Annotated in this window: 55 protein-coding genes and 1 tRNA gene (2 of these 56 cut by a window edge); 32 read left to right on the plus strand and 24 right to left on the minus strand. The window is 64.3% G+C overall.

From position 1 onward, the window contains the following. The 3 genes in view from P6U27_RS18425 to P6U27_RS18435 are tightly spaced (at most 25 nt apart) and all read right to left on the minus strand, a layout consistent with a single transcriptional unit that may run on beyond the window. Nucleotides 1–683 carry the beginning of an amino acid ABC transporter permease gene (locus P6U27_RS18425; RefSeq protein WP_407194362.1) on the minus strand. It extends 838 nt beyond the left edge of the window, so the window shows 683 of its 1,521 coding nt (coding positions 1–683); its start codon is at nucleotides 681–683; the stop codon falls past the left edge of the window. After that, nucleotides 680–1,885, minus strand: coding sequence for an amino acid ABC transporter permease (locus P6U27_RS18430; RefSeq protein WP_407194363.1), 1,206 nt, complete (start codon nucleotides 1,883–1,885; stop codon nucleotides 680–682). Before P6U27_RS18430 ends, P6U27_RS18425 begins: the two co-directional genes overlap by 4 nt. Nucleotides 1,886–1,910: 25 nt before the next feature. Next, entirely contained in the window at nucleotides 1,911–2,927 is a 1,017-nt protein-coding gene (locus P6U27_RS18435; protein WP_122406680.1) for an amino acid ABC transporter substrate-binding protein, read from the minus strand. 378 nt (nucleotides 2,928–3,305) lie between these two features. On the opposite strand from P6U27_RS18435, the gene metC reads away from it, so the two are divergent. Together metC and P6U27_RS18445 are read left to right on the plus strand one after the other, a co-directional pair. Beyond that, a complete protein-coding gene (gene metC / locus P6U27_RS18440) occupies nucleotides 3,306–4,490 on the plus strand; it encodes a cystathionine beta-lyase (RefSeq protein WP_407194364.1) in 1,185 nt (394 codons plus the stop codon). A gap of 155 nt (nucleotides 4,491–4,645) precedes the next feature. Then, nucleotides 4,646–6,337, plus strand: a complete 1,692-nt coding sequence (locus P6U27_RS18445; protein ID WP_407194365.1) for a Na/Pi cotransporter family protein — start codon at nucleotides 4,646–4,648, stop codon at nucleotides 6,335–6,337. Nucleotides 6,338–6,345: 8 nt separating this feature from the next. On the opposite strand, the gene P6U27_RS18450 is transcribed toward P6U27_RS18445, so the two are convergent. The 6 genes from P6U27_RS18450 to P6U27_RS18475 form a co-directional block, all read right to left on the minus strand. Then, nucleotides 6,346–6,684 carry a lipid-A-disaccharide synthase N-terminal domain-containing protein gene (locus P6U27_RS18450; protein WP_122403304.1) on the minus strand — a complete coding sequence of 113 codons (339 nt, stop codon included), beginning with the start codon at nucleotides 6,682–6,684 and terminating at the stop codon, nucleotides 6,346–6,348. Further along, a complete protein-coding gene (locus P6U27_RS18455) occupies nucleotides 6,681–7,418 on the minus strand; it encodes a glycosyltransferase family 2 protein (protein WP_407194366.1) in 738 nt (245 codons plus the stop codon). Before P6U27_RS18455 ends, P6U27_RS18450 begins: the two co-directional genes overlap by 4 nt. A 63-nt stretch (nucleotides 7,419–7,481) precedes the next feature. After that, nucleotides 7,482–8,327 (minus strand): phosphatase PAP2 family protein, encoded by an 846-nt coding sequence (locus P6U27_RS18460; protein ID WP_407194367.1) that lies wholly within the window; start codon nucleotides 8,325–8,327, stop codon nucleotides 7,482–7,484. Between the two features lies 1 nt (nucleotide 8,328). Beyond that, entirely contained in the window at nucleotides 8,329–10,071 is a 1,743-nt protein-coding gene (locus P6U27_RS18465; RefSeq protein ID WP_407194368.1) for an ArnT family glycosyltransferase, read from the minus strand. Nucleotides 10,072–10,121: 50 nt separating this feature from the next. Further along, complete coding sequence (gene pbpC, locus P6U27_RS18470; protein ID WP_407194457.1) at nucleotides 10,122–12,233, minus strand: penicillin-binding protein 1C; 2,112 nt, start codon at nucleotides 12,231–12,233, stop codon at nucleotides 10,122–10,124. 111 nt (nucleotides 12,234–12,344) lie between these two features. Beyond that, nucleotides 12,345–17,549 carry an alpha-2-macroglobulin family protein gene (locus P6U27_RS18475; RefSeq protein WP_407194369.1) on the minus strand — a complete coding sequence of 1,735 codons (5,205 nt, stop codon included), beginning with the start codon at nucleotides 17,547–17,549 and terminating at the stop codon, nucleotides 12,345–12,347. Between the two features lie 404 nt (nucleotides 17,550–17,953). Between P6U27_RS18475 and P6U27_RS18480 the strand changes: the two genes are divergently transcribed. Together P6U27_RS18480 and P6U27_RS18485 are read left to right on the plus strand one after the other, a co-directional pair. Next, nucleotides 17,954–18,030 (plus strand) — tRNA-Arg (locus tag P6U27_RS18480). Nucleotides 18,031–18,146: 116 nt separating this feature from the next. Further along, a complete protein-coding gene (locus tag P6U27_RS18485; RefSeq protein ID WP_122403309.1) occupies nucleotides 18,147–18,389 on the plus strand; it encodes a hypothetical protein in 243 nt (80 codons plus the stop codon). Nucleotides 18,390–18,423: 34 nt separating this feature from the next. Here P6U27_RS18485 and P6U27_RS18490 read toward each other — a convergent pair whose 3' ends face one another. After that, a complete protein-coding gene (locus P6U27_RS18490; protein WP_407194370.1) occupies nucleotides 18,424–19,710 on the minus strand; it encodes a hypothetical protein in 1,287 nt (428 codons plus the stop codon). Nucleotides 19,711–19,822: 112 nt separating this feature from the next. Here P6U27_RS18490 and P6U27_RS18495 point away from each other — a divergent pair, with 112 nt between their 5' ends. After that, the gene (locus tag P6U27_RS18495; protein ID WP_027574503.1) at nucleotides 19,823–20,050 is read left to right on the plus strand and encodes a DUF2171 domain-containing protein; all 228 of its coding nucleotides are present in this window, start codon (nucleotides 19,823–19,825) and stop codon (nucleotides 20,048–20,050) included. 311 nt (nucleotides 20,051–20,361) lie between these two features. Here P6U27_RS18495 and P6U27_RS18500 read toward each other — a convergent pair whose 3' ends face one another. Continuing rightward, nucleotides 20,362–20,505 (minus strand): hypothetical protein, encoded by a 144-nt coding sequence (locus P6U27_RS18500; protein ID WP_244607654.1) that lies wholly within the window; start codon nucleotides 20,503–20,505, stop codon nucleotides 20,362–20,364. Nucleotides 20,506–20,721: 216 nt separating this feature from the next. Between P6U27_RS18500 and P6U27_RS18505 the strand changes: the two genes are divergently transcribed. Continuing rightward, the gene (locus tag P6U27_RS18505; RefSeq protein ID WP_164937081.1) at nucleotides 20,722–20,883 is read left to right on the plus strand and encodes a hypothetical protein; all 162 of its coding nucleotides are present in this window, start codon (nucleotides 20,722–20,724) and stop codon (nucleotides 20,881–20,883) included. A 298-nt stretch (nucleotides 20,884–21,181) separates the two neighbouring features. Here P6U27_RS18505 and P6U27_RS18510 read toward each other — a convergent pair whose 3' ends face one another. From P6U27_RS18510 to P6U27_RS18520, 3 genes are all read right to left on the minus strand, one after another. Further along, nucleotides 21,182–21,946, minus strand: a complete 765-nt coding sequence (locus P6U27_RS18510) for a hypothetical protein (protein ID WP_407194371.1) — start codon at nucleotides 21,944–21,946, stop codon at nucleotides 21,182–21,184. Nucleotides 21,947–22,118: 172 nt separating this feature from the next. Continuing rightward, entirely contained in the window at nucleotides 22,119–22,355 is a 237-nt protein-coding gene (locus tag P6U27_RS18515) for a hypothetical protein (protein ID WP_407194372.1), read from the minus strand. 75 nt (nucleotides 22,356–22,430) lie between these two features. Further along, the gene (locus tag P6U27_RS18520) at nucleotides 22,431–22,667 is read right to left on the minus strand and encodes a hypothetical protein (RefSeq protein WP_122403314.1); all 237 of its coding nucleotides are present in this window, start codon (nucleotides 22,665–22,667) and stop codon (nucleotides 22,431–22,433) included. A 264-nt stretch (nucleotides 22,668–22,931) separates the two neighbouring features. Between P6U27_RS18520 and P6U27_RS18525 the strand changes: the two genes are divergently transcribed. Beyond that, nucleotides 22,932–23,279 carry a DUF6481 family protein gene (locus tag P6U27_RS18525; RefSeq protein ID WP_122403315.1) on the plus strand — a complete coding sequence of 116 codons (348 nt, stop codon included), beginning with the start codon at nucleotides 22,932–22,934 and terminating at the stop codon, nucleotides 23,277–23,279. Nucleotides 23,280–23,406: 127 nt separating this feature from the next. Here P6U27_RS18525 and P6U27_RS18530 read toward each other — a convergent pair whose 3' ends face one another. Beyond that, nucleotides 23,407–23,652, minus strand: coding sequence for a pentapeptide MXKDX repeat protein (locus tag P6U27_RS18530; protein ID WP_036027965.1), 246 nt, complete (start codon nucleotides 23,650–23,652; stop codon nucleotides 23,407–23,409). 309 nt (nucleotides 23,653–23,961) lie between these two features. Here P6U27_RS18530 and dctP point away from each other — a divergent pair, with 309 nt between their 5' ends. The 3 genes from dctP to P6U27_RS18545 are packed head-to-tail and all read left to right on the plus strand — an operon-like array spanning nucleotide 23,962 to nucleotide 26,890. Beyond that, nucleotides 23,962–24,984 carry a TRAP transporter substrate-binding protein DctP gene (dctP, locus tag P6U27_RS18535; protein WP_407194373.1) on the plus strand — a complete coding sequence of 341 codons (1,023 nt, stop codon included), beginning with the start codon at nucleotides 23,962–23,964 and terminating at the stop codon, nucleotides 24,982–24,984. Continuing rightward, a complete protein-coding gene (locus tag P6U27_RS18540; protein ID WP_122403317.1) occupies nucleotides 24,981–25,535 on the plus strand; it encodes a TRAP transporter small permease in 555 nt (184 codons plus the stop codon). Before dctP ends, P6U27_RS18540 begins: the two co-directional genes overlap by 4 nt. Next, nucleotides 25,532–26,890 (plus strand): TRAP transporter large permease, encoded by a 1,359-nt coding sequence (locus P6U27_RS18545; RefSeq protein WP_122403318.1) that lies wholly within the window; start codon nucleotides 25,532–25,534, stop codon nucleotides 26,888–26,890. The genes P6U27_RS18540 and P6U27_RS18545 overlap by 4 nt, the downstream gene beginning before the upstream one ends. Before the next feature lie 143 nt (nucleotides 26,891–27,033). On the opposite strand, the gene P6U27_RS18550 is transcribed toward P6U27_RS18545, so the two are convergent. Further along, the gene (locus P6U27_RS18550) at nucleotides 27,034–27,717 is read right to left on the minus strand and encodes a GntR family transcriptional regulator (RefSeq protein WP_129144837.1); all 684 of its coding nucleotides are present in this window, start codon (nucleotides 27,715–27,717) and stop codon (nucleotides 27,034–27,036) included. Between the two features lie 234 nt (nucleotides 27,718–27,951). On the opposite strand from P6U27_RS18550, the gene P6U27_RS18555 reads away from it, so the two are divergent. The 4 genes from P6U27_RS18555 to P6U27_RS18570 all read left to right on the plus strand — a co-directional run bounded on the left by P6U27_RS18555 (nucleotide 27,952) and on the right by P6U27_RS18570 (nucleotide 31,834). Further along, entirely contained in the window at nucleotides 27,952–28,560 is a 609-nt protein-coding gene (locus P6U27_RS18555; protein ID WP_122406682.1) for a TRAP transporter small permease, read from the plus strand. Further along, nucleotides 28,560–29,825, plus strand: a complete 1,266-nt coding sequence (locus P6U27_RS18560; protein WP_407194374.1) for a TRAP transporter large permease — start codon at nucleotides 28,560–28,562, stop codon at nucleotides 29,823–29,825. Before P6U27_RS18555 ends, P6U27_RS18560 begins: the two co-directional genes overlap by 1 nt. Nucleotides 29,826–29,848: 23 nt before the next feature. Next, nucleotides 29,849–30,832 (plus strand): TRAP transporter substrate-binding protein, encoded by a 984-nt coding sequence (locus tag P6U27_RS18565; RefSeq protein WP_122403321.1) that lies wholly within the window; start codon nucleotides 29,849–29,851, stop codon nucleotides 30,830–30,832. A gap of 75 nt (nucleotides 30,833–30,907) precedes the next feature. Continuing rightward, nucleotides 30,908–31,834, plus strand: a complete 927-nt coding sequence (locus tag P6U27_RS18570; protein WP_407194375.1) for a dihydrodipicolinate synthase family protein — start codon at nucleotides 30,908–30,910, stop codon at nucleotides 31,832–31,834. Nucleotides 31,835–31,977: 143 nt separating this feature from the next. Here the strand turns inward: P6U27_RS18570 and P6U27_RS18575 are convergent, their stop codons facing one another. Genes P6U27_RS18575 through P6U27_RS18590 form a run of 4 tightly spaced genes read right to left on the minus strand, consistent with a single transcriptional unit; the run spans nucleotide 31,978 to nucleotide 37,710 of the window. Next, complete coding sequence (locus P6U27_RS18575; RefSeq protein WP_407194376.1) at nucleotides 31,978–32,889, minus strand: hydroxymethylglutaryl-CoA lyase; 912 nt, start codon at nucleotides 32,887–32,889, stop codon at nucleotides 31,978–31,980. 1 nt (nucleotide 32,890) lies between these two features. After that, entirely contained in the window at nucleotides 32,891–34,906 is a 2,016-nt protein-coding gene (locus P6U27_RS18580; RefSeq protein WP_407194377.1) for an acetyl/propionyl/methylcrotonyl-CoA carboxylase subunit alpha, read from the minus strand. Between the two features lie 4 nt (nucleotides 34,907–34,910). Next, the gene (locus P6U27_RS18585; RefSeq protein ID WP_407194378.1) at nucleotides 34,911–36,515 is read right to left on the minus strand and encodes a carboxyl transferase domain-containing protein; all 1,605 of its coding nucleotides are present in this window, start codon (nucleotides 36,513–36,515) and stop codon (nucleotides 34,911–34,913) included. A gap of 22 nt (nucleotides 36,516–36,537) precedes the next feature. Next, nucleotides 36,538–37,710: an isovaleryl-CoA dehydrogenase gene (locus P6U27_RS18590; protein WP_164937079.1), complete on the minus strand. Its 1,173-nt coding sequence runs from the start codon at nucleotides 37,708–37,710 to the stop codon at nucleotides 36,538–36,540. A gap of 112 nt (nucleotides 37,711–37,822) precedes the next feature. Between P6U27_RS18590 and P6U27_RS18595 the strand changes: the two genes are divergently transcribed. Further along, entirely contained in the window at nucleotides 37,823–38,851 is a 1,029-nt protein-coding gene (locus P6U27_RS18595) for an AraC family transcriptional regulator (protein WP_407194379.1), read from the plus strand. A gap of 88 nt (nucleotides 38,852–38,939) precedes the next feature. Here P6U27_RS18595 and P6U27_RS18600 read toward each other — a convergent pair whose 3' ends face one another. From P6U27_RS18600 to P6U27_RS18610, 3 genes are all read right to left on the minus strand, one after another. Beyond that, nucleotides 38,940–39,236, minus strand: coding sequence for a DUF3551 domain-containing protein (locus P6U27_RS18600; protein ID WP_407194380.1), 297 nt, complete (start codon nucleotides 39,234–39,236; stop codon nucleotides 38,940–38,942). 220 nt (nucleotides 39,237–39,456) lie between these two features. Beyond that, nucleotides 39,457–39,951: an Lrp/AsnC family transcriptional regulator gene (locus P6U27_RS18605; protein WP_407194381.1), complete on the minus strand. Its 495-nt coding sequence runs from the start codon at nucleotides 39,949–39,951 to the stop codon at nucleotides 39,457–39,459. Between the two features lie 154 nt (nucleotides 39,952–40,105). Continuing rightward, on the minus strand, nucleotides 40,106–40,411 hold the full coding sequence (locus tag P6U27_RS18610; RefSeq protein ID WP_129144831.1) for an ETC complex I subunit: 306 nt from the start codon (nucleotides 40,409–40,411) through the stop codon (nucleotides 40,106–40,108). Nucleotides 40,412–40,665: 254 nt separating this feature from the next. Between P6U27_RS18610 and P6U27_RS18615 the strand changes: the two genes are divergently transcribed. Then, nucleotides 40,666–41,838 carry an OpgC domain-containing protein gene (locus P6U27_RS18615; RefSeq protein WP_122403330.1) on the plus strand — a complete coding sequence of 391 codons (1,173 nt, stop codon included), beginning with the start codon at nucleotides 40,666–40,668 and terminating at the stop codon, nucleotides 41,836–41,838. A 12-nt stretch (nucleotides 41,839–41,850) separates the two neighbouring features. Here the strand turns inward: P6U27_RS18615 and P6U27_RS18620 are convergent, their stop codons facing one another. After that, nucleotides 41,851–42,045: a hypothetical protein gene (locus tag P6U27_RS18620; RefSeq protein WP_122403331.1), complete on the minus strand. Its 195-nt coding sequence runs from the start codon at nucleotides 42,043–42,045 to the stop codon at nucleotides 41,851–41,853. A gap of 771 nt (nucleotides 42,046–42,816) precedes the next feature. On the opposite strand from P6U27_RS18620, the gene P6U27_RS18625 reads away from it, so the two are divergent. The 16 genes from P6U27_RS18625 to P6U27_RS18700 form a co-directional block, all read left to right on the plus strand. Further along, nucleotides 42,817–43,038 carry an RNA-binding protein gene (locus P6U27_RS18625; RefSeq protein WP_407194382.1) on the plus strand — a complete coding sequence of 74 codons (222 nt, stop codon included), beginning with the start codon at nucleotides 42,817–42,819 and terminating at the stop codon, nucleotides 43,036–43,038. Nucleotides 43,039–43,288: 250 nt separating this feature from the next. Then, nucleotides 43,289–44,605: a tyrosine-type recombinase/integrase gene (locus tag P6U27_RS18630; protein WP_407194383.1), complete on the plus strand. Its 1,317-nt coding sequence runs from the start codon at nucleotides 43,289–43,291 to the stop codon at nucleotides 44,603–44,605. Between the two features lie 2 nt (nucleotides 44,606–44,607). Next, on the plus strand, nucleotides 44,608–44,967 hold the full coding sequence (locus tag P6U27_RS18635) for a hypothetical protein (protein WP_407194384.1): 360 nt from the start codon (nucleotides 44,608–44,610) through the stop codon (nucleotides 44,965–44,967). 114 nt (nucleotides 44,968–45,081) lie between these two features. After that, nucleotides 45,082–45,297 carry a hypothetical protein gene (locus tag P6U27_RS18640; RefSeq protein WP_407194385.1) on the plus strand — a complete coding sequence of 72 codons (216 nt, stop codon included), beginning with the start codon at nucleotides 45,082–45,084 and terminating at the stop codon, nucleotides 45,295–45,297. Between the two features lie 135 nt (nucleotides 45,298–45,432). Next, entirely contained in the window at nucleotides 45,433–46,902 is a 1,470-nt protein-coding gene (locus tag P6U27_RS18645) for a DEAD/DEAH box helicase (protein ID WP_407194386.1), read from the plus strand. Further along, complete coding sequence (locus P6U27_RS18650; protein WP_407194387.1) at nucleotides 46,893–47,816, plus strand: toprim domain-containing protein; 924 nt, start codon at nucleotides 46,893–46,895, stop codon at nucleotides 47,814–47,816. The genes P6U27_RS18645 and P6U27_RS18650 overlap by 10 nt, the downstream gene beginning before the upstream one ends. Beyond that, nucleotides 47,813–48,409, plus strand: a complete 597-nt coding sequence (locus tag P6U27_RS18655; RefSeq protein WP_407194388.1) for a hypothetical protein — start codon at nucleotides 47,813–47,815, stop codon at nucleotides 48,407–48,409. Before P6U27_RS18650 ends, P6U27_RS18655 begins: the two co-directional genes overlap by 4 nt. A gap of 766 nt (nucleotides 48,410–49,175) precedes the next feature. After that, nucleotides 49,176–49,568, plus strand: coding sequence for a helix-turn-helix domain-containing protein (locus tag P6U27_RS18660; RefSeq protein WP_407194389.1), 393 nt, complete (start codon nucleotides 49,176–49,178; stop codon nucleotides 49,566–49,568). Then, nucleotides 49,565–49,741, plus strand: a complete 177-nt coding sequence (locus P6U27_RS18665; protein WP_407194390.1) for a hypothetical protein — start codon at nucleotides 49,565–49,567, stop codon at nucleotides 49,739–49,741. Before P6U27_RS18660 ends, P6U27_RS18665 begins: the two co-directional genes overlap by 4 nt. Beyond that, nucleotides 49,738–50,370, plus strand: a complete 633-nt coding sequence (locus P6U27_RS18670; RefSeq protein ID WP_407194391.1) for a hypothetical protein — start codon at nucleotides 49,738–49,740, stop codon at nucleotides 50,368–50,370. Before P6U27_RS18665 ends, P6U27_RS18670 begins: the two co-directional genes overlap by 4 nt. After that, the gene (locus P6U27_RS18675; RefSeq protein ID WP_407194392.1) at nucleotides 50,367–50,771 is read left to right on the plus strand and encodes a hypothetical protein; all 405 of its coding nucleotides are present in this window, start codon (nucleotides 50,367–50,369) and stop codon (nucleotides 50,769–50,771) included. Before P6U27_RS18670 ends, P6U27_RS18675 begins: the two co-directional genes overlap by 4 nt. A 2-nt stretch (nucleotides 50,772–50,773) precedes the next feature. Next, on the plus strand, nucleotides 50,774–51,013 hold the full coding sequence (locus P6U27_RS18680) for a hypothetical protein (protein WP_407194393.1): 240 nt from the start codon (nucleotides 50,774–50,776) through the stop codon (nucleotides 51,011–51,013). Then, nucleotides 51,010–52,311 (plus strand): hypothetical protein, encoded by a 1,302-nt coding sequence (locus P6U27_RS18685; RefSeq protein WP_407194394.1) that lies wholly within the window; start codon nucleotides 51,010–51,012, stop codon nucleotides 52,309–52,311. Before P6U27_RS18680 ends, P6U27_RS18685 begins: the two co-directional genes overlap by 4 nt. Before the next feature lie 19 nt (nucleotides 52,312–52,330). Beyond that, the gene (locus P6U27_RS18690; protein ID WP_407194395.1) at nucleotides 52,331–52,603 is read left to right on the plus strand and encodes a hypothetical protein; all 273 of its coding nucleotides are present in this window, start codon (nucleotides 52,331–52,333) and stop codon (nucleotides 52,601–52,603) included. Between the two features lie 2 nt (nucleotides 52,604–52,605). Then, nucleotides 52,606–54,234 (plus strand): hypothetical protein, encoded by a 1,629-nt coding sequence (locus P6U27_RS18695; RefSeq protein ID WP_407194396.1) that lies wholly within the window; start codon nucleotides 52,606–52,608, stop codon nucleotides 54,232–54,234. 265 nt (nucleotides 54,235–54,499) lie between these two features. Beyond that, nucleotides 54,500–54,866, plus strand: the beginning of a protein-coding gene (locus P6U27_RS18700) for a TIGR04255 family protein (RefSeq protein WP_407194397.1). The gene runs 413 nt beyond the window's last position; the window shows 367 of its 780 coding nt (coding positions 1–367); its start codon is at nucleotides 54,500–54,502; the stop codon falls past the right edge of the window.

Below are 54,866 nucleotides of genomic sequence, written 5' to 3' on the forward strand. Positions count from 1 at the left end.
CCCTGAATATAATCGCGCAGCCAAGTGAGCGGAAAGATCAGCCATTGGATCGCTGTGCCGAGCAGCACGACGAGGCTTCCGACGACCCACAGCAGCGGAGCGACGGCGGACGTCTTGCTCAAGCTGAGCAGCGCCTGCCCGGCACCGAGGATGCTTTCGTCGAACAGTTGCAGCAGGCCGGCCGTCCAGCTCAGGCCGAAGCCCTTGATGCCGCCGCCGTGCAGCAGGAAGAATGCGACCACCGGAAAGGCGGCGAAGAACAGGCCGGCATTCAGGCCCTTCGCCGGCAGCCGCGGAACGAGCAGCGGCAACAGCAGGACGGCTGCGAGCAACAGCGTCAGATCCACCCGCCAGCGCTCGGCCTCGGGATAGAAGCCGTAGATCAGCTGCGGGAGCTTCGCCTGGATGTAGGGCCAGCAGGCGCCGACCGCAAAGCCGGCGTTCTCGGCGAGGCAGGCGGTGCGGTCCTGACCGCTCCAGACCGCATCGAACATCAGGAACTTGACGGAAGGAACGATGGTGAACCAGAGCAGCAAGGCGCCCAGGATCGTCAGCAGGATGTTCGTCGGCGAGTTGAACAGGCGCGTGCGCATCAGGCCGATGAAGCCTGTGGTCTTCACCGGCGCGGGACGCTCGGCGAGCAGGTCCCTGCGGACGAAGCTGGACGAGATGACATCGCTCATGCGCCCAGACTCCGGCTGACGTGCCAACCGTAAACGCTCATGACGGCGCTGGTGAGGAGCGAGATCAGGAGATAGACGCCCATCGTCATGGCGATGATCTCGATCGCCTGCCCGGTCTGGCTCAGCGACGTGCCGGCGAAGACCGACACGAGGTCAGGATAGCCGATCGCGACCGCAAGCGAGGAATTTTTCGTGAGGTTGAGGTATTGATTGGTCAGCGGCGGTACGATGACGCGCATGGCCTGCGGCACGACGATCAGGCGGAGCGTGGCGCCGCGGCTGAGACCGAGCGAGGATCCCGCCTCCATCTGCCCCTGGTGAACGGACAGAATGCCGGCACGCACGATCTCGGCAATGAAAGCAGCGGTATAGGTCGACAGCGCCACCGTGAGCGCCACGAATTCCGGGATGATGCGTGAGCCGCCGGCGAAGTTGAACCCCCGAAGCTGCGGCAGCTCGAAGGTAAAGGGCAGACCAAACACCAGCATGGTGGCGAGCGGCAATCCGAACAGCGCCCCCAGCACATAGGGCCAGATCCGGATCATCCGCCCTTCCTGAAACAGCGCGCGCCGCGCATGGAAACGCAGCACCAGCGAGGCGACGACGCCGAGCGCCAGCACCGCCAGGAACGGCCCGAGGCCGCCCTGGCCGATCGGACTGGGAACGACGAGGCCGCGATTACTGAGAAAGGCAATACCGAGCAGCGAAATGCTCTGCCGCGGATTGGGCAAGGCAGCGAGAACGGCGAGGTACCAGAACAGGATCTGGAACAGCAGCGGCAGGTTGCGGATGACCTCGACATAGATCTCGCCGACACGCGACAACAGCCAATTGGGCGACAGCCGGCATAGCGCGACGATGAAGCCGATCACGGTGGCGAAGACGATGCCCACCACCGAGACCACGAGCGTATTCAAGAGCCCGACCACGAACACGCGCAGGAACGTGTCCGAGCCGGTATAGGAGATCAGGGTCTGGTTGACGTCGAAGCCGGCATTGTTCCTGAGGAAGCCGAAGCCGGCAGCGATGTGCTGGTTTTCGAGGTTGGCGCGAGCATTGGAGACGATCTCGTAGCCGATCCACCCAAGGATCGCCGCGAAGGCAAACTGGACGGCAACGCCGTTCCAGCCAGCCTTGCCGCCCAGAATGCGCCGGATCTTCAGCGCGATCTGGAGCGGCGGTTTTCGGGCCTCGGTGCTCATGCCGCTGTCGGCCGATCAGGGGTGATCAGCGGATCGGCGGCGCGTACTGAAGACCACCCTTGTTCCAGAGATTGTTGAGACCGCGATTGATGGCGAGCGGCGAGCCCGCGCCGACGTTGCGGTCGAACACCTCGCCGTAATTGCCGACCGCCTTCACGATCCGCACCACCCAATCCTTGGTCAGGCCGAGCTGCTCGCCGAAATTGCCGTCGCTGCCGAGGACGCGCTTCAGCTCCGGGTTTTCCAGTTTCGCCTTCTCGTCGACGTTCTTCGAGGTCACGCCGAGCTCTTCGGCGGTGATCATCGCAAACAGCGTCCATTTCACGATGTCGAACCACTGGTCGTCGCCGTGGCGCACCATCGGGCCGAGCGGCTCCTTCGAGATGATCTCCGGGAGCACCATATGGTCGTTGGGATTGGCGAGCTTGAGGCGATTGGCGTACAGGCCCGACTGGTCGGTGGTGAAGACGTCGCAGCGCCCGGCTTCGTAGGCCTTGACGGTCTCGTCGTTGGTGGCGAATGCGATCACCTCGTACTTCATGTTGTTGGCCTTGAAGTAGTCGGCGAGGTTCTGCTCGGTGGTGGTGCCGGTCTGCACGCAGACCGATGCGCTGTTGAGCTCGAGTGCCGAGTTCACCTTGAGCGACTTCTTCACCATGAAGCCCTGCCCGTCATAATAGGTCACGCCGGTGAAGTTGGCGCCGAGAGAAGTGTCGCGCGAGATGGTCCAGGTGGTGTTGCGCGAGAGCACGTCGATCTCGCCCGATTGCAGCGCCGTGAAGCGGTCCTTGGCGGACAGCGGCACGAACTTGACCTTGGTCGGATCGTTGAAGATCGCGCCGGCAATGGCGCGGCAGACGTCGACGTCGATACCGGTCCAATTGCCCTTGTCGTCGGGCGACGAGAAGCCCGGCAGGCCTTGGCTGACGCCGCAGGACAGCATGCCCCGGTCCTTGACGGTCTTGAGCGTTTGCGCGTCGGCGGCTTGGGCGGCGAGGCCGGCGGCGAGAGCAAGAGTGAGAGCCAGGGTTACGCGTTTCATGGGCTTCGGGCCTTTCAAGGTCGTCTCAAGATCAGGAATGTTGTCTCAGGATCGTCTCTGCCAGGGAAGCCTGGCAAGAATCATGCTGGGAAACCTTGCCGAACACTCGCCGATCTCGAAAGGCCATACCTTCATCCCCGCCGCTGGCGCCCGCCATTTTGGCTGTGACGCAAAGACCGCTCAGGCAATGGATCGAAGGTCGCGGCAGGCCCCTCAACATGCGGCGACTGAATAGCACCTGCGCATCACAGAACGACTGGCGAGCCGGGTCAAGGGGTTGACGGGACTCTTCTGTATTCTGTTATTAACGAGAGTGGCCTCTCGGCCGGCCCGCGGGCGCGATGCGTCCGGTGGAAACGCGGTTTTGAAAGCAGACGCATGGATTCCTCGCACCCCCAAGAGCAACACGCCGAGACCCGGCTGGTCACCTCCGGCCGCGACACCAAGGCGCAGAAGGGGTTCGTCAATCCGCCGGTGTTCCACGGCTCGACCGTGCTCTATCCGACTGCCGAGGACCTGCACGCCCATCGCGGCGAGTTCACCTATGGCCGCCACGGCACTCCGACGACCAGGGCTTTCCAGGATACGCTGATGGCGCTGGAGGGGCCGCAATGCGCCGGCGTCGGCATCGTGCCGTCGGGCTTGTCGGCGATCTCCACCACCCTGCTCGCGGTGCTGAAGGCCGGCGACCATATTCTGGTCGTCGACAACATCTATCGGCCTTCGCGCAATTTCTGCAACGGCATGCTGACCCGCTATGGCGTCGAGACCACCTATTTCGATCCGCTGATCGGCGCCGGCATCGAAAAGCTGTTCAAGTCCAACACCCGCGCCGTTCTGGTGGAGGCGCCGGGCTCGCAATCCTTCGAGATGCCCGACATCCGCGCCATCGCCGAGGTCGCGCATGCGCGCGGCGCCCTCGTCATCGACGACAACACCTGGGCAACCCCGCTCTATCACCGCTCGCTGGAGCAGGGCGTCGACATCAGCATGCAGGCCGCCACCAAGTATATCGGCGGTCATTCCGACATCATGTTCGGCACCATCTCGGCCAACGCCAAGGCCTGGCCGCAGATTGCCGAAGGCATCCGCCTGCTCGGCGTCTGCGCCGGTCCCGACGACGTCTTCCTGGCGCTGCGCGGCCTGCGCACGTTGTCGGTGCGCCTCGCGCAGCATCATCGCTCCGGGCTCGATATGGCGCGCTGGCTCGCAGGCCGTCCCGAGGTCGCGCGCGTGCTGCATCCGGGCTTAGAGACCGATCCCGGCCATGCGATCTGGAAGCGCGACTTCACAGGCGCCTCGGGCCTGTTCAGCATCGTGCTGAAGCCCGCCCCGCAGAAGGCTGTCGACACCATGCTCAACACGCTAAAACTGTTCGGCATGGGTTTTTCCTGGGGCGGCTTCGAGAGCCTCGCAATTCCCTTCGATTGCGATGCCTATCGCACCGCGACCAAGTGGGCGCCCGGCGGCCCGACCCTGCGACTCCACATCGGCCTCGAAAGCACCGACGATCTCAAAGCCGATCTCGATCGCGGCTTCGCTGCCCTCAAGGCGGCAATGTGAGCCTGCTCACGCGGCATCGTGCGCGAGGACGCGGCATCGCGCGCCGCGGGAACGTGCACGCGCCGCAAACGTTAACTCCAATGCGCCAACAAATGGTTTGATCCTCAAGTATTTGGCGCTAGCCTCACCAATCGACTCCAATCCGGACTCGGAGCATGGGAACGTTGGTTCTGCTCGATCTCTTGGGCGGCGTTGCGCTGTTGTTGTGGGGCCTGCACATGGTCCACAGCGGGATCTTGCGCGCCTTCGGCCCCGACCTGCGGCGCCTGCTCGGCAAGGCGCTCAGCAACCGCGCCAGCGCCTTCGCCGCCGGCCTCGGGCTCACCGCGCTGCTCCAGAGCAGCACGGCAACGGCGCTGATCACGTCTTCGTTCGCGGCCGAGGGGCTCGTCAGCCTCGCCGCCGCGCTCGCCATCATGCTCGGGGCCAATGTCGGCACGACGCTGATCGTCCAGGTGCTGTCGTTCAACATCGCCGCCGTTGCGCCAGTGCTGTTCGTGCTGGGGCTCGTCGCCTTCCGCGCCGGGCCGCGATCCCGGATCAAGGACGTCGGGCGTGTCTGCATCGGCCTCGGCCTGATGCTGCTCTCGCTGCACATCCTGCTCGACACGCTGGCGCCGGCGGAGAACGCGCCCGGCGTCCGCGTCGTGATGTCGGCCATCACCGGCGACCCGGTCTTGTGCATCGTGATCGCCGCCCTCGTCACCTGGGCGGTGCATTCGAGCGTTGCCAGCGTGCTGCTGATCATGTCGCTGGCCTATTCGCAGTTCATTTCGCCCTATGCGGCCCTCGCACTGGTGCTCGGGGCCAATCTCGGCAGCGCCATCAATCCCGTGTTCGAGGGCGCCAGGCGCGACGACCCCGCAAGCTATCGCCTGCCGGTCGGCAACCTCATCAACCGCGTGGTCGGGATTGCGCTCGTCCTGCCCTTCCTGGGCGCGATCGCTGCGCACATGCACGCCTGGCAGCCCGATCTCGCCAAGATGACGGCGGCTTTCCACATCGCCTTCAATGTCGGCACGGCCGTGCTCTTCATCGGCCTGCTCGACCCCATGTCGCGCCTGCTGAACCGGCTGCTGCCCGATCGCGTCAAGGAGGCCGATCCGGCCCGGCCGCGCTATCTCGACGAGACCGCGCTGGAGACGCCGTCACTTGCGCTCGCCGATGCCGCCCGCGAGACCTTGCGCATGGGCGATCTCGTCGAGGTCATGCTGCGCAAGGTGATGGCCGCGATGATGACCGGCGACCGCGCGCTGGTCGACCAGGTTTCGAAGACGGACAATCTCGTCGACGGTCTCGACGAGGCCATCAAGCTCTACGTGACGAAATTGATGCGCGGCAGCCTCGACGAGAGCGAAGGACGTCGTGCGATGGAGATCATCTCCTTCGCCATCAACCTCGAACATATCGGCGACATCATCGACAAGAGCCTGAGCGAGCTCGCCACCAAGAAGATCAAGCGGCGCTTCCAGTTCTCGGCGGAAGGGGCCGAGGAACTCGCCGCGTTCCACAAGCGCACGATGGACTCGCTGCGCATCGCCTTTGGCGTCTTCATGTCGGGCGACGCCAACGAGGCGCGCAAGCTGCTGGTGGAGAAGACGGCGCTGCGCAACACCGAGCTTGCCGCGGTCGAGCGCCATCTCGACCGCCTGCGCGAGGGCCGCCCCGAAACCATCGAAACCACATCGCTGCATCTCGACGTGCTGCGCGACCTGCGCCGCATCCACTCGCATATCTGCTCGGTCGCCTATCCCGTGCTGGATGCAGCCGGGGAGCCCTATCGTAGAGCCGAGGCGGAAACGGCCGCCTTGTCCGCCTCAGGCGCGGCCTCGGTGTTGCCGCGATAACCCTTTGATCAGCGGTCCAGTGTCTTCGAAGCGGTGCCGCGGTTCTTGACGATCAGCATGATGTTGCGGACATAGATGATGGTCGCGAGCGCCTGTCCGAGGATGATCACGGGCTCGCGCTTCACGACGCCGTAGACCAGCGTCATCAGCCCGCCGCCCATCGAGCAGAACCAGAATGCCATCGGCACCACGCTGTTGCCGGCGCGCTCGCTCGCGATCCATTGCACGAGGAAGCGCGCGGTAAAGAACAGCTGGGCAACCAGGCCGAACGCCAGCCAGAAGTCGAACTTGGCGATGAAGACGTCGTAGAGATAATTGCTCAGCGCCTGACCGTATTGGATGATCATGCATTCACCTCGGTCACCTCAGGCGTCGGCTTCTTGCGGCGGATCAGCCACCACACGCCGGCGAGATCCATGATGCCGATCCACAGCCGGTCGAAGAAGCCGTAGTTCGATACACCCGAATGCCGCGGCCGGTCGATCACGTCGACATAGGCAATGTCGTAGCCTTCGCGGCGGACCAGCGCCGGCAGGAAGCGATGCAGCCCGTCGAAATACGGCAGCATCAGGAAGACGTCGCGCCGGAACGCCTTCAGTCCGCAGCCGGTGTCGCGCGTGCCGTCCTTCAGGATGCCATTGCGAACGCCGTTCGCCACGCGCGACTGGAATTTCTTGAAGCCGGTGTCCTTGCGCCCGACGCGTTGGCCGGCAGCGAGACCAACTCGTCCTGCCCCCTTCTCGACCGCCGCGATCAGGTCCGGCAGGAAGGCCGGATTGTTCTGGCCGTCGCCGTCGAGCGTCGCCACGATTTCCCCGCGCGCCGCGCGTACGCCGCTGCGCACGGCTGCGGATTGGCCGCCTGACCTTGCATGGCGGAGCTGACGCAGATTGCTCCGCTGCTTCATGATGGCGGCAAGCCGCTCACCGGTCGCGTCGGTTGAGCCGTCGTTGACGTAGATGATCTCATAGGCCCAGCGGCCATCGAGCGCCGTCGTGATCTCCTCGATCAAGGGCGCGATGTTGTCGGCTTCGTTGCGCACGGGAACGACGATTGAAACCGAAGGCTGGGACGTCGACAAATCGAGGCTCGTGGTTGGAATTGACCTGCCCCAGGGAACCGGCGTCCCGGCAGGCAGCCGCTTTTATGGGGCGGATGCCCCGCGGGCAACCCTTTTGAGGCGGTCCGAAACCGTCCCTGAAAGCGGCACGATGGTGCCGTCGGCGCGGATGGCAAAGCCGAGCCTTCGGGCCGCAAACCAGTAACGGACGGCCATAGCCCCGACCATGCCGACCAGGGCGCCAGCCACGACGTCGCTCGGGTGATGCGCGAGCAGCACCAGGCGCGTCAGCAGGATCACGATTGCGTAAGTGAACATGAACAGGCGCAGGCGCGGCCACAATGCCGACACGGCAAACGCCAGGGCGAAGGCTGCCACGGCATGGCCTGACGGCAAGCTGGCGTAGGCGCCCGTCCCCTCGAACGGTATGAAGTTGAATGGATTGGCCTGGCCGCCGACAAATGGACGTCCGCGGCCGATGAGATATTTCAGGATCTCAGCGACGAACGCCGACACGGCAACCGACAGAAACATGAATTGCAACCGCGTGCCGAAGCCGAGCAGCAGCGCGCGGCGGCTTCCGTGCATTCCGGCCGCGACAAAAGCCAGCGCCACCAGCGCAGCCCCCAGCACGGAGAGCACATACTCGTCCTTGCCGAAATCGGTGAGGATGCGGATCGGCCACAGGCTGGGTGTGCCGCGCGGCGGCATCAGCAGGATCTCGGTCTGATCAAACCCGACCATCAGCACGATGACCAGCGCTGCGCCCGCTGCGCTGAGCCAGAGCGAGTGCCGTGCCAGTCTACGGGCGGCCTCGGCCCGGCGCGAATGCGATGGCGAGCGGACGAGCTGCGCCAGGGCGCGCCAGGACACGGCGAGCAACTGCGCGGGATAGCCGCCACGCGGCGCAGTGTCGGTCGGGACGCTCATCCTATTGGGTGCCTTCCGACCGGAAGATCGAAATCGAGATCGCGCGCCCTTGCGAGAAATTATAGCCGTCGATGCGCGCGCCGACCTTGTAGCGCAGCCCGATCGCTTCGGCGCGCTGCACGAAGCTGCGCTCCGAGCGCTGCTCGATCAGCGCGAAGCGGCAGTTCCCCTGCCGCAGGAAGTCCGCCGCACCAGAGCCATCCGTGAGCAAGGTCTGAGTGCCCACCAGAAAGACAAGGCTCGGCTCGTGATAACCAGCCGCAGCCGCCTTCGGTCCGACGCAGGTGACATTGCGAAGCGCGCGCGCGATCTCGACGCTCGGAAACAGCGGCGTCAGTGACGGCAGCACGATGCCGTAGACCGTCACCGCCAGCATCAGGGCTGCGACCAGCGCGTTGAGCAGCGAGCGCTCGGCGCGATTGTTGTCGTAGAGCCACCAGGCGAACAGGCCGAAAATCAGCGCGGCCGCGATGAACGGCCAGGCCACGAAGGCCGGCTGCCGCGTCAGCATCACCGCGCCCACGACCGCGATGATCGAGGCGGCGGCGGGGATCGCGAACCACCACGCCGAACCGCGCGTCAGCCAGGAGCGTGACAGCACGCGCCGCTCCAATGCGCCTGCGGTAAGGATCGCGATCGCCGGATACAGCGGCAGCACGTAATGCGGCAGCTTGGTCAACACCGCCTCGAATACGATCCAGGACGGGATCAGCCAGGCCAGCAGAAACTGCGCGCCGGGCTCACGCCGCGCCCGCCACACCGCCGGCGCCGCCATCGCGGCAAGCGGTGCGCCCGGCCAGAACGTGATCCAGAACAGCGCCAGGTAGAGTCCCGGCGGCGCACCGTGGGATTCCTGGGCCCCTAACTTGCTCAGCATGTCGCCACCGACGGAATCGGCGAAGAAGGCATCGCCCGCGCGCCAGAAGATCGCGACGAACCAGGGCAGCACCAGCACCAGCATCCACATCAGGCCCCAGAGCGGGCGCAGCTTCCACAGCCAGGAGGCGTCGCGGTCCTGGATCGCAAGCGCGACGATGGTGAGGCCCGCGAACATCAGGATCAGCGGACCTTTTATCAGGATGCCGACCGCGAGCGCGCTCCAGAAGATCGCGGGCCAGCTCCAGGGCGGATGCGTCTCGTCCTCGGCGCGCTGCCAGGACAAATAGGCCCGCGCCATCGCGCCCATCGCGGCGACGACGCAGAACAGCAGCATGGCATCGGTCTTGGCGAGGCGAGCTTCGACGCCGAGCAGCACGGACGCGCACATCATCAGCGCCGCCAGCACCGCGGCGCGTCGCGTGACGAAGCCGAGGGCGGCCCAATAGGTCATGAGAACGGCGCCGATCGCACCCATCAGCGAGGGCAGCCGGTAGACCCAGATGCGCAATTCGGCCTTCGGCAGCTTGAGCATCGACGCGGCTTCGACGGTCGCCGATTGCAACCAGTAGATGCCGACCGGCTTCTTGTAGCGGACGTCCTCCTGGAAGCGGATATCGACATAGTCGCCGCTCTCGACCATCTGCTTGGTGGCCTGGGCGAAGCGCGCTTCGTCGCGATCGATCGGCGGGATGGTGAAGAAGCCGGGCAGGAACAGCAGCAGCGCGCAGAGCACCAGGAAGCCGACCGCGCGCGCATGGCTGGCCGTGACGATGTCGAGCATGCGCACGAGCCCGCTGCCCGGATTTGCGGGCGATTTCGACTCGCGCGGGGCTCCAAAACGGGGGCTTGGGTAGGTCTCGGCCATTGGTTCCGCTTACGCTGAAACCGCCATCGCCACAACCGCTTAAGGCAGGGTCATTGAATTCGAATGACGACTGTGTCCGCGGCGCCCGTGGCGTCGATCACGGTGAGCCGGGCAAAGCCCGGACCGGGCGGATCGATCAGCCGCTGACGGCGGCCATCGATCTCGCCAAGCGCGGTGCCGTTAACCATGACGGTCATGGGCAGCACGCCGCCGGCGACTTTGACCGGCATGGCTGCGCTTTCCCGGCCCCCCGATCGATCGACGTCGATCCGCGAGCCGTTGAGCGGAAACTGAATGTGCAGCGCCTGCTCGCCTCCGTTGCGCACCAGTTCCCCGACCGGGCGGAACCACTTCAGGGGCAGCGGCAGCTTGGCGTTGCCGGCCACCAGGGTTCCCCGAGGAGCCTTCGGCAACGGCGCGAGCGTCTTGCCGCTGCGGGCAAAGGCGTCGAACAGGATGGGTGCGGCGGCGACACGTCCGATCAGCCCGGGAACCGGCGCGCCGTCCGGACGCCCGACCCAGACGCCGATGGTCATACGGCCGTCGAAGCCGACCGACCAGGCGTCGCGATAGCCGTAAGAGGTCCCGGTCTTGAACGCGATCCGGTTGTGGGCGGCGTTCTCCGGCGGTGGCGTTCCCAGCAGCACGTTGCCGACCTGCCAGGCCGCGACCTGATCCAGCAGCCGGAGCGGCTCACGGTCATCCTTGTCGGCCATGATCTCCCGCAGTGGCTTGGTGGTGCCGAGACGGGCAAAGCCCGCATAGAGCTGGGCGAGGTCCTGGAGCGTGACGCCAACGCCGCCGAGACCCATGGCGAGCCCTGGCGTCTCGTCCTTGGGCAGAACCAGATTGCCGCCGGCCTGGCGCAGCCGCGAGGCCAGCCGGCTCGAGCCGACGCGGTCGAGCAGCACGATGGCGGGCACGTTCAGCGACAATTGCAGCGCCTTCCTCACCGGCACCGTGCCCTGGAACGTCATGTCGAAATTTTCCGGCGCGTAGGAGCCGAAGCGGACCGGCCGATCGTCGATCAGGCTCTCCGGATGGACGAAGCCATCCTCGAAGGCGAGCCCATAGATGAAGGGTTTCAGCGTCGAGCCCGGCGAGCGGATGGCGCGGGTCATGTCGACCTGCCCTGCCCGGCTCTCGTCGAAATAATCGGCCGAGCCGACGCGGGCGAGCACGTCGCCGCTCTCATTGTCCACCACGATGATGCCGACCGAGATGTTCGGCCCAAGCGCAACGGCGCGGTCGCGCGCCAGCGGCTCCAGTACCTTCTGCAAGTTCGCATCGAGCGTCAGCTTGATGACCGGCTTGTCCTTGACTGTCGAAAGCGCGGTGTCGGAGGCGTGCGGCGCCAGGATCGGCATCGGCTTGCGCAGTTTCGGCACGGGCACCGCCTTGGCCTGCTTGGCGTCGTCGGCACTGATCACGTGCTCCTCGACCATGCGGTCGAGCACGCGATCGCGCGCCTTGCGCGCCGCATCAGGGTAGCGGTCGAGCCGGCGCGTCTCCGGCGATTGCGGCAGTGCGACCAGCATCGCGGCTTCCGCCAGCGACAGGCGCTTCGGCTCTTTGCCGAGATAGGCGATGGACGCCGCGCGGATGCCTTCGAGATTGCCGCCATAGGGTGCGAGCGCCAGATAGAGATCGAGGATCTGCTCCTTGCTCATGCTGCGCTCGATTTCGATCGCACGCACCATCTGCCTCAGTTTTGCGTAGAGCGAACGTTGCCGCCTCGGCTCCATCAGCCGCGCGAGCTGCATGGTGATGGTCGAGCCGCCCGAGACGATGTGGCCGCGCGTCCCGAGCTGCAACGCCGCGCGCCCCAGCGCCAACGGATCGATGCCGTCATGGGCATAGAAGCGCTGGTCCTCATAGGCGAACAGCAGCTTGAGATAAGTCGGATCGACGTTGGTCCTGGCATCGACCGGCAACCGCCAGCGCCCGTCCGCCATGGCATAGGCGCGCAGCAGCTTGCCGTTGCGGTCGACGATGGTGGTGGAGACCTGGCGTGCTTCCTCGAGCGGGAGAGGACCGAGGGAGTAGACCCAGGCGACGAAGCCGGTGATGGCGAGGATGAGGGTGAGAGCGGCGGCGGAGACGAGGCGAAAGGCGAGTTGCCCTCTCCGCTCGTCATGGCCGGGCTTGACCCGGCCATCCACGCCGTCATCCACCGCCTGTGCGGCCGCGGATGCCCGGGTCAAGCCCGGGCATGACGACTGATGATGTGGCTCCGCTGCGCTCATTCACTTCAACTCAGATTCGAGCCCGGCTCACTTCGCCGCCCGCACCTCGACGGTGCCCGTACCGGTGCGACCATAGCGCGAGGGATTGTACATGTCCTCGACATAGGCTTGCGGCAGCACGTATTTGCCGGGCGAGACCGCGCGCACGACGTAGGCGACGGTGAAGACCGACTTGGAATCCGAGGCCCGGTCCACGGCCGCAGTGAAGCGGTCGTCACGGAACTCGGTGTCTTCGGGCTCCTCGCCATCCTCGATCCAGTCCAGCGTGCCGCTGTCGCCGGAGGACACCAGCTTCGGGTTGTCGATCTCCAGACCCGCCGGCAGATAGTCGGACACCATGATGTGACCGTATTCGGGCTTGGCCTCGGTGATCTTCAGCACCACCGCGAAGCGCTGGTTCTGCTTGACCTTGCTGACGTCGGCGGGCTTGCCGTCGAGCGTGAAGTAGCTGCGCTCGATCTTGAAGCCGTTGGACGCCGCCGGCTCCGGAGTGACCGGAGAGCCCGACACCGACACCACCGCCTGCACCGGTGCGTCGCCGGTGTTGGTGATCTTCAGCGGCTTGCCGCTCAGCGCGTCCGCCTTGTAGCTGCGATAGAGCGCAGTCTTGACCGGCTGGCCGTCCACCTCGATGGACAGGTTCTCCTTGGCCAGCGCCCGCGCCGCCAGCACCAGCCACGCATTCTCCTGCGTAGAGGTGTAGGGCGTGAGTCCACGCGCGGTCTCGACCCGCGACACTGCCTGGGTCAGCGTCGTCCTCGGCGCGTTGCCTTCGCTGGCGAGCGAGACCAAAGCTGCGGCATCGCGAAGCTGCGAGCCGTAGTCGGTGCGGCCGAACTCGAGCACGGGCTTTGGCGCGAGGCTGTCGAGCGCGGCGCCATAGACCCGTTCGGCGCGGTTGCGGTCGCCGACCAGAGCGAGCGCCGCCGCAAGCTGCGACTTCGCAATCGGCGTTGCGAGGTTGGCGAGCTTGGTGTCGGCGAGATAGCGGAGATCGCCGATCGGCGCTGCGCCGTTACGCGCGAGCACGTAGAGGCCGTAGGCGAGATCGCGCCCACCGTCCTTTTCCGGCTCGTTGGCGTTGACGACGGAGTTGCGGATCCGATCGAGCGCGTTCTTGAACAGCACATCAGGCACCGCAAAGCCCTTTTCGCGGGCCCGGGTGAGGAAGTCCGTCACGTACGCGTCGAGCCAGGCATCGTCGCCGCCCGCGGACCACAGTCCAAACGAGCCGTTCGAGCCCTGACGCGCCAACAGACGTTCGATGGCGTCGCGGATGCGCTGGTCGACCTCGGTGTCCATGGCGAGATGCGCGCCGGCCGCGAGCTCGTTGACATAGAGCAGCGGCATGGCCCGGCTGGTGATCTGTTCCGAGCAGCCATAGGGATAGCGGTCGAGCGCTTTCAGGATCGTCGCCGCATCGAGCGCGGTCGACAGGCTCGCCGAGACCGAGACGCTGCCGGTGCCCGGCACGAGATCACTGAACATGTCCGAGGTCAGCGTCAGGCTCTCACCCTTCGCCAGCGTGCGGATCGAACGCCGCGCCAGCACCTGCGTCGCTGCCTTGACGTCGAACGCGTAGTGCCGCGCCAGCGCCAGGCCATTCGGCCCCTTGATGTCGACGTCGAGCGTCGCCTGCCCCGCCGCGGTCGCATCGAGCGCGAGCGCGAAGGAGTTGCGCTGCTTGGCGGCGAGCCTGACCGCGGTGGCGGGATTGCCGGTCATCTTCACCGGGCCGCCGGTCTTCACGTCGATGACGTAGTCGCCGGCCTGACCCTCGACATTGTCGATCTCCAGATTGACCGTGCCGTGGTCGCCGTTGAGCAGGAAGCGCGGGAGCGTCGTCGTCAGCACCACGGGATCGCGGATCACGACATCGGTGTTGGCGCGGCCGAGCTTGGTCGCGGTCCATGCCACGGCCATCACGCGCGCGGTGCCGGCAAACTCCGGAATGTCGAAGCTCACTTCCGCAGTGCCGTCGGCAGCGACCGTGACGATGCCGGAATAGAGCGCGAGCGGCTTCTGCGTCGGCGGTGAGCCCTGGAGCTCTCCCGCACCGGCATCGCCGCCGGACTTGATCTGGCCGCGCGTGCCCGACATGCCGTCGATGAGCTGCCCGTAGAGATCGCGGATCTCGGCGCTCAGACGGCGCTGGCCGAGATAGTAATCATCCGGCGCCGGCGGCTTGTAATTGGTGAGATTGAGAATGCCGACATCGACCGCGGCGATGACGATTTTGGCGTCCTCGCCCGGATTGAGACCCTCGAGCTTGACCGGGATCTTCAGCGTGGAGTTCGGCCGGATCAGCGCCGGCGGCGTCAGCTTCACCTGCAGCGTGCGGGTCTGCTTGTCGATACCGAACCATTTCAGACCGATCGCCCGGCCCGGCATGCGCTGGGCGGCGGCATCGAGCGGACGGCGCAGCGTCGCCACCACATAGGCTCCGGTGCCCCAGTCCTTGCCGACCGGAAGCTTGACCTGGGCGGTGCCCTCCTTGACGTCGATGGTTTGCGTCGTCAGCAGACGGTCGCCGAGCACGTTGATGGTGAGCTTGCCGGCACTGCGCACATTGACCGACACCGTCATGGTGTCGCCGGAGGCGTATTGCGGCTTGTCGATCGAGGTCTCCAGCAGGTCCGGCGTATCGGCGCTGCCGTCGAAATACCAGCCGACATCGAACTGCACCGAGGTCACCGGGCCGTCAGCGTCGTTCGACTTCACATCAAGCCGGTAGCGGCCGGGTTGCGGCGTGAGCGAGATCCGCGCCGGGTTGTCGGCAGCGATCGTGACGTCGCCGTCGGCGACGCGCGAGGTCGATTTGACGGGCTCGTACTCCCAGTAATTGTTCTGGCGATACCATTGGTAGCGCGACTCCATCTTCAGGAGCTCGTAGCGCAGGCCGTCGCGGCGCAGCGTCTTGCCCTCAGGCGAGACGAACACGACATCGAACTCGGCCTTGTCCCCCTCGGCGACGTTCTTGTCTCCGAACAGCGGCTTGATGCCGATCTGCGCCGCGGCTGGCGCGACCGGCAGCACGATCTTGCGCTCGACGGCGCGGCCGCCGGTCTCGACCATGCGGACGAAGATCTGCGCTTCCTGAGGCCGCGTCGAAGCGGGCTGCTTGTCGAGCGTCACCGGGAAGGTCGCAACGCCGTTGGCGTCGGCCTCGGGAAGATTCTCCAGCGGCGTGCGCTCGTTCGAGGTGGTCTCCTCGTCGGCGACGCCGAACTGGTAGCCGGCAAAGCCCGGGCGTTCGCTTGCAGGCGCGATCAGCATGTCGCCTTCGAGCGCAAGGCCCGAGGCCGGCGCGCCATAGAGGAAATGACCGTCGGCCTTCAGCTCCACTGGAGCGTTAGCCTTGATCACTTTGTCCTTGGCGGACAAGTCGAATTCGATTCTATCGGGCACGTAGTCCTCGACCATAAAGGTGGTCTCGCCGACCGAGGAGCCTTTTGGGTCGGTGAAGGCGCGCACGCGCCACGTCCCGGTCGGAACGGCCGAATTGAGCGGCACGGCCAGCGTACGGCCTCCGGCGCCCTGGTCCGCCAGCGAGGCGCGGCGGAATTCGACGCCGTCGGGGCGCTCGACCACCAGCGTCATCGGCCCGCCGGTGACGGCATTGCCCTGGCCATCGCGCAACAGCGCGGTCAGATAGACGGTTTCGCTGGAGCGGTAGACGCCGCGCTCGGCATAGACGAAGGCGTCGGCTCCCGCCGGAACAGCGCGCCCCGAGACGCCGCGGTCGGACAGATCAAAGGCGGAGGTCTTCAGGCTCAGGAAGGCATAGTCCGCCTTCTCGCCGGTGACCGTCAGCATCGCCGGCGACAGGCCGCCCTCGCCGCGCGCGAGGCCCGCCTCGAACAGCACGTGACCGGAATCGTCGGTTTTGCGCGTCGCCAAGATCTCGTTGTTGCGGGCGACCAGCCGCACCTCGGCCTTGCCGACCGGATCGGTTGAGGCCAGCGAGTTGACGAAGACGTGGATGCCGTCATTACCGGAATAGGCTGACACCCCGAGGTCGGAGACGATGAACCATTGCGTCGCGAGCTGGTAGTCGTCGTCCGAACCGGGGCTCTTGGCCGCGGCAGTCATCACGTAGACGCCGGGCTGGAGCTCGCCGAGCGCCTGGTCGACCGGGAAAGCGGTGGTGACGTCCTGGTTCAGCGTCATTGCGGTCGAAAGCTCGCCGGACCAGACCTTGACGCCGCGCTCGTCGCCGAGATCGCTGAGCTGGTACTTGGTCAGCGTCTTCTGGAAATCGCTGTCGACCACCGTGTTGATCAGGTTGCGGTCGCCGATGCGGAAGACGTTGATGTTGACCGCGGGCGTGTTGACGCTGACCACGGGAATGCCGCGCTGGCCGGTCCGCGGCAGCACATAGGCGCGGCTGGTGAAGCGCACGAAGGGCTTGCGATCGCGCACATAGATGTTGAACTCGGCCGATTTCGGCAGGCCCTCCTTCACCGTGGAGGGCAAGCCGGCGCGCAGGTTGATGTTGTAGCGTTCGCCGTGCTTCAGCCCATCGACGCAGAGCTGCTTGCCCTCGGCCGACAGCGCCGGCTTGTCCTGCCCCGCCAGCGCCAGGAACGGCGCGAAGTCGGTGCGCTTGGCGAGCTCTTCAGAGAACTGGAAGCAGGCACGCGGGCTCGCCGAGTCCGAGTCCACGGTATAGTCGAGCAGCCGGAAGCCGTGCTCGTCGCGCATCTTCTCGTACTGCCCGCGGACATCGGCGACCTCGCGCAGGTCGAGCGACAGCCGCAGCGAATCCAGCGCCGGCCGCCACAGCTTGCGTTCGGCCAGCGACTTGCCGAGGACGGCGAGCGCGTCCGCCTCCTCGCCCGGATTGCCGGCGCGCATGTAAGCGATGTAGGCCGCGGTCGAAGCGCGCTCCAGCAGGAAGGTCTGCTCGCTCGAATTCTTCGGCCAGATCTGGAAGATCACCTTGGCGAGCCGCAGCCAGTTGCCGGCATCGTCGGGGGTCGTGGCCACAATCTGGCCGAGCACCGACAGTCCGGTGCGGTAATCATTGCGCCTGAAGGCCGCGTCAGCATCCGTGCGCAGCGTCGCGTTGGTCTTGGCGACCGGCCCCGCCTCGCTCTTGATCTGCGCCTCGAGCTTGATTGCGGAATCGGCGAGATCGTCGCGCTTGAAGGCCTTGTCGGCGGCCTGCGCCGCGTTAAGGCCGAGCGCCAGCGCGGCGCAGATTGTGACGGCGCGAACAAGACCGATCATGGATGGACTCCCGGAAATCGCGGACGAACGCCGCTTGTCGCAAGAAATGCGCGGAAAGGTGACGGACTCAAGGCGATGGAACCAAAGGTGCAAATCGTCGCATTCGCCATGAAAAGGCAAGCCCAGAGGAGACCGATCAAGATACCGCCGCGCACGCCGTCCTGATGGCGCAGCACTACCCGACCAGTCGACCGGCGGCCGTGTCCCGGAAGCTATTCAGCGGTCCCGGCGATGTGATCCATCGTCCAGTCCACTGCCGCTCAACCCGGCACCCTGACACCCCACCGTTCCGCTTTGTCGCGGCAATGAGGAAAACGGTTCGGTTCAGGCTTGGCGAAAGACCCAATTTTTCATATTGGCATGCTAGATGAACGGCCAGCCGCCCAAACCGGCCGGCTCAAGACGGTCCCGTAGCTCAACTGGATAGAGTAGCGGATTTCTACTCCGCGGGTTGCAGGTTCGAGTCCTGCCGGGATCGCCAGTCCATTGACAGTCAACGTCCCTTCACGAACGCGTGGGTAACCATACGCCGGACTTTGAACGGCGCCGATCGGCCCTATGTAAGCGCCGGGCGAGATGCGCCCGACAGGTTTCTTAATGCAGCAATCCGAGTTGACGAGAATGGCGATCGCATCTGCGGTCGCGATCGTTGCGATGTCGTATTTGGCAATCGACGCAGGCGTGGTGAACACCAATGTGGTCACGAGGCCCGTCAAGTTGGCCGAGGCTTCGATCATTGGCACCGCAATGGGGCAGCATCACCTTGCCTTTGCCGTTCAGGATTGGGCGCGCCGCGGCCACGAGAAATCACGCCTGGAGCATTGCCTGGCGGTCGACTGATTGATGCGTCCTCCTTTCGGGCTACCAACAAAATTCACCCTTCATCACCTGCCGCCCGATGCGTCCGCCACCACACGGCAATCGCCGCGGCCAGATCATTCCAAAGCTCCGTCGGAAGATCCGGGACGGCCACCCGGACGCTGTACTGATTCGTGGTCGCGTCGTGAAACCACTCGGTCGCTGCGAAATCGAAGCCGAAGCTGCCGGCGTGGCGGATGGGAAAGCCCTCCCGGTGCAATGCGCTGCTCATGTCCTCGGCAGCCTGCCGCGCTGCCGCCTCGTCGAGCACGCGCCTTCCATGGAGGGTCACGTATAGACCGTGGGTGAAGTGAAGCTCGGCCGAGCGCGCCGGAAGCTTCGCAGCAAAATGTCGAGCCGTGCTGCGGCCGTTGCGCAGGATTGCCGCAACGCGCCGCTTCGTGAGCGCCCAATACGCCGCGCTGCCGGCGAAGGGTGGGAAGTGGGCCGGCAACGCCGCGCCGCCGAGCAGCCGCACCGCGTTTCGGGTTTCGGACGCGAGACGTTTCCATTCAACGCCCCCTGCCCGCGGCTGATGCTCATTCCCATGCACGAAAACGGCCGAGCCGAGCCGGCCATATTCCGCTCCGAGCGAATCGAGCTTGTTGTGGCTTCTCACCAACACCAGCGGAATTCCGTATCGGCGGGCCCACCTCTGGACACGCCGGATGCGGCCTGACCTGCCGGCGAAGCATGTCGTATCGAAAATCAGGAGATCGAGGCTAGATCCGTCACAGCGCAGCACCGCGTCGAAGGCGCCGGCGAAGGAGCAGGAATCCAACAGAAGTATGCGCGGCGAACTTATTGGTGCAAACGCATCGCCGAGCGGCAGCTTCAAAGCCTCGAGCCGCAAATGAGGGACGAAGGCCCGGATCAGCTCCAGCGTCTCGCCGTAGGCGCCCGGAAGCACGAGGATATCGGCCTTCTCCACGATCCGCGCGGAGGCGAGCAGTACGGCGGAGATCGCGGCCATGCCCGAGGCGGTGTAGATCGCCGTGCTCGCGCAGCCGCCCTCGAACTCGTAGAACGAAGGACCGCGTACCGTAAGATCGGCCCTCTGGTAGTCGTAACTGAACTCGAACGGCCCGCTGGCGAGATCGGCCGTATGCGACCACGCTGTCTCCGTCGCCTTCCACTCATGCAATTCGTGCTCCGCCCTCAGCGCCGCAGTGATCTGGAACTTGGATCTGACGACGTCGTCGACGGAACACGGACGCGCTAAATCGAGCCGGTTTCTCAGGCAGTCGTTCAAGAGCCTGAGTTCCTCGTGCTTTCGTTCCAAATAGGCTCGAATGGTCTCCATGCGCTTCTTGACAGATCCGACGAGCGTCAACGTGCGGAAAGCGCCTTGGGTCCAACACGCCCGTTGCAACGAACACGCACCCTCGCTGTTGAATCCATGCAAGGAGGACAGCATGGCTGACATCAGAGAGCACATGAAAATCATCGGCAAGGACGGCGCCCATGTCGGCACCGTCGATCGCGTCGAGGGCAACCGCATCAAGCTGACGCGCAAGGACAGCCCGGAAGGTCACAAGGACCATCATCACTACATCGACACCAAATATGTCGGTGCCGTCGAGGGGGACGTCGTCAAACTGTCGGTGAATGCCGACGCTGTACCGAAGACGGAAGCCGCCTGAAAACACCGAGCCCCTTCAGGGGCTGTTTGTTCACGGTCCGACTCCGCTTCGTTCGCAAGGCACGAATCGCGATCGCAAAATCGAGGGCCGAGCATTCGTTAATGACCGGTTCGGCCGGATCGATCATGCACTCACGAGCACGAGCAAGGGAAGCTCCCGCAGGATTTCAGCGCCGCGGATCGATACGGAACGAACGCGCGATCAGAGCGTTGGATAGCCGACTTGAGTGGTGCCGACTCGCCAGCCCCGGTCGGCTTTGAAGAACCCCGTGCTTGTCCCCCGAGCACGGGGTTTTTCTCGTGGGGAGCGGCCTACCCGCTGGTGCGGGTGCGCCCGGCGGCATCCGGCGGGTCCGCTTGCTCCTCGGGCGGGTCGCGGACGAGTTGATGCCATGCCAGGGCCAGCTGGATCAGTCGTTGCCGATCGGCACCTTCAGACGCCGCAGCCAGCTTCATTGCGGCTTCGGCTTCATGCCGTGGGTCGTAGCTGGAACACATGCGACCGATTTTAGATGGCCGATCTGGACAAGCGCATGGCAATTTCGCCCGTATGATTGCGGGGTGACCTCCGCGTCGCACAGGCATCGTTCGAGGTATCTGTGAACTGCATCACAGCCTGCACCGGACATCTCCGCTAAGCAGAGCTTCAACGCTCCATGGTGGAGTCAGGTCATGACGCGCAAAGCAGCAGCCGAGATCGTCGTCCCGACGCAACGACAGAGGTCCGATCTGCTCGGCATCGCCTATCTCGTGACCATCGCCATCGTGATGCTCGCCTGGATCGGCGGTCTGGTCTGGGCCACGATCGCGTTCTTCAGCTGGCTCGTGTCCTGACGCGCGAGGCGATAAGCGTCTCCGCGAGCGAGCGGCACAAGGTGGATCCTGCGCTAGAACAGACAAGGCAACACCTGCGAGAGTTTGATCCCGCCGCAAACGATCATGGCCCACAAGGCCATGCTGATCTGGATCGCATCCAGCATGTCCCACGTCCTCCGCGAATCATCACGATATTTTTCTTTCAGGCTTGCGTGCGGCGGCAACGAGCGCCAGCGCTAATCTGAAGCAATCGCCGGTGTGCAAAGAAAAGAGGCGGGCCTAGGCCCGCCTTCGTACTCCAATCCCGCCTGGAAAGTCAGTAACACGCGCGGGGATCGGCCTGCACATATTGGCCGTTCGGATAGCGGTAATAGCAGGTGCCCTGCGCCCAGTAGTAGCCGGGCTGGGATGCAGCGGTGGCACCGGCGATTGCGCCCGTCGCGCCGCCGAGAACCGCGCCTGCGGCAGCCCCTGTTGCATTGCCCGAGATCAGAACGCCCAGCAGGCCGCCGACGATCGCGCCGCCAAGCGCGCTGGCGCCGGGATCAGCTGGTGGCGGGGGCGGAGGTGGCGGCGCATAGGCGACCGGAGGCGGGGCATAGGCCACCGGCACGTCGTCGATATAGTCCTCCGAGATGTAGGCAGGCGGACCAGCCATTCGCTCCGGATAATAATACCAGACGCCGCCAACGTCCCACCACCAGCCGGAGCGGCCGTTGCGGACTTCGTGGCGCCAGCGTCCACCATCCCAGGCGAGATTGCCACGATAGGTGTGTCCACCCCAGTCCCGCACCGGGGCAGGACCGCGCGCCTGACGTCGCGGCGATGGGCCGTCGGCATTGCGCGGGCCAGGACCCGCATGGGGCTGACTACCCGGCTGCACGGGTCGAGTCGCCTGCTGGGGTGGAGGGCCCTTGCGCATAGTCTGATTGGTCTGCGGCGGCGCGCCAGCACCCGGTGCAGCCGGCGGTGGGCCCGCCTCTTTCGGCGGTCTCGCCTCTTGCGCCTGCGCCGACAGCGCGAACAACGACATGGCCGAAATCACGGGAATGATGATCTTCATGCGTTTGGACGCACTCATGCGTGCTCGCCCCCTGCTCTCTCGTGGCCGCGGTCCCTGGCGCGATCGACGAATCGCCGCGCGCCGGGCTGATGCCGGCCGAAACAACTGCCCTGCTTGATCGGCTAAGTCCCGTTACAAATGATTAAGATCAGGGCATTTTTTCGGCCCTGCGGGCCACGCTGACGGGCGCCTAGCGAGCCGGCTCGATCACATTGCAGTTGGTTCGCCCGGACATCAGGCAATCCTGCATCTTGCTGGCTGCGGTAAGATTCCGGGCAAGCCACCAGCCAACCCCGAGGATCACGATCGCAATGATCAAGCCGGCGATCGCGCCGCGGCGGTCGCCGCCGGACTGGCGCTCGGACTGGCGCTTCGATCGAGAATTGGGCTGCTCGCCGGGTTCGGATCTGGACTCTGGCTTCGACATGGCCGTCTGGTCGCGCTGGCGAGCCGGCTTTATCACCGCTGCGGCGTCGCGTCACACCCGATCAGCCGGTCCAATTCAGCCCCGGGTCTGCCGGATCGCATCCTTGCGCGAGGTTTCGACCGCCGGAATTGCCTCCTGAAGCCGCGGTGCGCAGCTCGTGAGCACGAATGCGGTCCGGGTGCATTCCCAATCCGCTCCCAGCACCGCACTCTCGATGGGCTGCGGACGAGCGAGCAGCAGCGCGGCGCCGGCCACGCTCGCCAGGGCGAAGCCAATTGCGAGCGCCTTCAGGCTTGGTCTTGAGATCGTCATGCCCGTGCTCCGTCTCGTATCGGGCGGACGCTAGGCCTCGCCCGTGTGCTCCCTTATGAGGGACATCACAATTCAGCAGTTTTTCCGGGCTACGAGAGATCGTCGGGGGGCGATTTTTCGTTGACCTGATCGGCTGCGATTATGGGTGGCTTCGCGACGCGCGCCGATGTACACGCTTCTGCGTCGCGTGGCGCCTGCTATGCCCAGCCGACGTACCAACAGGCACCGATGTAGGATCGAAAGCGAGGAAGACAAGGCTCGTCGATGAGTGGATTCAGGGAACCCGGCTTCGCAGACCGGCAAAAGGCGGCACAGGAAGCCCGCAAAAATCTTTTGAACAAATTCAAATCGCAACCGGGACCTGACGATCCGGCGGTGGTCGCACGCCGTGCTGAACGCGAGGCCCTCGCGGCCAAACGCGCCGAGGCGAAAGCCGCGCGCGAGGCGGCAAAGGCCGAGCAGAAGCGTCTCGAGGAAGAGACCAAGGCCGCCGAAGCCGCGCGGATCGCGCGCGAGGCCCAGGAAGCCGCCGAGAGACAGGCTGCCCTCGAAGCCGAGCAAAAGGCCAAGCGCGATGCGCGCTATGCCGCCCGCAAGGCCAAGCGCAAGTAAGTTCACTCGTCACGTTCAATTGAACTTGAACTGAAGCGCCGTTCCGGAGGCGGTCTTAAAGACTGCCGCCGGAATTCGCGAGTGCGCGGGCCGCTCAAGGCGGGCGCTGCGCGACGACGCAGCAGGATCAATTCTTCTTCATCATTCCGTCGTCTTTCTTCATGCCGTCCTTCGACATGTGATCCTTCTTCATGCCGTCGTCCTTGGACATGGTGTCCTTCTTCATCATGCCGTCCTTGGACATCGTGTCTTTTTTCATCATGCCGTCATCCTTGCCCATCTTGTCCTGAGCAAAGGCGGCCGGAGCAAACGCGAGGCCAAGCGAAAGAGCGGCAGCCGAGACGCCGAGCACGATACGGGTGCGAATGGTCATGGTTCATCTTCCCTTCGAGATGGTGTTTGTCAGCGACGGACGCCGCTATTTGATCTCGACGGATCGCCAGTCGGCGTTGTTACGCCGCCGCCGATAAATTTTGGCGAGCCCTCCGCTATCCGTCGTACTTTCGCGCGCGGGACCAGGAAGTGTGCAGCGCAGCACGGCCGGCACTTGCCGGGGCATTCGGTCTCGAACTATCAGATGAGAGAATATCGGCTGAAAGACCGGCTAGGATGAGCCTGAACGCCGGTCTCACAAGACCCGATCCAAATCACACCAACAAGAACCGTCCAAGGGGATCACACCATGATTACGCGCCGCCATCTGATCGCGACCGCCGTCGCCGCACCCGCCATCCTGCGCTTCGGCATCGGAACCGCGCAGGCCGCCACCACGCTGAAGATCTCGCATCAATTCCCGGGCGGCACCATCGACAAAGGCGATTTCCGCGACCGGCTCTGTCGCATGTTCGCTGCTGAAGTTGCCAAGCGCAGCAATGGCGACATCGCCGCGGAAATTTATCCGAACTCCTCGCTGATCAAGACCAACGCGCAGTTCTCCGCGATGCGCAAGGGCGCGCTCGACATCTCGCTCTATCCGATGCCTTATGCCGGCGGCGAGTTGCCGGAAACCAATATCGGCCTGATGCCGGGCCTGGTGACCACCTACGATCAGGGCCTGCGCTGGAAGAAGGAGCCCGTCGGCAAGGCACTGACCGATTTCCTCGCCGACAAAGGCATCATCCTGCTCACCTGGGTCTGGCAGGCCGGCGGCGTTGCCAGCCGCTCCAAGCCGATCGTCGCGCCCGAGGATGCCAAGGGCATGAAAGTGCGCGGCGGCTCGCGCGAGATGGACATGGTGCTGCAGACCGCCGGCGCCTCGGTGCTGTCGGTACCCTCGAACGAAATCTACGCGGCGATGCAGACCGGCGCGTGCGATGCCGGCATCACCTCCTCGACCAGCCTGATCTCGTTCCGCCTCGAAGAGGTCGCGAAGTCGCTGACGTCAGGCGCCGGCACCTCCTACTGGTTCATGCTCGAGCCGCTGATGATGTCGAAGGCGATCTTCGACAAGCTGCCGAAGAACCATCAAGATATCTTGCTCGCGGTCGGCACCGAGCTCGAAGCCTTCGGCCGCAAGGGCGCGCAGGACGACGACGTCGAGGTCGCCAAGGTCTACGAGAAGGCCGGCGCCAAGGTCTCGGCGCTCGATGCCGCCACCGTCGGCAAATGGCGCGACATCGCGCGCGACACCGCGTGGAAGGATTACAGCGCCAAGACCGCGACCGCGGCCAACCTGCTCAAGCTCGCCACCGACGTTGCGGCATGAGCCACGGTCCGCTTCCGGATCGTGACGACCTGCCGAGCGCTGCCGCCGGGAACGGCCTTGCGGCAGCGATCGATCGTGGTCTCGCCATCCTCAACAGCATCATCGTCGTGTTCGCCGCGATCGCCCTGGTCGCGGCCTGCACCATCCTGAGCTACAGCGTGCTGAGCCGTGCCTTGTTCAAGGCCGCCAATTACTGGCAGGACGAGGCCGCCGTGTTCCTGCTGGTCGGCGCCACCTTCATGACGGCTGCGTATGTGCAGCAGAACCGCGGCCATATCGGCATCGAAGCCTTCGTCGGCCTGCTCTCGCCGCTCGCCAACAAGGTCCGGCTCTGGCTCGTCGACGCCGCGACGTTCCTGTTCTGCGCCTTCTTCGCCTGGAAATCCTGGACACTGGCCCATGAAGCCTATGTCGACGGCCAGGTCTCGAATTCGATGTGGTCGCCGCCGCTCGCGATCCCCTATGCGCTGATGGCGCTCGGCATGAGCCTGCTCTGCATCCAGATCCTCGTGCAGCTTGCGCTGCCCTTCACCGGAGCCAAGCGGCCATGAGCGTTTTCGGTATCGGCCTTGCCTACGGCATCGCGACGCTGCTCGTGATGTTCTCGGGCATGCCGATTGCGTTCGCGCTCGGCGCGGTCGCGGTCGTGTTCATGGGCATCTACATGCCCTCGGCCTCGCTCGATACGGTGACCCAGAACGTGTACGAGGAAATGGCCTCGATCACGCTGCTGTCGATTCCGCTCTTCATCCTGAAGGGCGCCGCGATCGGCAAGTCGCGCGCTGGCCAGGATCTCTATTCGGCGCTGCATGCCTGGCTGCATCGCGTCCCCGGCGGCCTCGGCGTCGCCAACGTCTTCGCCTGCGCGCTGTTCGCGGCGATGGCGGGCTCGAGCCCAGCGACCTGCTCGGCGATCGGTTCGGCCGGTATCCCCGAGATGCGCAAGCGCGGCTATTCCGGCGGCTTTGCCGCAGGCATCATCGCCGCCGGCGGCACGCTCGGCATCCTGCTGCCGCCGTCCATCACCATGATCCTGTTTGCGGTCGCCGCGGAAAAGTCGCTGGGGCGTCTGTTCCTCGCCGGCATCGGTCCCGGCCTCTTGCTGGTCACCCTGTTCGGCGCCTATGCCGTGATCCGATTCCGCCGGGAATACAAGGCGGCTGAAGCGATCTACAAGAACGGCGGGCCCGAAGGTGCGATCCTGACGCGCGACGAGTACACGCTGGCCGAACGCTTCAGCGTGCTGCCGCGGGTGATCCCGTTCGTGCTGCTGCTCACCGGCGTCATGATCGCCCTCTATGGCGGCTACGCCACGCCGTCCGAGACCGCGGGCCTCGGCGGCCTGCTCGCACTGGCGCTGATCGCGGCGATCTACAGCGTCTGGCGCCCGAGCGACCTTGCGCCCATCATGAAATCGACGATCCGGGAATCGACCATGCTGATGATGATCATCGGCATGTCGCTGCTCTATTCCTACGTGATGAGCTATCTGCACATCTCGCAATCGGTCGCCGAATCCATCGTCGCGATGCATCTGCCGCGATGGGAGCTGCTGTTCGCGATCCTCGTCATGGTCGTCGTGCTCGGCTTCTTCCTGCCGCCGGTGTCGATCATCCTGATGACCGCGCCGATCATCCTGCCGCCGCTCCGCGCCGCCAATTTCGACATCATCTGGTTCGGCGTAGTCATGACCATCGTGATGGAGATGGGCCTGATCCACCCGCCCGTCGGCCTCAACATCTTCGTCATCCGCAACGTCGCACCGGACATTCCCCTGCGCGAGGTGATCTGGGGCACGCTGCCCTTCGTGCTCTTGATGATGCTCGCGGTGCTGCTGCTGTGCTTCGTGCCGGGCATTTCGACCTGGCTGCCGGACCTCGTGATGGGACCGGACGGGAGCAGGTAGCAGATAACAACTGCCGTAGGGCGGGCAAAGCGAAGCGTGCCCACCACCTGTCGGCGATCACGGAGAGATGGTGGGCACGGCGCTAAGCGCCTTTGCCCACTCTACAAGTTCTGCGCTTCTCGCATCTGCAAGGCTGACCCGCCCTACGAATTCTCCTTCCGCCGCGAGCGCGGTGCGTTCGCCACGACCTGCAACAGATCCTTACGGACGGCTTCGATGTGCCGCTCCAGAAACCGGCACGCCTCCTCGACCTTTTGCGCGCGGCAGAGCGCGATCAGCTGGGCGTGCTCCTTTTCGGCAATGCCCATCGCCTTGGTGTTGGAGAGCTGCAGACGCGTGTAACGGTCGCTGGTCTGGAGCAGCGACAGCACGATTGCGCGCGTGCGCGGCTGCGGTGCGTGCACGTAGAGCGCCATGTGGAAGTCGGCGTTGAGCTGGCCCCACTCGCTCACGTTCCTCGCCTTGATCGCCTTCTCGAACCGCCTATGGATGTCGTCGAGCCCCTCGAAATCCTCCGCGGTGAAACGCGGCGCCGACTGTGCGAGCAATCGCGGCTCCAGGATTCGGCGCAGGTCGAAGACGTCGTTGATCTCGTCCAGCGACAGCTCCGAGACGATGGCGCCCTTCTGCGGAACGATCCGCACCAGGCCTTCCGCCTCGAGCTGGAATAGCGCCTCGCGGACGGGAATGCGGCTGACGCCATAGGCCTCGCCGAGCGCGTCCTGGCGCAGTTGCGATCCGGCCGGATAGGTGCCGTCGAGGATCGCCTGCCGGAGTTGGTCGACGATCGCAGCCGACAAGGTGCGATGCTTCAGAGGCTGTCTCATCTGATCGTCTGTTGTCCTTCTCGACTCGTTCGGCCGACGCGGTCCCTGTCTTGCATGTTGAGACATCCGGCAAAAGCCAAGCACTCCACAAAAGAGAAGTGCCCAGCATGAGCGCGCCCTGCCGTCAAAATGACCGCAAACTCCGTTTGACTCCCAAAATGTATAAATTATACATTCGGCGATCGCACGACAAATCTTTCGGGGGTTGGGGCCTCTTTCATGATCGAGCAGACCATGCCGGCCACGCGCGCGCTCAGCCTCCGGCGGACGATCGTCCGGATGTCGAGCGCCCTGCTCGCCTTCGAGCGTCTGGCGCTGATGGGCCTGATGTACCTGCTCACCGGATTGATCCTGGTGAACGTCGTCACCCGCTACTCGCACTTTCCCATCTACTGGATTGATGAATCCGCGGTCTATTGCGTGGTCTGGCTGACCTTCATCGGCGCCTCCGCGATGACGCGGCTGCGGCTCGATTTCGCGGTGACGATGCTGACGGAGCGTCTTTCGCCGCAGCACCAGAAGGTCGCCAAGGTGACCTCGACCGGCCTCGTCGTCGTGTTCGGCCTCGCTCTGATCGTGACCTGCGTGCTCTGGATGGATCCGGTCGGGCTTGCCCGCGCCGGCTTCGATGGGCGCAAGCTCGCGGCCGCGACATTCAACTTCCTCTACACCGAGCACACCCAGACGCTGAACTGGCCGACCTGGGTGCTGTATCTGACGCTGCCGATCTTCGCGGTGTCGATGACCATTCACGGCCTCGCCAATCTGCTGGAAGATCTCGAGCTGGTCCCGCGTACGCCGCCAAAGGGCTTCCAGCTCTCCGAGCTGGATGGGGTCAACTGATGATCACGTCAGCAGCCTTCATGGTGTTCATGCTTGTCGGCGTGCCGATCGGGCTCTGCCTGTGCCTCGCCGGCCTGGTCTACATCGCAGCGTCGGGCAACCCGGTGCTGTTCCAGTCCTATCCGCTCCAGCTGTTCGGCGGCGTCGACAGTTATGGCCTGATCGCCATTCCGCTGTTCATCCTGATCGGCGAGATCATGAACGGCGGCGGCATCACGAGGCGCATCGTCGACATGGCGATGGCCTTCGTCGGCTCGCTCAAGGGCGGGCTCGCCTACGTCAACATCCTCGCCAACATGTTCATCTCCTCCATCCTGGGCTCCGCAACCGCGCAGGTCGCGATCATGGCCCAGATCATGGTGCCGGAGATGGAGAAGAAGGGCTACGACAAGACCTTCGCGGCGGGCCTCACCGCCTATGGCGGGATGCTCGGCCCGATCATCCCGCCCTCGGTGATGTTCGTGGTCTACAGCGTGCTGGCGCAAGTCTCGGTCAGCGACATGCTGATCGCCGGCATCGTGCCGGGCGTCATTCTCACGGTGATGTTCTGCCTCGTCATCGCGCTGATGGGGTACATGTACAACTACCCCCGCGCGGACTATCAGACGCCACGCCAGCGCGTCATGACGATCCTGCGGACCTCGCCGACGCTGCTGATCCCGATCGTGATCGTCGGCACCATTCTCGGCGGCATCGCCAATGCCACGGAGTCTGCAGCCGTCGGCGCGGTCGCCGCAGCGCTCGTTGGAAAATACTGGACCAGGGAGTTCAAGTTCTCCCAGCTGCCGCAGATGATGCTGCGCAGCGCGATCTATTCGGCGATCGTGCTGTTCCTGGTCGCTGCCGCCGCCGTGTTCTCCTGGGTGCTGATCTTCGGCAAGGTGCCGCAGGAGACCGCCGGGTGGATCCAGTCCGCCGCCAAGGGCCCGATCAGCTTCATGCTGATCTGCAACGTCATCCTGCTGATCATCGGCACGGTCATCGACGGCATTCCCGGCCTGATCATGACGGTGCCGATCCTGCTGCCGGTCGCAACCGAGATCTATCACATCGACCCCCGGCAGTTCGGAGTCGTGGTGGTGATCAACCTCGTGCTCGGCTTGCTGTCGCCGCCGGTCGGGCTCTGCTTCTTCGTCGCGGCCGCCGTCACCGGCGCCAAGCCCGGCAAGATGTTCATGGTGACGCTGCCCTTCTTCGTCATCTCCTGCCTCCTGCTGGTGCTGCTCTCGCTCTACCCGTCGCTCTCGCTGATCCTCGTCAAATAGGCCCATCCGAAAGGAGCCCGACCATGCCGCTTTCACGCCGCCGCTTTCTCGCCGCCAGTGCCGCCGCCTCGGTGTTCGCGCCATCGCTGGCGCTCGCCCAGGCCAAGGAATTCCGCCTCGGCCTGATCACGCCGAACGGGCATTCCTGGAACAAGGCCGCGCTCAAATTCGGCGAGGATCTCAAGGCCGCGACCAACGGCCGTCTGACCGTGACCGTGTTCCACTCCGGCCAGCTCGGCAACGAAACCGCGATGATGCAGCAATTGCAGTCCGGCGCGCTCGACATGGGCTTCATCCAGGCCGCCGAGCTCGGCTCGCGCGTGCCGCACATCGCCGCGATCAATGCGCCCTACATCGTCCGCTCGACGCCTTCGGTCGCAAAGTTCGTGCGCCATCCAGCGGCGGTGAAGCTGTTCGACGTGCTGCCGCAGGAGACCGGGACCATCGGGCTCGGCTGGGGCATCACCGGCATGCGCGCCGTGTTCTCCTCCAAGGACCTGAATTCGCTCGCCGACATCAAGGGCATGAAGCTGCGCATCAATCCGACGCCGGTCTATCGCGATTTCTACTCCTCGCTGGGCGCAGCACCGACGCCGATCCCGACGCCGCAAGTGTTCGACGCCATGGCCAACGGCCAGGTCGACGGCCTCGAAGCCGATCTCGAGTTCTCCTGGAATCAGCGTTTCGACAAGGTGTCGAAGGTGATCCTGCAGATGAATGCCGTCTTCATGCCGATGGCCGCCGTCGTCTCGGGCCGCGTCTGGCAATCGCTCCCCGCCGCCGACCGCGAGCTGATCACCAAGACGATCAAGACGACGCTTGATGCGCAGATCGACGAGCTCGCCGGCAACGAGCCGGCGCTGATCGAGAGCTTCAAGAACGCGCCGATCCCGATCCGCCAGGTCGACGCCAAGGACACCGAGGCCGTCATCGCCGAGTTCGACAAGATTTGGCTGCCGAAAGCCCCCGTGCTCGCCGAGCTGCGCAAGGTCGGCGCGACGCTCTGACCTCGTCCACCTCCCTCACGTCAATGCCCGGCGGATCGAATGATCCGCCGGCACAATTTCAATCGGAGCCAAACAATGAGCCCACGCATCTCCTGGGAAGGGGTCTTCCCGGCCGTTACCACGCAATTCAACGACGACCTGTCGCTCAATATCGAGGCGACCGCCAAGGTCATGGACGGCCTGATCCGCGACGGCGTCTCCGGCCTGATCGTCTGCGGCTCGGTCGGCGAGAACACCTCGCTGGAGCGCAAGGAGAAGGTCGCGATCATGGAGGCGGCGAAGTCGGTCGCGGCCGGCCGCGTGCCCGTGCTGTGCGGCATCGCCGAATTCACCACGGCCTTCGCAGTCGAGACCGCCAAGGAAGCCGCACGTGTCGGCATCGACGGCGTGATGGTGATGCCGGCCCTGGTCTACTCCTCCAAGCCGCACGAGACCGCCGCGCATTTCCGCGCCGTCGCCAGCGCGACTGACCTGCCGGTGATGCTCTACAACAATCCGCCGATCTACAAGAACGACGTCACGCCGGACGTCCTGGCCTCGCTCGCCGACGTCGAAACCGTCGTGTGCTTCAAGGATTCCTCCGGCGACACGCGCCGCTTCATCGACACCCGCAACATGGTCGGCGACCGCTTCGTGCTGTTCGCGGGCCTCGACGACGTCATCGTCGAGAGCGTCGCGATGGGTGCCGTGGGCTGGGTCTCCGGCATGTCGAATGCGTTCCCGCGCGAGGGCGAGACGCTGTTCCGTCTCGCCAAGGCCGGCCGCTTTGCCGAGGCGATGCCGCTCTACGAATGGTTCATGCCGCTCCTGCATCTCGATGCCCGCCCGGACCTCGTCCAGTGCATCAAGCTGTGCGAGCACATCATGGGCCGTGGCACCGCGCTGACCCGCCCGCCGCGCCTGGCGTTGCTGCCGCACGAGAAGGCCGAGGTCGAGACCATGATGGCCAAGGCGCTCAAGAACCGTCCGCGCCTGCCGGATGTCGGGCTGAAGGCGGCCTGACGAAAGCTCTCTCAGTCGTCATTGCGAGGAGCGCTTGCGACGAAGCAATCCAGGGTTGCTCCGCGGAGGGATTCTGGATTGCCTCGCGGAGCCTGTCATCGGGCCGCGCTCGCGCGGACCCGTTGGCTCGCAATGACGGAGAACTAGGAGACCGCTCGCCTCTTCTTCGCATTCAGCGCGGACGCCACGCGGCTTGCGGGCGGCTTGCCGAGCACGCCGCTCATCGCGTTGGTCGCCGCCAGCAGCCGGTCCATATCGACGCCGGTCCTGATGCCCATACCCTCGAGCATGTAAACGACATCCTCGGTCGCGACGTTGCCAGTCGCGCCCGGCGCATAGGGACAGCCGCCGAGGCCGCCGGCGGCAGCGTCGATGACGCGGACGCCCTCCTCCATCCCGGCATAGAGATTGGCGAGCGCCTGCCCGTAGGTGTCGTGGAAATGCATCGCGAGCTTGCCGACGGGAATGTTGGCGCTGACCGCGCGCAGCATCTCTTTTGCCTTGCTGGGCGTACCGACGCCGATGGTGTCGCCGAGCGAGATCTCGTAGCAGCCGAGCTCGAACAGCGTGCTCGCGAGGTCGGCGACCGCCTTTGGCTCGATCTCGCCGTCGAACGGACAGCCCAGCACGCAGGAGATATAGCCGCGCACCTTGACGCCGTCCGCCTTGGCGCGCGCCAGCACAGGCTTGAACCGCCCGATGGACTCCGCAATCGTACAGTTGATGTTGGCGCGCGAGAAGCCTTCCGAGGCCGCCGCGAACACGGAGACGACTTTCGCGCCCGCGGCACGTGCGGCGTCATAGCCCTTCTCGTTCGGCACCAGCACGTGGAATTCGGCGCCCTTCACATGCGCGACGCCGCGCAGCACGGCATCCGAGCTTGCCATCTGCGGGATCGCCTTGGGCGAGACGAAGGCGCCGACCTCGACCGTATCGAGGCCGGCCGCAACCAGCGCCTCGATGAAGGCTATGCGGGCCTCGACACTGACTGATGTCTTCTCGTTCTGGAGGCCGTCGCGCGGCCCCATCTCGATGATGCGGACGGAATCGCTCATGTCACTCTCCTGCCGGCTCGACCACGGCAAGCTCCACGCCCTCCTGCACGATATCGCCGACCTTGCACTTGATGGACTTCAGCACACCCGCATAGGGCGCCCGCAGCGTCTGCTCCATCTTCATCACTTCGAGAGTCAGGATCGGCGCGCCCTTGTCGAGCTTGGCGCCTTCCTCGGCGAGCACGGCGACGACCGTGCCCGGCAAGGGTGCCGCGATCTTGTCTTCGCCGACATGCTCCTCGCTCTCGCCGCCGAACGGATCGACCCAGTGCAGGTCGAACCGGCCGTTGCGGGTGCGCAGATACAATTCATGGCCGTCGATCACGGCAGCGACGGACGATTTGACGCCGTCGAGCGTGAGATCGAAGCCACCGTCCTTCGCCGCGATCGTGAAGGCGAGCTCGCGTTCGCCGATCAGCAGCGTCGAGGGGCCACTGCCGTAGTTCAGCGAGATCTTCTGCTCCGGCCCATGACCAACACCATGCCCGACACGGAAGGCAAAGCTGCGCTGGCGTCGGCCGACCGGCTGCCAGCCGAAGGTCTGCCAGGGTGAATTTGCCTGCGCACGCGCGGCCTGCTGCTCCTCGTTGACGACAGCGGCCACCGCGGCGCAGAGTTCGAGCTCTCCGGGCGCCGGCGCAGCCTGCGTCAACACCGCCAGCTCGCGCTCGATGAAGCCAGTGTCGACCGCATTCGTCCACACCTTCGGATGCGTCATCAGTGCCGACAGGAACGGGATGTTGGTGACGATGCCGCGAACGTCGGTCTCTTCCAGCCCGCGGTTCAGCCGCTCGATCGCCACGTCCCGCGTCGGTCCCCAGGCGATCATCTTGGCCAGCATGGCGTCATAGTACGGCGAGACCGCATCGCCTTCGCGATAGCCGGCGTCGATGCGCAAGCCCCCGGTCTCCGCCGGCAGCCGCCAGGTCGAGATCCTGCCGACCGACGGCATGAAGTTCTTGGTCGGGTTCTCGGCATAGACGCGCGCTTCGACCGCATGGCCGTTGAGCCGGATCTCGTCTTGCTTGAGCGGCAGCGCCTCGCCGAAGGCGACCCGCAGCTGCCATTCGACGAGGTCGATCCCGGTGATCAGCTCGGTCACGGGATGCTCGACCTGCAGACGCGTGTTCATCTCGATGAAGAACACGTCCTTGCCGTCGGAGACGAACTCGATGGTGCCGGCGCCAACATAGTTGACCGCGCCCGCCGCCTTTCGGGCGGCGGCGCAGACCGTTTCGCGTTGCGCGGCGTTGAGCGTCGGCGACGGCGCCTCCTCGATCACCTTCTGGTGCCGGCGCTGCAACGTGCATTCGCGCTCGAACAGCGACAAGAGATTGCCGTGGCTGTCGCCGATCACTTGCACCTCGATATGCCGGGGATTGTCGACATACTTTTCGATCAGCATGCGATCATCGCCGAACGCGGCCAGGGCCTCGCGCTTGGCGCTGACGATCGCAACCCCGAGCTCGGCCGCCGAACGCACGATCCGCATGCCGCGGCCGCCACCGCCGGCGGAGGCCTTCACCAGGACGGGAAAGCCGATCTTCTCGGCCGCCTTCGACAGCGTCGCCTCGTCCTGGGCCTCACCATGATAACCGGGCACCAGCGGCACGCCGGCCTTCTCCATCAGCTCCTTGGAACCGGACTTCGAGCCCATTGCCGTCATCATCCCGGCGGTCGGGCCGACGAAGACGAGCCCCGCATCGAGGCAGGCCCGCGCGAATTCGGCATTCTCCGACAGGAAGCCGTAGCCGGGGTGCACAGCTTCCGCGCCGGTCTTGCGCGCGGCCTCGATCAGCCGCTCGACGTTGAGATAGCTGTCGCGGGCGCGTGCCGGCCCGAGCAGCACGGCTTCGTCGGCGAGCGCGACATGCATCGCGTCGCGGTCGGCCTCCGAATAGACGGCGACCGTGCGCAGGCCCATGGCGCGTGCGGTGCGGATGACGCGGCAGGCGATCTCGCCGCGGTTGGCGATCAGGAGCGTGCGAAACGGCCGGTAGAGCTTCGAGCGGTCCATCACATCACATCCTGAACAGGCCGAATTTCGTCGGCTCGATCGGCGCATTCGACGCCGCCGAGAGGCCGAGCCCGAGCACGAGGCGCGTGTCGGCCGGGTCGATGACGCCGTCGTCCCACAGACGCGCGGTCGCGTAATACGGGTGCCCCTGGCTCTCATATTGCGCGCGGATGGGCTCGCGGAATTTATCTTCCTCTTCCCTGGACCAGCTATCGCCCTTGGCCTCGATGTTGTCGCGCCGCACCTGGCTCAGCACCATAGAGGCCTGCTCGCCGCCCATCACCGAGATGCGCGCATTCGGCCACATCCAGAGGAAGCGCGGCGAGTAGGCGCGGCCGCACATGCCGTAATTGCCGGCGCCGTAGGAGCCGCCGATCACGATGGTGAATTTCGGCACCGAGGCGGTCGCAACCGCCGTGACCAGCTTGGCGCCGTCACGCGCGATGCCGCCAGCCTCGTATTTCTTGCCGACCATGAAGCCCGTGATGTTCTGCAGGAACACCAGCGGAATGCCGCGCTGGCAGCACAGCTCGATGAAATGCGCGCCCTTCAGCGAGCTCTCGCTGAACAGGATGCCGTTGTTGGCGATGATGCCGACAGGAAACCCCCAGATATGGGCGAAGCCGCACACCAGCGTCGTGCCGTAGAGTTTCTTGAACTCGTCGAACTCGGAGCCGTCGACGATGCGGGCGATGATGTCGCGCACGTCGAATGGCTTTCTGCCGTCCACGGGCACCACGCCATAAATCTCCTCAGCGGCAAACAGCGGCTCACGCGGCGGGTGCATGTTGAGGTTCGGCCGCGCGGAAGGCTTGAGCGTGCCGACGATGCGCCGGGCGATGCCGATCGCATGGGCATCGTTCTGAGCGTAATGATCGGTCACGCCCGATTGCCGCGAATGCACGTCTGCGCCACCGAGCTCCTCCGCGCTGACGACCTCGCCGGTCGCGGCCTTCACCAGCGGCGGGCCGCCGAGGAAGATGGTGCCTTGATTGCGCACGATGATGCTCTCGTCCGACATCGCGGGAACATAGGCGCCGCCGGCAGTGCAGGAGCCCATGACGATCGCGATCTGCGGAATGCCCTGCGAGGACATCTGCGCCTGGTTGTAGAAGATGCGGCCGAAATGCCGCTCGTCCGGGAAGATCTCGTCCTGGAGCGGCAGGAAGGCGCCGCCGGAATCGACCATGTAGACGCAGGGAAGATTGTTCTGTCGCGCGATATCCTGGGCGCGCAGATGCTTCTTCACCGTCATCGGATAATAGGTGCCGCCCTTGATGGTGGCATCGTTGGCGACGATCACGCATTCGCGCCCTGAAATGCGCCCGACCCCCGTGACGACGCTCGCCGAATGCACGTCGCCGCCATAGAGGCCGTAGGCCGCGAGCGGCGACAGCTCCAGGAACGAGGTGCCGGGATCGACCAAGAGATCGACGCGCTGGCGCGCCAACATCTTGCCCCGCGCGGTGTGGCGGTTGCGCGAGGCCTCACCACCGCCGCCGGCGACCTGGCTCAGCTTCTCGCGCAAATCCGCGACGAGCGCGCGCATGGCTTCGGCGTTACGTGCAAAGTCTGACGAAGACGGATCGATGCTGGAATGGAGCGGCATGATGATTCCAATGAGGTGAACGTTAAGCCGTCTCGGCCATCAGCTCGCGGCCGATCAGCATGCGGCGCACCTCGGACGTACCGGCGCCGATCTCGTAGAGTTTCGCGTCGCGCCAGAGACGCCCCACGGGGAATTCGCTGGTGTAGCCGACCCCGCCGAGGGCCTGGATCGCCTCGCCCGCCATCCACGTCGCCTTCTCCGCCGAATAGAGGATCGCAGCCGCCGCATCCTTGCGCAGGGTGCGCGCGTGATCGGCGCGGTCGCAGGCGCGCCCCACCGCATAGACATAGGCGCGCGTGGCCTGCCAGGTCGAATACATGTCGGCGAGCTTGCCCTGCATCAGCTGGAAGTCGCCGATCGGCTGGCCGAACTGCTTGCGCTCGTGCATGTAGGGCACGACGGCATCCATGCAGGCCGCCATGATCCCGAGCGGGCCGCCCGAGAGCACCGCGCGCTCATAGTCGAGGCCGGACATCAGCACCTTGACGCCCTCGCCCACCTTGCCGAGCACGTTCTCCTCTGGCACCTCGCATTCGTCGAAGAACAGAGGATAGGTGTTGGAGCCGCGCATGCCGAGCTTGTCGAGATGCTGACCGTGGGTGAAGCCTTTGAAGCCCTTCTCGATCAGGAAGGCCGTCATGCCGCGCGGGCCCGCCTCCGGATCGGTCTTCGCATAGACGACGAGCACGTCGGCGTCGCCGCCATTGGTGATCCACATCTTCGAGCCGTTGAGCACGTAGCGGTCGCCGCGCTTGTCGGCGCGCAGCTTCATCGAGACGACGTCGGAGCCGGCACCGGGCTCGGACATCGCAAGCGCGCCGACATACTCGCCGGAAATCAGCTTGGGCAGATAGCGCTGCCGCTGCGCGTCGTTGCCATTGCGACGGATCTGGTTGACGCAGAGATTGGAATGGGCGCCGTAGGACAGCCCCACGGCAGCCGAGCCGCGCGAAATCTCCTCCATGGCGACAATATGGGCGAGGTAGCCCATGTTGGACCCGCCATATTGCTCCGGCGCGGTCATGCCGAGCAGGCCAAGGTCGCCAAGGCGCTTCCAGAGGTCTGCTGGGAACAGGTTGGCTTTCTCGATCTCCGCGGCGCGCGGGGTGATCTCCGCCTCCACGAAGGAGCGAACCGTGTCGCGCAGCAGGCTGATGTCTTCGCCTAGATCGAAATCGATGCTCGGAATGTTCAAGGCGATTCCTCCGTGTTTTGGGGTCCGAACCTAGCCCGGTCCGGGCCCTCTTGCAGTCGAAAAGGTTGCATTTTCCGCCAAACTTGGCGAGGATTTTCCTGAGGGAATTCCGATGCCTTTTCAAGCCGCCACCGCGGTCCCGCGCCGCGCCGTGACTCCCGCCGCCTTCGTCCGCGGCGTGGTCGCCGCCTATGAACGATACGGCCGCGATCCCGCGGAGGCGCTGAGCCGGGGTCAAGTCCCGCCGGACCTTCTCAATTCTCCGGATGGGAGGGTCACCGCGGCCCAGTTCGAGGCGCTGGCAGGCCACGCCATGCGCGAGCTCGACGACGAGGCGCTCGGCTGGTTTTCCCGCCGGCTGCCCTGGGGCACCTATGGCATGCTGTGCCGCGCCTCCATCACCGCGCCGACGCTGGAGGTCGCGATGAAGCGCTGGTGCAGGCATCACCGCCTGGTCACCGATGACGTGCTGCTCGATCTCGAGGTTGGCGAAGAGACCGCAATCGTTTCGATCCGTGAGCTGCGCGACCTCGGGCCGTTGCGCGAGTTCTGCCTGGTCACCCTGTTCCGCTACGTGCTCGGCTTCTCGTGTTGGGCCGTCGACTCCCAGATCGCGCTCCGCGCGGCTGAATTCCCCTACCCCGAGCCCGGCCACGTCTCGGTCTATCCGACCATCTTTTGCAGGAACGTCCGCTTCGACGCGGCCAATGCCCGCATCGTCTTCGACAAGCACTATCTATCGCTGCCGCTCGCGCGCAGCGCCACCGATCTCGACAACATGCTCGAGGGCGCGCTCAGGCTGACCGTGCTGCCCTACCGGCGGGACCGGCTGCTGGTCGAGCGTGTCCGCCGCGTGCTGCGCAATGCGCGTGGACGGATCCTCGGCGCCGAGGACGTGGCGAGCGAACTCGCACTCTCCACCCGCACCATGCATCGTCGCCTGCGCGAGGAGTCCACCTCGCTGCGCGACCTCAAGGAAGAAGCAAAATTCGAGCTGGCAAAACAGGAGCTGATGCGCGGCCGCACCCCGATCAAGCGCATCGCGGAGATCGCCGGCTTCCGCAACGAGAAGAGTTTTTCGCGCGCCTTCCGCAGCTGGACCGGCACAAGCCCGCGCGAGTTTCGCGGCCGGTATCGGTGAGGCACGCAGGCGCGCGACGTCAAAAAGTTGCGGCCCCCGCGATGCCTCGGAGGCCGCGACATTTCAGGGCTCGACAAGATTTCAGGCGTCAGTTCGAATTGGTCTGCCCGCCCGACCGAAGCTTGCGCGACTGCGTCTGCTTCGGCTGAAAGGCGAACGCGTCGTTCGAGGTCTTGGAGGCGCCGCTCTGCGAGCAGATGCCGCCGATGCCGCCGGCCGCTGCCCGGCATGCTTCCATCGTCGGATAGCCGCAGCCATGCGCCGCCTGGGCACCGTTGGTGATGCAGTATTCTTCGGCCTGTGCTGCGGGGGTGGTCATCATGAGAAACGCAGATGCAAACAGCGTCGCGGCCGATGCGACGAACGCCTTCGAAATCGATGTCATGGTGTCTTTTCCTGCTTCAGGGTCCCACAAAAAAGTCCTCGGCATGCCAGGCACGCGGAGGTTCACGCCTTGGATCTAGGCCGGCCCAGGGACCCGACAATCACGGCTCAGCGCATTGCAGGGCTTCGCAAATCACATGTCACAGTTAGGTGACTAACTCATGCACAATAATTCGGATTGCGTGAAATGCCGAGCGGTCCGTACGGATGTCTCGAGATCCCTATCCCGCCGGCGCCGCTACCGCGACCTCCTGCAACGGCAGCGGCACATCCTTCGCGACGCCCAGCACGGGGAAGCTGCGGACGTTCTTCACGTTCGGCATCGCGGCGAAATGCAGGAGCTGCTGGCGCATGCTCTCGACGCTGGGCGCGACGCACTTCAAGAGATAATCGGTGTCGCCCGAAATCCGCCAGCACTGCTGGATGCGCGGGATCGCGGCGATCGAGTTCTCGAACGTCTCCAGCACCGGCTGGGCCTGACTGCCGAGCTGGATCGAGACGAACGACACCACCTCATAGCCGAGCAACCGCTCGTCGATGACGGCGCGCACCGCCCGGATGACGCCCCGGCTGAACAGCGATTTCAGCCGCCGCAGGCAGTTCGGCGCCGACACGCCGACCCGCAGTGCCAGCTCGTTGTTGCGCACCCGCCCGTCCTGCTGCAGTTCGGATAGTATCTTCAGATCGACGCCGTCGAGCTGGTCACGCCCCGCCATACCCCACCTCGCCATGAGCTCGTCATGGCCCCAGCGAAGCACGCAGCGGAATTGATGCCAAGGGGTGCTGGCCACCGATGCGACGTTGTCACGTACGGGCGGAATGCCTCTCCGCCATCAAGCCGGGCTTGTCCCGCCGGCGGCCGCCCGCCCCTCAATGCGTCCAGGGCTCGCCGCGACGGAACGAGAAATTGTCGGCATAGGCAACCGGCCGGCGGATCGACTCCTGCGGCTCGACCACCTGGTAGGCGATGCCCTTGCGCTCGCAATAGGCGATAGCCTCTTCCTTGGAGTGGAAGCGCAGTGTGATCTGCTGCTTCATGTCGCTCGACGAGGTCCAACCCATCAGCGGCTCGACCGAGCGCGGCTGCTCCGGCTCGTAGTCGAGCTGCCATTCCTTCGTCTTCGACCGGCCGGATTGCATCGCGTTCTTGGCGGGCTTGAAAATGCGTGCGGTCATGGCTGGTCCGGGCCTCTTCGTCTTTTCGTTCGATTTCGATGCGTCACGGTGGCAGTTGGTGGAAATCTCGGGGATAGTATAGAGAAACCGATCGGGAACTGATCGGTGATTCCGGCTCCCCGGCACCTCACCAACGGTATAGTCATTATGCTGCACCGTGACAATTGCGTACCCGCCTCCGGCGCCGGTATCCCGCCCGGCGGCACCGCCTCGCCGACACCAGCGTATCCGTCCCCTTCGAAAGCTCCCGTCGCATGGCCTTCCTGAACATCAACGCCACGCTCCCTGAAAAGGGCCGTGATCTCAGGCTCGACCTGTTTCGCGGTGTCGCGAACTGGGCGATCTTTCTCGACCATATCCCCGACAATGTCGTGAACTGGATCACGACCCGCAACTACGGCTTTTCCGACGCGGCCGATCTGTTCGTCTTCATCTCCGGCTATACCGCCTCCTTCGTCTATGCGCGGATGATGCTGGAGCGCGGCTTCGTCGTCGGCGCCACGCGGCTGACCAAGCGGGTCTGGCAGCTTTATGTCGCCCACATCATCCTGTTCGTGATCTACATCGCCTCGATCAGCTATCTCGCGCTGCGCTTCGGCGATTCCGAGATGATCAACGAGTTCAACGTCGCCGGCCTCGTCGACAATGCCACCGAGACGCTGCGCCAGGGCCTGTTCCTGCGCTTCAAGCCGCTCAATCTCGACGTGCTGCCTCTCTACATCGTGCTGATGGGCCTGTTTCCGCCGGTGCTGTGGTTCATGCTGCGCAAGCCCGACCTGACGATGGCGCTGTCGATCGTGCTATGGCTCGCCGCGCGCCACTTCGGCTGGAATCTGAACGCCTATCCGGCCGGCCAGTGGTACTTCAACCCCTATTGCTGGCAGGTGCTGTTCGTGTTCGGCGCCTGGTGCGCGATGGGCGGGGCCCGGCGCTCGATGGCGCTGATCAATTCGCCAATTACCCTGTGGGCCTGCCTCGGCTATCTCTTGTTCGCGCTGGTCATGACCATGGCCGGCCGCTTCCCCGCTCTCGGCGGCATGCTCCCGGAATGGCTGTTCGCGGCCTTCAACCCCAACGACAAGACCAATCTTGCACCGTACCGCTTCCTCCATTTCGTGGTGATCGTGATCCTGGTGATCCGCTTCGTGCCGAAGGAGTGGCCGGGACTGGAGTGGAGGGTGTTCGACCCCTTGATCGTGTGCGGCCAGCAGTCGCTCGCCGTGTTCTGCGTCGGCGTGTTCCTGTCCTTCGTCGGCCATTTCGAGCTGTCGATGAGTTCGGGCTCGCTGCTCGCGCAGATTTTCGTCAGCATCGCCGGGATCGCGATCATGACGACGGTGGCCTATTACATCTCGTGGTCGAAGAAGCAGGACAAGCCGCTGAAGCCGCCACCGGCCAAGCCGGCCGCAGAGGCGAAGGCGGCCTGAGAGAGGCGGCCCCTACGCCGCCTCTTCGCCGTCGAACTCCGTGAACTTCTTGTAGATCCATTCGCGGCCGTCGTGGCGGCGCCAGACCTTGCCGACAACGAACTGCCCATTGATGGAGCGGCGCGGCACGATCACGGTCCAGAGGTGCCAGATCTCCGTCCAGCTCGACTGCGGGCCGACGGTCTTGAGGTCAAGATCAAAAGACATGGGACAGAACTCGCTGGCGCAGAACTCAACTGATACGCGCGCTGCGACGAACCATGATCTGTGGTCGCACAGAAGGGCAGCCCATCGCGAGCCGGGTCCGAGCTGATAACAGCCACCCAAGCGGCCGCAACAGCCGCTCGCCTTTAACCTAACCGATCAACCTTACTTCTTGGGATGGATCGGCGCGATCGGTTGAAAGCCGGCGCCGGCTTTTCTAGAATATACGTGATTTGAGAACGAGCGCACTATTTCAGCGCACGGTGATTTTCGAGCTGACGTCGGGCTTTGCCAGCAATCGGACGTTTGCAAAAAAAAAGTTGATTTGCGGGGAACAACGACAATGAAATTGCAATGTGCACGCCTGCGCCTCGCGTTGCGAATGGCGCCCGCGCCGATCGTGAGAACGCCGTCACAGGAGCCGCCGCAAGCCGCCAACGACAGCCAGGCGGTCTGGTCCTTCGTCCCGTTTCCGCCCGGCTGGCACGCGTCGAGCTGACCAGCGCGGCCGGAAAAGCGCAACGCCGCGCAAGCGGAATATCATCGCTTGGCGGCGTCCGTTTAGACATTGGGCGCTGAAATCCCCAATGCAGATATGTCTATGGCGACGCGCAAAGGTTCGATGCGGCTTTGCTGATGCCGCGCGAAGCGGACGGCAGGACGTGAAAAATCCCGGGCGGGCGCCTTTCTGGCCCTCACCTCGCAACCTATCCCCGAGATACGAGTTGCCACTTTTTCCCGCATGCCCAAATCCACTCGAGCCGGAGCGCGGCCGTGAATTTTCGCGAACCAGCAGTGATCCATCACCAGCAACCCGCAAGTGAGAGCGAGGCGGTGGGTCAGATCGAGATCCAGGAGAATGTGACCGACACGCCGGAGGCTGGAAGCTCCCTGTTCGCCATCTGCGGGATAGGCGTGGCCGGATTGGTGATGCTGGGGTGGATCTGCGCTCTCGCCTGGATCGCCTGGCGCATCGTCGGTTGGATGCTGTCTTGAGGATGTGCGCCTCCGAGGAACGGACGTGGCGCTCAACCTCGGGACTGGTCGGGGCAGCTGGATTCGAACCAACGACCTGCAGTACCCAAAACAGGGCGCGCGTCGAGCACGAGCGAGCAAAGGGGTGCATAGCGCGATATTGCCCCTTGCAAAGCACCGATTTCATTGAGATACCAGCAGTCAGCTAGAGCATAGAAGAGCGCAGACGAGCACCTGCTATCTTCCCATGTTCTTCCCAGAGGGGATAGTGATGAAGCTGACGGCAAAAAATCTGCATCAGGCGCAGCTCGAGCCAGGCGTTTCCGACAAGATCTTTTTCGATGATGAGATCGCCGGCTTTGGCATCCGCGTTCGCGCCGGCGGCTCGCGGAATTGGGTGTTCCAGTACATGCTCGGCGACAAACAGCGCCGCATGTCTCTCGGCCCGGCGACACCGGAGAGCTTCAAGTCGAGGAAGGGCCCCGACGGCAAGCCCCTTCTCGGCATCCGCGATCGCGTGATGCAGCTGTCGCTCGACGTGAAGCACGGCAAAGACCCCCAGGGGGAGAAGGTCGAGAGCCGGACGCGGGCGAGCGACACCTTCGAAACCGTGGCCGCCGACTATCTAGCGGCGAAAAAGGCGTCGACTCGGCCCGGAACCTACGAGGAGACTGAGCGCCACATCCTGAAGCACGCTCGCCCCTTGAACCGGCTGCAAGTCGGCAAGATTCAGCGCCGCGACATCGCTGGCCTGCTCGGCACCATCAGGACAAACAGCGGGCCCGTCGCCGCCAACCGTGTGAGGTCGACCCTGTCGGACTTCTTCGCCTGGTCGATCGGCGAAGGCATCGCCGAGCTCAACCCCGTGTTGGGAACCAACAAGACCGAGGAGACAAGCCGCGAACGCGTGCTGAAGGACTTCGAGCTTCGCTTGATCTGGAAACATGCCGGCAACGATGACCACGGCACCATCCTCAAGTTGATGATGCTCACCGGTCAACGTGCAGACGAAATCGCGAACCTCAGCCGCTCCGAGCTCGCGAAGGTGGAGGTCCCGAAGAAGCGGGGCGAGGATGGCGCTCCTGACCTGCCCGCCTATGAGATCGACGCAATCGACCTGCCGGCGGAGCGAACAAAGAACAAGCGTCCTCACATCGTGCCGCTATCGGCTCCGGCAAAGGCGCTGCTCGACGCGCGGCCGCTGCGCGCGAACGGCGACGGCAAACCCCGCGAATTCGTATTCGGCATAGGGCAGCGCGGCTTCTCCGGGTGGTCACGGAGCAAGGAACGTCTCGACGAGCGCATCGCGAAAGACCTGGGCCGGCCGTTGGAGCACTGGCGGCCGCACGACCTGCGCCGGACCATGTCGACCAAGATGAATGACGAACTCGACGTCCTGCCCCATGTCGTCGAGGCTATCCTGAATCACGTCTCGTCCGTGCAGAGTGGCAAGAAGGGCGTCGGCGGCACCTATAACAAAGCGCTGTATCTCCGCGAACGCGTCGTCGCGCTGCGCCGCTGGGCCGATCATCTCGCCCACATCGTGAACGAACAGCCAGAGAAAGCGGCTGCCACCGCGGAGGCGTGACGATGGCCGATGACGAACCGTTCTCCTATGAGAAAACAACCGATCCCTATGGGTGGGCCAAGCGCAAGGCCATGAACCTGTTTTTAGAGATTCGCGAGGTCATTGGCGAGAAAAACGCTCGGCATGTGTTTGCAATCTGGGGCACACCGCCATCACAGGAACGGCTCAACGAAATCGAAAACATGGGTCAGATCGATCGCCTTGACATCGAGTTCAAGGGGAACGTCAAGGCTTTCGCGCGAGCCTTTGCGGCGGAAAACTTCAAGGACCCTACCCCTGAAGAAATTGCCAATGTTGAGCGGCAAATTCGCCGCCTCAATGCGAAGAGGAAGAAGAATCCCTTTTGGCCCCAGCAGGGGTGACAATTCTTTGGCGGGATTGTCACCTGACCGTTCAAGCAAAAATTTGACAGCTTATTAAGGCGCCCACGCCCGTGGCCTCCTCCGTGCACGAATAAGCACAGGAGCGCAGGCACCATGACCCCCGAGCAGATTGAGAAGATCAACCGCACCGCAGCGTTGCCCGACGATTGCGTGATCGACGATCCGCTGGCGGCTCTCATGCTCAATATGTCGGTGTGGACGCTGCGCCGTAATAACCCGGTGCCGGCCGTTCAGTTGACCACCCGCAAGCGCGGGCGCCGTCTCGGCAACATTCGCCAGCGCATCCGCGGCGAACTCTCTGCATCCTAAACAAACACGACCCGCGCGCGAGGTCTTCGCACCGGGCCGTGGGAACGCTTGCAGCTTGCCGACCGCCAAATCAGCGAAGCTGTCGTAATCGTTCCTGACGCCGTTCGCAAGGCCCGCCCGCCGAAAGGCACAGCCATGGGCGCGACCCTCCGTCCTCATCAGGTCCACCTTCAGGATGCAATCGAACGCGCGATTAGCGCGGGCTGCCGGCGCATCATGGGCCAGGCACCGACCGGTTTCGGCAAAACCATCCTCGCATCCACGACCGCCGGCAAGATCCTCGACGCCGGCAAGCGCATGATCTTCGTGGTCCCGGCGCTGTCTCTCATCGACCAGACCGTCGAGAAGTTCTACCGCGCAGGTATCTACGACGTCGGTGTAATCCAGGCCGACCACATGCTGACCAACTACGCGCGACCGATTCAGATCGCGAGCGTGCAGACGCTTCAGCGCCGCACCATTCCGCGCGCCGATCTCGTGATGATCGACGAGGCCCACCGCTGGTACGACTTCTATGCAGACTGGATGTCGCGGCCGGAATGGGCCGATGTCCCCTTCATCGGCCTGTCGGCAACGCCGTGGACGCGCGGCATCGGCAAGCATTTCGACAAGCTGATTATCGGCTCGACAACGGCCGAGCTCATCGAAGCTGGATATCTCGCGGACTTCCGCGTCTTTGCCCCCTCCTCGCCTGATCTGACGGGCGTCCGAACCGTCGCCGGCGATTATCACGAAGGTGATTTGTCCAAAGCGATGGACAAGTCCGGGCTCGTCGCCGACGTGATCGATACGTGGAAGGAACGCGGCCGCGGCCGCCCAACGCTCTGCTTTGCGGTCGACCGTGTACATGCCAAAAACCTGCAGCAAAAGTTCTGCGCGGCAGGCGTTGTCGCCGAGTACATCGATGCCTACACCAAGGCACCTGAGCGTGAAGCGATCGCCCGGCGCTTTCACGCTGGCGAAGTCGAGATCGTTTGCAATGTCGGATGTCTCACCACCGGCATCGACTGGGATGTTCGCTGCATCATCCTCGCCCGTCCGACCAAGTCGGAGATGCTCTTCGTCCAGATGATCGGCCGCGGTCTCCGCACCGCCGACGGCAAGGACGACTGCCTGATCCTCGATCACAGCGACAACCACCTGCGGCTCGGCTTCGTCACCGACATCCATCACGACAAGCTCGATGATGGTCGCGAGCGGCAGAAGTCAGAGCCAAAGACCAAGGAAGCGCTGCCGAAGAAGTGCCCCAAGTGCACCTTCCTGAAGCCTCCGAAGACGCCGATTTGCCCGGCGTGCGGCTTCAAGCCCGAGCCAAAGTGCGATGTCGTCAACAAGGCCGGCGAGCTCATTGAACTGCGAACGCGCGATCAGAAGACGAAGGTCACGCACGCAGAGCGCGTCACGTTCTATTGCGAGCTGAAGCATTTCGCGGCCGCGCGCGGATACAAATCGGGATGGGTGGCGCACAAGTTCAAGGAGAAGTTCGGTTCATGGCCCACGGGGCTTGATGGATATCCCGCCGTCAAACCGACAGCCGCCACGCTCGGCTGGATCCGCTCCCGACAGATCGCCTACGCCAAGGCCCGGGGTGCGTCATGGCGCTGACACCCCTGTCCGAACGCGCGCGCGGGCGCTGGACGTCGATCCTCCCGGCCCTCGGCATCCACAAGAGCTACCTGAACGGCAAGAACGGTCCTTGCCCGCTCTGTCCGGACGGCGGCCGCGATCGCTGGCGGTTCGACAACAAGCGCGGTGATGGCACCTTCATCTGCAGCCAATGCGGCGCCGGCCAGGGCATCACGTTGGCACTGCGCTTCACCGGGCAGCCCTTCAAGGAATTGGCGCCGCGGATCGAGCGCATCCTGGGTGAAGCGCCTCATCTCGAGCAGATTGTCGTCCCCCGATCGGACGCGGACAATCGCGCATCCCTCAATCGTCTGTGGCAGGCCAGCCGGCCGGTGCAGCCGAGCGACCCGGTCGACCTGTGGATAACCGGGCGCGGCATTCATGTCGCCACCTATCCCCGGACGCTCCGCGCCGCGCCCAGGGTGCGCTATAGCGGCCCGCCGGTGTCGTGGCACCCGGCAATGCTCGCGATGGTGACGGACGCCTCCGGCAGGCCCGCGACGATCCATAAGACCTACATCAGCGCCGACGGCAGGAAGGCCGCGATCGAGAAGGTCCGCATGTTCTGCCCCGGCACGTTCCCGGCCGGCGGCGCGGTGCGGCTGACAGCCTCCTCCGACGAGCTCGGCATCGCCGAGGGCATCGAGACGGCCTTCGCGGCCATGCAGATGTTCGGTGTGCCGACCTGGGCGGCGCTGAACGCTGGGGGTGTGGAAAAGTTTGAACCGCCGCCCGAGGTCCGCCGCCTCGTGATCTACGGCGACAACGACCGCAACGGCACCGGCCAGCGGGCCGCCTACTCCCTTGCCTCTCGCCTGGCTGGCCGCCTTGCCGTGGACGTCCGGATTCCTGCGCGCACCGGCGATGACTGGAACGACGTGCTCCGCGCATGACTCGCCCTGCCCCGCACATCGTCAAGGCGAAGAAGCGCGAGATCCAGGTCCGCTACCGCCGCAAGTTCAACTACGCGCCGGTTCGGGTGGCTGAGATCGATCGCCTGCTGGTCAGCCGCTACGGCCAGCACCTGCCCAACGATGACGCCGGGCGCGACGACGCCCTGGTCATGGTGCACCACCTCGCCCAGATATCCGGCGACGCTCCGGCCCGTATTAGCCGCTGGCTGGCCAAGCGCGCCCCGTGGATGCCGCCGGACGAGATCGAGGCGCTGATGACCCGGGTGTTCGGGAAGCCTATCCGCTGGCGCGCCCCGACGCTCGGAAAGCGCATGCAGCTGACCTACGCCGAGCGCTGCCGCCTCCGCATCACGACCATTGCAGCCATCGACATCTCTCAGGCCGAGGTCGAGGCCCGGCGCGCCGAGAGCAAGCGCCTCGCGAAGGAAGCGAAGCGCAGGAAGGCCGGCGTGAAGCCGCGAGCCACCTATGAGGCCGCCTCAATCGGCCGCGGCGAGCCCTGGATCGCTGAGGGCATGTCGAGGGCGACGTGGTATCGCCGCCAGAAGCAGGCCGCGCCGCAGCTCCAATGAGCCCGCCGAGGGGTTTTCGCGCGCGCTTTCCCTACTACCTCCCCAAGCACTAAAGGACCCGTGTGCGCGGCAGTGCGCGCTACTTGCACGCGCGCGAGGAAATCGACCTATATGCTTGGGCCACACATTCTCATGCGTCGTGAGAAAGTCCGGCCCAAGCATAGAGATCTACATTGGTAGGGCCACACTTTCTCACGAGCAGATCACCAAGCTTTGGGTGACCTGTGCCGAGAAGTTTGTTGGAGGCTTAAGCGAACTCCGTCCTCACGCATCAAACGTAACCGCAAAAGTAGGCTTCACCCTCCGTGCTTTTTGCTCAAGCCATTGGCGGGACTCAGCCTTTCTACGTTCTGGCATCGGATCTGCGATGCTAACCGTTAGCGTAACAATTACCCCTACCCGCAGTCTTGTGGACTGGATGTAATCCTTTGCATTCTCTCGTATTTCCAGTTGCTTAATTGTGGTAGACATGACCTGCAAATCACCTTGGGAACGCCATGGGAAGATTGAGGCTACCAGAAGCGACCGCCGCCACCGGCGAAGGAACGGCGATGCTGCCGGCGAAGCGGCTGATCTCGTTGGCGCACTGCCTTGGAAGCCCTGGGGCCCCCTTTTCGATCGACGGGGGGTGGGGGGAAAATTCGCCGTCGTTGTCTAATTCGAGGTCCCCCTTCTTTTTCGCGGCGGCTCCAAAAAACCTGTTGCCCGAAGGTCACGCCGAAATTTGGCGGCACCGGTCCCGAGAAGCTCCCGTTCGGTGTGCAGCATGACTGATCCCTATCGCGAGAAGACGCGACAATTGTGGGGCCGGCCATCGCGCACAAAGCGTGAGCTAGTCGACCTGCTCCGCGCGCGCAAGGAAGCGTTGAATGTTTCGCACGAGACAGTCGACGCGATCGTGGGCTGGTCTGACCGGTTGTCGTCGAAAGTCTTGGCGCCGGCGCCGCGGAGGGGCCTGACGGGTGAGACGTTGCAAGCGGTGCTTGACGCGCTCGGCCTCGGCATAGCCGCGGTGATCCTGGTCGAGGATCCGGAGCAGACGGCCAAGATGCAGCACCGGTGGACGCAGCGCGGTGTGACGGGGCCCCGTCCTGTTGTGCGTTGTTTGGAAAATCATTGCGACGCAGAAATGGGCTCGACGAACACGGAGGTCGCATGAGCGGAAATCTCGACCATCAGATCATGCTGCGATTGGACAGCGCGGATCGCGCGGCGCTTGAACGGATAGCGGAATCGCAACACCGGAAATTGGCCAACCTGACGCGCTGCATCCTCAAGGACTTCATTGAGGCAGCAACGGCGGCTGAGGCCAAGAAGGGGCGTGCTGCGTGACCATTCTCTCCGGCTGGAAACCGACGCTCGTTCAGCCCTCGGCGCCGGCCGCTGCGCAACCGAAGCCGACGGCGGCCAGCACCACGGCCGAGGATGTTCCGTTCGATCCACCGGCGTTGACCGTGCCTTCGGTGCGCAAGCACCGTGCTGCACTGGAAGTTCAACTCGCCGGACTGAAGGCGGAGGTCCCGGCCGCACTGCTCGCGTCGGTGCGAAGCGAGCCTGGCGCCCGGGAAGCTATTTCCGCTCTGCGTCGGCAGATCCAGGATCTCGAGTTCGAAATCGACCGCAATGTCGACGCGGTGGAGTTGGCCGAGACCCAGGATGTCGCCGCGTATGCGGCATGGCGGAGGGCCGTGCACGCCCTCCCTCCGGAAGAAGCAATCCGTGGCATAGGCCGCGACACCTGCCCCAACCGTTGTCAGCGCGGGGTGCCCGCCGGCTGTGTGCTAGGCGGCGGCTGCGTTGGGACGGGTTCATCATGCTGGCATCCGGTCATCCAGGCCGACCTTTTCCACATCGATCAGTCAGGCCGCAAGCTTTCGCCCTTCCCCACTCATGAACGCGCTGCAGCCGTGTTCGGCGCGGCCTGCGAAAAACTCAAGGTCAAAGGAAAATTCGCATCATGACAACGACACTGTCACCGATCCAGGCCCGTGAAGCGCTCAACCAGAAAATGGCGGATAGCGCGTGGGCGGAGCGATACGAACAGGGCGATGCCACTGCGCGTCAGGAATTCAGCGAGCTGACGAGGGCTTCGGCTGCCGGCTCAGGCGCACAGTGGTCGATGGCCGGCGCAGATCTTTTGCGGTCGCGGGGCTTCTCACCGAGCGAAATTGAGAACTCCCTGTCGGGTAAAACTCCCAGCGACGATGAGTATCAGACCGCTCGTACGGCGAAGCAGTCCCTGATGTCGAGCAAGGATTTCCAGCAGCGCTATTCGGACGGCGAGCCAGACGCATTGGGCACTATCACAAGGCACAACGACGTCATCACCCGATGGGAAAGCGCGAACAGAGGGAGGTCGTAAACGTGATAATCCAGCATTCGTCCAAGCCGCACGAGGCGGCCTGCATCGCAGCGGAAGGCACCCGGCAGCAGGAAGTTGCGGCTGCAATCGCGGCTGGCGGCGGGAGCGCGACGGTTGCGGCAGCGGTGCGCACCGCAGAAATCAAGTTTTATCGCGCGATCCGCGACAGCGCGATCGCCAACGGGCAGCAATCAGCTCAGTTTTACCAGGCACTGCGGGATCTCGGGACGGGTGGCGCATGAGAAAGTTCTTCAGCATTCTTCTCGCCGCCGTTGCTTTGACCATGTCTCCGATCGAGGCGCTGGCGCAGCAATACCAGACGCTCCCGCCAAACAGCCTCGTCGCCAACAGCTCGAGCCAAACCAATCCCAGCCACGCGCTCAGTTTTTCTGAGCTCGAGAAAATCCTCAACCTCTACTCCTTAACTAGGGTTGGGAATACCGACTACACGATGAGTAACAAGGATCGTGTCGTCGCAACGGACTCGACGGCCTCCTGGGACATCCATACTTGGACGCTGCCGCGCGCAGTCGATTTCAATCCGGGTCAGCCGCTCTATGTCGCGGATCTCGGATCCAAGATTACCGGAGCCAAGCCGCTTACGATCGTTATGGATCTGAACGACAGGATCAACGGCAGCAACTCGCCGATTGTGCTGAACTCGGCCAACAGCGCATACGTCTTTATTTCTGATGGCTATGGCAACTGGTTGGCCCAGGCTCTCACATCGTCCAGCGTCATTCCAGCCGCTACGTTGCTTGCCAACCCTGCGGGCAGCGCGGCTGTCCCGACCCCTGTTTCACTCGATACGACGTTTCAGTTTTCCGGCTCCGCTCTACAGATCGCGCCGAGCTCTGTTGCGAACAGCAAGCTGGCGTCGATGGTGGACGGTACGATCAAATCGAACATCTCGGGAAGCGCCGCCGGGCCCGCCGACAATTCGATTTCCGCTGTCCTCGACAAGCTTCTCGGGACCACGCAAGGGAGCGTCATCTATCGTGATGCTTCGACATGGGCCGCTCTTAGCCCCGGCAGTTCAGGGCAACTTCTTTCGTCCGGTGGCGCGGGTGCAAATCCGTCGTGGATCACCGCTTCCGGAACCGGAACGGTCACCAGCATCACGTGCTTTGGTTCGGCGATCACAACGACCGGCACTTGCGCAACGGCTGCGACAAAGGCGGATCAGCAGACGGCCACCAGCACAACCGCAGTGGTCACGCCCTCTCAGCAGCAGAGTCATCCGAGCGCGGCCAAGGCGTGGGTTCGCTTCACGGGTGCCAGCGGAGCGATAAGCCAAGCCTACAACGTCGCAAGCGTGACGCGCTCTTTGGCAGGATCTTATACTCTAAATTTCTCGACTGCCTTCGCGAACACGAACTACACCTGCGTCGGAGCTATCGAGGACAGCAGCAGCAACGGAATCGTCAAAGGCGCTTCAAGCGGGCGTTCAGGAAGTGCGAACCCGATCTTCGCGGTGAACCTGGCCGGAACGGCCTACGATCCTGCCACCGTGGAGGTCGCATGTTTTGGCGCGCAGTGAAGCAGGAACCAGGGCAAGCATGACTATTCTCGATGGGAAGAAGCCACAGCTTTACACTAGCGTGCCAACTTCCGACGGTCGGTTCATGATCGGAGCGATGCTAGAGGGACGGACGACAATCATGTCTTCGTTTGTTGGGTCGCATGAAGAGGTCGAGGCAATTTGCCTCGACTGGAATAGACGAGAGATGGACCGCTACGCTGCTGAAAGCAAAAGTCAGGTCGACAAGCAAATGAATGAAGGGTGGCCGTCGCTAGAGGAAATCGCAGCAATGCACGGGATCAAGCTTTAGCCATGCCCAACATCCGCAGTTTCGACGCGCCCCAAGGCCTCGGGATCAATCCGACCGAAACAGGCATCAATGCCACCGCGGCCGCCGCTCGCCGCATCGGCTCATCCTACCGCGAGGCGGCTGACGCCTATGCTGATCTCGGCAGCCGGATCGGCTCGACAATCCGGGACGTCGGCGACATTGCGGTCAAGTACGAGGACCACCGCGAAATCAGCGCGGGCGCTGCCAAGTTTGCCGAACTGCAGGACAACCTCACCCAGGAATGGAACGAGCGCGCCAAGACCGCTGATCCGAACGATCCGTCCGTTGCAGCAAAATTCCGCGAGGAGGTGGTCGAACCCGCACTTGAGAAATTCTCCGGTGCCTTCAATACCGAGAACAGCCAGCGCTTTGCCGAGCAGAAGGTCGAATATCTCCGTAACCACATGTTCCAGAAGACGGCCGCGGACATGTCGACGCTGGCCGGCATCGCGGTGCGAAAGAACCTCGCCGACACCACGACCTCGATGACGAACACGGCGATCACCGATCCGTCTTCGGTGCCGACGCTGCTCAGTGGCCTCGACCATTCGATTTCCGGCGTCGTCGGGTCAAGCCCGACGCTGAGCGCGACGGATGCAGCGCGTGTCACGTCAGAGGTCTCGACGGAGGTCAAGCGCAAGATCGTCCACGCCGGCGCGATCGGCGCGATCCAGAAGTCGAGCGATCCGGAGCGAACCGCCGAGGACTGGATCAAGAAATATCCCGATCTGATCGACGGCAGCGAGGCCAAGGCGCTGGCGATAAACGCTCGGCAGCAAATCCGCGCGCGGAACTATGACGAGCAGGTCGAGCGGCGCCGCGCCAAGGAGGCGGCGCAGGACAAGTCGACCGAGCTCAGCAACCAGTACCTGATCGACGTGCGCTCGCGCGATCCTCGCATTGCCAGCGACCCGACCGCAGTGAAGATCCTCAACGACCCGAACCTGACCAAGCAGGACAAGAACAATCTGCTCAACTACGTCGACCGCACGCTGAAGCCGGAGACTGACACCAGGATCAGCCAGCAGACCTTCGTCGGATTGCTGCGCGACCTGCGCGCGCCGGATGCCGACCCCGACAAGGTGATGCAAAAGGCATGGGACGCCCGGCTGATGGACCCTGGCAAGGCTGGCAGTCTCACCGAGCACGACTTCAACCAGTTCCGGCAGGAGGTGGTCGCCCGCAAGACGCCGGAAGGCGCGGCACTGGAGTGCGACCGGGCGCTGTTCTTCAAGCAGTATGCCGGCACGATCGCGGGCCCGCAGTACAGCGCGGCCGTCGGCGACCCCAAGCTCTACAATGCCGAGGCCGACGCCCGGCGGATGGAATCGATGCTGCGAAGCAAGGGGCTAGACCCGCACCTCGCCTATGACCCGTCGTCGGAATACTTCCTGGGCCGGCCGCAGCGGCTGCAGAAGTGGCAGCAGTCGATGCAGATGGACCTGCAACTCCGCGCCGAGGGCCCGGCCGCCGCCACCCCGACGCGCCCCGAGGTGCCGTTCGAGCTCCGCGGCATCGCCGCACTGTCCTACAGCAAGAGCCGCAACATGTGGCGGGATGACACATCCGGCAAACTCTACGACGCCTCCGGCAAGGAGGTCGGGAAGTGAGCGATGACAGTCCGCCGGGGGCTTCTTCTGATGCCTGGGGCACTAGGGGCGCCTGGCTGATCGGGGCGGCCCTTTGACCAGGTGATGGCCGGCGCTGCGCCGAGAGGTGCAACGAAGCATTGAACTGCTGCATACCAAAGAGTTTCAGCGCCCGTGGGCTTCAGGCACTCGTAGTGGGTTTGGACCTTAAATCGCCGTTCATCTGTTTTGATTTACTGTGCGTTAGGAATTTGCTAGCGGATCTACGTGGAACCGGACCGAGCATATGGATTTTGAGCCCGTAAATGCGGATCATGCAGTGCAATCCGCGACCTTTTCGGTGGCATTCGATGGTCCTGTGTCCCCAGCTTCCGTGCAGGCTTTGGGTCGCCGTCGCGATCTAACTAGCGAGCTTCCCGCAGTCCAAAATCCAGAGGGAATCGAGCTAAACATCGCTCCGTCTGGCACTCCGGCGCCCCGTCGCATGCAGGGCGTACAGCTCGCTCATCTCCGGCCGGATGGTACGCCCGCATGGGCCTTGCGCTTGATGGGGCAAGAATTAGCTGTGGACTGCACTCGGTACACCAGATGGGCCCGGATTTGGGACACTGCCCAGCGGTATCTCAGGGTGGGCCTCTCAGTGATCCCGTCAG

The organism is Bradyrhizobium sp. STM 3566, from assembly GCF_045571445.1.
Lineage (GTDB): Bacteria > Pseudomonadota > Alphaproteobacteria > Rhizobiales > Xanthobacteraceae > Bradyrhizobium > Bradyrhizobium vignae.

Bases quoted from the DNA above. Each gene is read 5' to 3' on its own strand.
- P6U27_RS18665 (WP_407194390.1), top strand. From the start codon at position 49,565: ATGAGCGGAAATCTCGACCATCAGATCATGCTGCGATTGGACAGCGCG.
- P6U27_RS18570 (WP_407194375.1), top strand. From the start codon at position 30,908: ATGAGCCCACGCATCTCCTGGGAAGGGGTCTTCCCGGCCGTTACCACG.
- P6U27_RS18485 (WP_122403309.1), top strand. From the start codon at position 18,147: ATGCAGCAATCCGAGTTGACGAGAATGGCGATCGCATCTGCGGTCGCG.
- P6U27_RS18655 (WP_407194388.1), top strand. From the start codon at position 47,813: ATGACTCGCCCTGCCCCGCACATCGTCAAGGCGAAGAAGCGCGAGATC.
- P6U27_RS18600 (WP_407194380.1), bottom strand. From the start codon at position 39,236: ATGACATCGATTTCGAAGGCGTTCGTCGCATCGGCCGCGACGCTGTTT.
- P6U27_RS18580 (WP_407194377.1), bottom strand. From the start codon at position 34,906: ATGGACCGCTCGAAGCTCTACCGGCCGTTTCGCACGCTCCTGATCGCC.
- P6U27_RS18640 (WP_407194385.1), top strand. From the start codon at position 45,082: ATGACCCCCGAGCAGATTGAGAAGATCAACCGCACCGCAGCGTTGCCC.
- dctP (WP_407194373.1), top strand. From the start codon at position 23,962: ATGATTACGCGCCGCCATCTGATCGCGACCGCCGTCGCCGCACCCGCC.
- P6U27_RS18465 (WP_407194368.1), bottom strand. From the start codon at position 10,071: ATGGCCGAGACCTACCCAAGCCCCCGTTTTGGAGCCCCGCGCGAGTCG.
- P6U27_RS18660 (WP_407194389.1), top strand. From the start codon at position 49,176: ATGACTGATCCCTATCGCGAGAAGACGCGACAATTGTGGGGCCGGCCA.
- P6U27_RS18450 (WP_122403304.1), bottom strand. From the start codon at position 6,684: ATGATCATCCAATACGGTCAGGCGCTGAGCAATTATCTCTACGACGTC.
- P6U27_RS18460 (WP_407194367.1), bottom strand. From the start codon at position 8,327: ATGAGCGTCCCGACCGACACTGCGCCGCGTGGCGGCTATCCCGCGCAG.
- P6U27_RS18495 (WP_027574503.1), top strand. From the start codon at position 19,823: ATGGCTGACATCAGAGAGCACATGAAAATCATCGGCAAGGACGGCGCC.
- P6U27_RS18635 (WP_407194384.1), top strand. From the start codon at position 44,608: ATGGCCGATGACGAACCGTTCTCCTATGAGAAAACAACCGATCCCTAT.
- P6U27_RS18510 (WP_407194371.1), bottom strand. From the start codon at position 21,946: ATGAGTGCGTCCAAACGCATGAAGATCATCATTCCCGTGATTTCGGCC.
- P6U27_RS18445 (WP_407194365.1), top strand. From the start codon at position 4,646: ATGGGAACGTTGGTTCTGCTCGATCTCTTGGGCGGCGTTGCGCTGTTG.
- P6U27_RS18595 (WP_407194379.1), top strand. From the start codon at position 37,823: ATGCCTTTTCAAGCCGCCACCGCGGTCCCGCGCCGCGCCGTGACTCCC.
- P6U27_RS18515 (WP_407194372.1), bottom strand. From the start codon at position 22,355: ATGTCGAAGCCAGAGTCCAGATCCGAACCCGGCGAGCAGCCCAATTCT.
- P6U27_RS18645 (WP_407194386.1), top strand. From the start codon at position 45,433: ATGGGCGCGACCCTCCGTCCTCATCAGGTCCACCTTCAGGATGCAATC.
- P6U27_RS18695 (WP_407194396.1), top strand. From the start codon at position 52,606: ATGCCCAACATCCGCAGTTTCGACGCGCCCCAAGGCCTCGGGATCAAT.
- P6U27_RS18505 (WP_164937081.1), top strand. From the start codon at position 20,722: ATGACGCGCAAAGCAGCAGCCGAGATCGTCGTCCCGACGCAACGACAG.
- P6U27_RS18690 (WP_407194395.1), top strand. From the start codon at position 52,331: ATGACTATTCTCGATGGGAAGAAGCCACAGCTTTACACTAGCGTGCCA.
- P6U27_RS18545 (WP_122403318.1), top strand. From the start codon at position 25,532: ATGAGCGTTTTCGGTATCGGCCTTGCCTACGGCATCGCGACGCTGCTC.
- P6U27_RS18500 (WP_244607654.1), bottom strand. From the start codon at position 20,505: ATGAAGCTGGCTGCGGCGTCTGAAGGTGCCGATCGGCAACGACTGATC.
- P6U27_RS18525 (WP_122403315.1), top strand. From the start codon at position 22,932: ATGAGTGGATTCAGGGAACCCGGCTTCGCAGACCGGCAAAAGGCGGCA.
- P6U27_RS18430 (WP_407194363.1), bottom strand. From the start codon at position 1,885: ATGAGCACCGAGGCCCGAAAACCGCCGCTCCAGATCGCGCTGAAGATC.
- P6U27_RS18540 (WP_122403317.1), top strand. From the start codon at position 24,981: ATGAGCCACGGTCCGCTTCCGGATCGTGACGACCTGCCGAGCGCTGCC.
- P6U27_RS18650 (WP_407194387.1), top strand. From the start codon at position 46,893: ATGGCGCTGACACCCCTGTCCGAACGCGCGCGCGGGCGCTGGACGTCG.
- P6U27_RS18550 (WP_129144837.1), bottom strand. From the start codon at position 27,717: ATGAGACAGCCTCTGAAGCATCGCACCTTGTCGGCTGCGATCGTCGAC.
- P6U27_RS18575 (WP_407194376.1), bottom strand. From the start codon at position 32,889: ATGAGCGATTCCGTCCGCATCATCGAGATGGGGCCGCGCGACGGCCTC.
- P6U27_RS18530 (WP_036027965.1), bottom strand. From the start codon at position 23,652: ATGACCATTCGCACCCGTATCGTGCTCGGCGTCTCGGCTGCCGCTCTT.
- P6U27_RS18615 (WP_122403330.1), top strand. From the start codon at position 40,666: ATGGCCTTCCTGAACATCAACGCCACGCTCCCTGAAAAGGGCCGTGAT.
- P6U27_RS18630 (WP_407194383.1), top strand. From the start codon at position 43,289: ATGAAGCTGACGGCAAAAAATCTGCATCAGGCGCAGCTCGAGCCAGGC.
- P6U27_RS18475 (WP_407194369.1), bottom strand. From the start codon at position 17,549: ATGATCGGTCTTGTTCGCGCCGTCACAATCTGCGCCGCGCTGGCGCTC.
- P6U27_RS18490 (WP_407194370.1), bottom strand. From the start codon at position 19,710: ATGGAGACCATTCGAGCCTATTTGGAACGAAAGCACGAGGAACTCAGG.
- P6U27_RS18605 (WP_407194381.1), bottom strand. From the start codon at position 39,951: ATGGCGGGGCGTGACCAGCTCGACGGCGTCGATCTGAAGATACTATCC.
- P6U27_RS18520 (WP_122403314.1), bottom strand. From the start codon at position 22,667: ATGACGATCTCAAGACCAAGCCTGAAGGCGCTCGCAATTGGCTTCGCC.
- P6U27_RS18560 (WP_407194374.1), top strand. From the start codon at position 28,560: ATGATCACGTCAGCAGCCTTCATGGTGTTCATGCTTGTCGGCGTGCCG.
- P6U27_RS18555 (WP_122406682.1), top strand. From the start codon at position 27,952: ATGCCGGCCACGCGCGCGCTCAGCCTCCGGCGGACGATCGTCCGGATG.
- P6U27_RS18565 (WP_122403321.1), top strand. From the start codon at position 29,849: ATGCCGCTTTCACGCCGCCGCTTTCTCGCCGCCAGTGCCGCCGCCTCG.
- P6U27_RS18675 (WP_407194392.1), top strand. From the start codon at position 50,367: ATGACAACGACACTGTCACCGATCCAGGCCCGTGAAGCGCTCAACCAG.
- metC (WP_407194364.1), top strand. From the start codon at position 3,306: ATGGATTCCTCGCACCCCCAAGAGCAACACGCCGAGACCCGGCTGGTC.
- P6U27_RS18610 (WP_129144831.1), bottom strand. From the start codon at position 40,411: ATGACCGCACGCATTTTCAAGCCCGCCAAGAACGCGATGCAATCCGGC.
- P6U27_RS18620 (WP_122403331.1), bottom strand. From the start codon at position 42,045: ATGTCTTTTGATCTTGACCTCAAGACCGTCGGCCCGCAGTCGAGCTGG.
- P6U27_RS18585 (WP_407194378.1), bottom strand. From the start codon at position 36,515: ATGCCGCTCCATTCCAGCATCGATCCGTCTTCGTCAGACTTTGCACGT.
- P6U27_RS18435 (WP_122406680.1), bottom strand. From the start codon at position 2,927: ATGAAACGCGTAACCCTGGCTCTCACTCTTGCTCTCGCCGCCGGCCTC.
- P6U27_RS18685 (WP_407194394.1), top strand. From the start codon at position 51,010: ATGAGAAAGTTCTTCAGCATTCTTCTCGCCGCCGTTGCTTTGACCATG.